The sequence below is a fragment of the Rahnella selenatireducens genome (assembly GCF_046449555.1).
Lineage (GTDB): Bacteria > Pseudomonadota > Gammaproteobacteria > Enterobacterales > Enterobacteriaceae > Rahnella > Rahnella selenatireducens.
Map to the genome: position 1 here is coordinate 1 of NZ_JBKEZJ010000013.1, position 57,133 is coordinate 57,133.

General features: G+C 51.3%; 53 protein-coding genes and 1 tRNA gene (1 of these 54 cut by a window edge). 23 read left to right on the plus strand and 31 right to left on the minus strand.

Annotated features, from left to right (window positions below; translation table 11 throughout):
* Window positions 1-10: 10 nt before the first annotated feature.
* The 4 genes from ACLBVC_RS19085 to ACLBVC_RS19100 are packed head-to-tail and all read right to left on the minus strand — an operon-like array spanning window position 11 to window position 5,416.
* A complete protein-coding gene (locus ACLBVC_RS19085) occupies window positions 11-2,032 on the minus strand; it encodes a heparinase II/III domain-containing protein (RefSeq protein ID WP_410150927.1) in 2,022 nt (673 codons plus the stop codon).
* 19 nt (window positions 2,033-2,051) lie between these two features.
* On the minus strand, window positions 2,052-3,272 hold the full coding sequence (locus ACLBVC_RS19090; protein WP_410150928.1) for an alginate lyase family protein: 1,221 nt from the start codon (window positions 3,270-3,272) through the stop codon (window positions 2,052-2,054).
* Window positions 3,273-3,318: 46 nt separating this feature from the next.
* Window positions 3,319-4,077: an oligogalacturonate-specific porin KdgM family protein gene (locus tag ACLBVC_RS19095; RefSeq protein ID WP_410150929.1), complete on the minus strand. Its 759-nt coding sequence runs from the start codon at window positions 4,075-4,077 to the stop codon at window positions 3,319-3,321.
* A 49-nt stretch (window positions 4,078-4,126) separates the two neighbouring features.
* The gene (locus ACLBVC_RS19100) at window positions 4,127-5,416 is read right to left on the minus strand and encodes an MFS transporter (protein WP_410150930.1); all 1,290 of its coding nucleotides are present in this window, start codon (window positions 5,414-5,416) and stop codon (window positions 4,127-4,129) included.
* Window positions 5,417-5,803: 387 nt separating this feature from the next.
* On the opposite strand from ACLBVC_RS19100, the gene ACLBVC_RS19105 reads away from it, so the two are divergent.
* Window positions 5,804-6,274, plus strand: coding sequence for a YehS family protein (locus ACLBVC_RS19105; protein WP_410150931.1), 471 nt, complete (start codon window positions 5,804-5,806; stop codon window positions 6,272-6,274).
* Between the two features lie 295 nt (window positions 6,275-6,569).
* Complete coding sequence (locus ACLBVC_RS19110; protein WP_410150932.1) at window positions 6,570-7,973, plus strand: carbohydrate porin; 1,404 nt, start codon at window positions 6,570-6,572, stop codon at window positions 7,971-7,973.
* Window positions 7,974-8,047: 74 nt separating this feature from the next.
* Here ACLBVC_RS19110 and fadE read toward each other — a convergent pair whose 3' ends face one another.
* A complete protein-coding gene (gene fadE, locus ACLBVC_RS19115; protein ID WP_410150933.1) occupies window positions 8,048-10,516 on the minus strand; it encodes an acyl-CoA dehydrogenase FadE in 2,469 nt (822 codons plus the stop codon).
* 268 nt (window positions 10,517-10,784) lie between these two features.
* Between fadE and lpcA the strand changes: the two genes are divergently transcribed.
* Both lpcA and ACLBVC_RS19125 read left to right on the plus strand, forming a co-directional pair.
* Complete coding sequence (gene lpcA, locus ACLBVC_RS19120; RefSeq protein WP_101079792.1) at window positions 10,785-11,366, plus strand: D-sedoheptulose 7-phosphate isomerase; 582 nt, start codon at window positions 10,785-10,787, stop codon at window positions 11,364-11,366.
* A 26-nt stretch (window positions 11,367-11,392) separates the two neighbouring features.
* Window positions 11,393-12,160, plus strand: coding sequence for a class II glutamine amidotransferase (locus tag ACLBVC_RS19125; RefSeq protein ID WP_101079791.1), 768 nt, complete (start codon window positions 11,393-11,395; stop codon window positions 12,158-12,160).
* Here the strand turns inward: ACLBVC_RS19125 and dpaA are convergent.
* Window positions 12,131-12,856 (minus strand): peptidoglycan meso-diaminopimelic acid protein amidase, encoded by a 726-nt coding sequence (gene dpaA / locus ACLBVC_RS19130; protein ID WP_410150934.1) that lies wholly within the window; start codon window positions 12,854-12,856, stop codon window positions 12,131-12,133. The two genes, ACLBVC_RS19125 and dpaA, sit on opposite strands and share 30 nt — an antisense overlap.
* Window positions 12,857-13,137: 281 nt before the next feature.
* On the opposite strand from dpaA, the gene dinB reads away from it, so the two are divergent.
* Entirely contained in the window at window positions 13,138-14,196 is a 1,059-nt protein-coding gene (dinB, locus tag ACLBVC_RS19135) for a DNA polymerase IV (RefSeq protein ID WP_410150935.1), read from the plus strand.
* Window positions 14,197-14,235: 39 nt separating this feature from the next.
* Here the strand turns inward: dinB and pepD are convergent, their stop codons facing one another.
* Entirely contained in the window at window positions 14,236-15,696 is a 1,461-nt protein-coding gene (gene pepD, locus ACLBVC_RS19140; RefSeq protein WP_410150936.1) for a beta-Ala-His dipeptidase, read from the minus strand.
* 417 nt (window positions 15,697-16,113) lie between these two features.
* On the opposite strand from pepD, the gene gpt reads away from it, so the two are divergent.
* From gpt to ACLBVC_RS19185, 9 genes are all read left to right on the plus strand, one after another.
* Window positions 16,114-16,572: a xanthine phosphoribosyltransferase gene (gpt, locus tag ACLBVC_RS19145; protein WP_056781475.1), complete on the plus strand. Its 459-nt coding sequence runs from the start codon at window positions 16,114-16,116 to the stop codon at window positions 16,570-16,572.
* Between the two features lie 176 nt (window positions 16,573-16,748).
* Window positions 16,749-17,999: an esterase FrsA gene (gene frsA, locus ACLBVC_RS19150; RefSeq protein WP_410150937.1), complete on the plus strand. Its 1,251-nt coding sequence runs from the start codon at window positions 16,749-16,751 to the stop codon at window positions 17,997-17,999.
* A gap of 63 nt (window positions 18,000-18,062) precedes the next feature.
* Window positions 18,063-18,464, plus strand: a complete 402-nt coding sequence (crl, locus tag ACLBVC_RS19155) for a sigma factor-binding protein Crl (RefSeq protein WP_410150938.1) — start codon at window positions 18,063-18,065, stop codon at window positions 18,462-18,464.
* A 126-nt stretch (window positions 18,465-18,590) separates the two neighbouring features.
* On the plus strand, window positions 18,591-19,694 hold the full coding sequence (gene proB, locus ACLBVC_RS19160) for a glutamate 5-kinase (RefSeq protein WP_410150939.1): 1,104 nt from the start codon (window positions 18,591-18,593) through the stop codon (window positions 19,692-19,694).
* Between the two features lie 10 nt (window positions 19,695-19,704).
* Window positions 19,705-20,958: a glutamate-5-semialdehyde dehydrogenase gene (gene proA / locus ACLBVC_RS19165; protein WP_410150940.1), complete on the plus strand. Its 1,254-nt coding sequence runs from the start codon at window positions 19,705-19,707 to the stop codon at window positions 20,956-20,958.
* A gap of 157 nt (window positions 20,959-21,115) precedes the next feature.
* Window positions 21,116-21,191 (plus strand) — tRNA-Thr (locus ACLBVC_RS19170).
* Window positions 21,192-21,598: 407 nt separating this feature from the next.
* On the plus strand, window positions 21,599-22,984 hold the full coding sequence (locus ACLBVC_RS19175) for a hypothetical protein (RefSeq protein ID WP_410150941.1): 1,386 nt from the start codon (window positions 21,599-21,601) through the stop codon (window positions 22,982-22,984).
* Between the two features lie 78 nt (window positions 22,985-23,062).
* A complete protein-coding gene (locus ACLBVC_RS19180) occupies window positions 23,063-23,338 on the plus strand; it encodes an ash family protein (protein WP_410150942.1) in 276 nt (91 codons plus the stop codon).
* A gap of 19 nt (window positions 23,339-23,357) precedes the next feature.
* Window positions 23,358-23,618, plus strand: coding sequence for a helix-turn-helix domain-containing protein (locus tag ACLBVC_RS19185; protein ID WP_410150943.1), 261 nt, complete (start codon window positions 23,358-23,360; stop codon window positions 23,616-23,618).
* A 48-nt stretch (window positions 23,619-23,666) separates the two neighbouring features.
* Here ACLBVC_RS19185 and ACLBVC_RS19190 read toward each other — a convergent pair whose 3' ends face one another.
* The 4 genes from ACLBVC_RS19190 to ACLBVC_RS19205 all read right to left on the minus strand — a co-directional run bounded on the left by ACLBVC_RS19190 (window position 23,667) and on the right by ACLBVC_RS19205 (window position 26,152).
* Window positions 23,667-24,089, minus strand: coding sequence for a hypothetical protein (locus ACLBVC_RS19190; RefSeq protein WP_410150944.1), 423 nt, complete (start codon window positions 24,087-24,089; stop codon window positions 23,667-23,669).
* Window positions 24,086-24,556: a L,D-transpeptidase family protein gene (locus ACLBVC_RS19195; protein ID WP_410150945.1), complete on the minus strand. Its 471-nt coding sequence runs from the start codon at window positions 24,554-24,556 to the stop codon at window positions 24,086-24,088. Before ACLBVC_RS19195 ends, ACLBVC_RS19190 begins: the two co-directional genes overlap by 4 nt.
* Window positions 24,556-25,047: an Hcp family type VI secretion system effector gene (locus ACLBVC_RS19200; RefSeq protein ID WP_410150946.1), complete on the minus strand. Its 492-nt coding sequence runs from the start codon at window positions 25,045-25,047 to the stop codon at window positions 24,556-24,558. The genes ACLBVC_RS19195 and ACLBVC_RS19200 overlap by 1 nt, the downstream gene beginning before the upstream one ends.
* A gap of 217 nt (window positions 25,048-25,264) precedes the next feature.
* Window positions 25,265-26,152, minus strand: a complete 888-nt coding sequence (locus ACLBVC_RS19205) for a LysR family transcriptional regulator (protein WP_410150947.1) — start codon at window positions 26,150-26,152, stop codon at window positions 25,265-25,267.
* Between the two features lie 156 nt (window positions 26,153-26,308).
* On the opposite strand from ACLBVC_RS19205, the gene ACLBVC_RS19210 reads away from it, so the two are divergent.
* From ACLBVC_RS19210 to bhsA, 4 genes are all read left to right on the plus strand, one after another.
* Window positions 26,309-27,793: a UbiD family decarboxylase gene (locus tag ACLBVC_RS19210; RefSeq protein WP_410150948.1), complete on the plus strand. Its 1,485-nt coding sequence runs from the start codon at window positions 26,309-26,311 to the stop codon at window positions 27,791-27,793.
* Window positions 27,794-27,809: 16 nt separating this feature from the next.
* A complete protein-coding gene (locus ACLBVC_RS19215) occupies window positions 27,810-28,430 on the plus strand; it encodes a UbiX family flavin prenyltransferase (RefSeq protein WP_410150949.1) in 621 nt (206 codons plus the stop codon).
* Window positions 28,427-29,146: a DUF554 domain-containing protein gene (locus tag ACLBVC_RS19220; RefSeq protein ID WP_410150950.1), complete on the plus strand. Its 720-nt coding sequence runs from the start codon at window positions 28,427-28,429 to the stop codon at window positions 29,144-29,146. Before ACLBVC_RS19215 ends, ACLBVC_RS19220 begins: the two co-directional genes overlap by 4 nt.
* A gap of 243 nt (window positions 29,147-29,389) precedes the next feature.
* Complete coding sequence (gene bhsA, locus ACLBVC_RS19225; RefSeq protein ID WP_410150951.1) at window positions 29,390-29,647, plus strand: multiple stress resistance protein BhsA; 258 nt, start codon at window positions 29,390-29,392, stop codon at window positions 29,645-29,647.
* Window positions 29,648-29,704: 57 nt separating this feature from the next.
* On the opposite strand, the gene ACLBVC_RS19230 is transcribed toward bhsA, so the two are convergent.
* Window positions 29,705-29,983, minus strand: coding sequence for a hypothetical protein (locus ACLBVC_RS19230; RefSeq protein ID WP_410150952.1), 279 nt, complete (start codon window positions 29,981-29,983; stop codon window positions 29,705-29,707).
* A gap of 64 nt (window positions 29,984-30,047) precedes the next feature.
* Window positions 30,048-31,007 carry a dicarboxylate transporter/tellurite-resistance protein TehA gene (gene tehA, locus ACLBVC_RS19235; RefSeq protein ID WP_410150953.1) on the minus strand — a complete coding sequence of 320 codons (960 nt, stop codon included), beginning with the start codon at window positions 31,005-31,007 and terminating at the stop codon, window positions 30,048-30,050.
* 197 nt (window positions 31,008-31,204) lie between these two features.
* Here tehA and ACLBVC_RS19240 point away from each other — a divergent pair, with 197 nt between their 5' ends.
* Window positions 31,205-31,438, plus strand: coding sequence for a putative hemolysin (locus tag ACLBVC_RS19240; RefSeq protein WP_195815433.1), 234 nt, complete (start codon window positions 31,205-31,207; stop codon window positions 31,436-31,438).
* Between the two features lie 73 nt (window positions 31,439-31,511).
* Here ACLBVC_RS19240 and ACLBVC_RS19245 read toward each other — a convergent pair whose 3' ends face one another.
* From ACLBVC_RS19245 to ACLBVC_RS19270, 6 genes are all read right to left on the minus strand, one after another.
* A complete protein-coding gene (locus ACLBVC_RS19245; protein WP_410150954.1) occupies window positions 31,512-32,522 on the minus strand; it encodes a fimbrial protein in 1,011 nt (336 codons plus the stop codon).
* Window positions 32,522-33,043, minus strand: coding sequence for a fimbrial protein (locus tag ACLBVC_RS19250; RefSeq protein WP_410150955.1), 522 nt, complete (start codon window positions 33,041-33,043; stop codon window positions 32,522-32,524). Before ACLBVC_RS19250 ends, ACLBVC_RS19245 begins: the two co-directional genes overlap by 1 nt.
* The gene (locus tag ACLBVC_RS19255) at window positions 33,034-35,568 is read right to left on the minus strand and encodes a fimbria/pilus outer membrane usher protein (protein WP_410150956.1); all 2,535 of its coding nucleotides are present in this window, start codon (window positions 35,566-35,568) and stop codon (window positions 33,034-33,036) included. Before ACLBVC_RS19255 ends, ACLBVC_RS19250 begins: the two co-directional genes overlap by 10 nt.
* Before the next feature lie 59 nt (window positions 35,569-35,627).
* The gene (locus tag ACLBVC_RS19260) at window positions 35,628-36,308 is read right to left on the minus strand and encodes a fimbrial biogenesis chaperone (RefSeq protein ID WP_410150957.1); all 681 of its coding nucleotides are present in this window, start codon (window positions 36,306-36,308) and stop codon (window positions 35,628-35,630) included.
* A 68-nt stretch (window positions 36,309-36,376) separates the two neighbouring features.
* A complete protein-coding gene (locus ACLBVC_RS19265) occupies window positions 36,377-36,877 on the minus strand; it encodes a fimbrial protein (RefSeq protein ID WP_452598899.1) in 501 nt (166 codons plus the stop codon).
* A 129-nt stretch (window positions 36,878-37,006) separates the two neighbouring features.
* Entirely contained in the window at window positions 37,007-37,609 is a 603-nt protein-coding gene (locus ACLBVC_RS19270; protein WP_410150959.1) for a helix-turn-helix transcriptional regulator, read from the minus strand.
* Window positions 37,610-38,729: 1,120 nt separating this feature from the next.
* Here ACLBVC_RS19270 and ACLBVC_RS19275 point away from each other — a divergent pair.
* The gene (locus tag ACLBVC_RS19275) at window positions 38,730-39,641 is read left to right on the plus strand and encodes a transcriptional regulator (RefSeq protein ID WP_410150960.1); all 912 of its coding nucleotides are present in this window, start codon (window positions 38,730-38,732) and stop codon (window positions 39,639-39,641) included.
* Window positions 39,642-40,121 (plus strand): hypothetical protein, encoded by a 480-nt coding sequence (locus ACLBVC_RS19280; RefSeq protein ID WP_410150961.1) that lies wholly within the window; start codon window positions 39,642-39,644, stop codon window positions 40,119-40,121.
* A gap of 122 nt (window positions 40,122-40,243) precedes the next feature.
* Here ACLBVC_RS19280 and ACLBVC_RS19285 read toward each other — a convergent pair whose 3' ends face one another.
* The 11 genes from ACLBVC_RS19285 to ACLBVC_RS19335 all read right to left on the minus strand — a co-directional run bounded on the left by ACLBVC_RS19285 (window position 40,244) and on the right by ACLBVC_RS19335 (window position 52,757).
* Window positions 40,244-40,564, minus strand: coding sequence for a colicin V synthesis protein (locus ACLBVC_RS19285; protein WP_410150962.1), 321 nt, complete (start codon window positions 40,562-40,564; stop codon window positions 40,244-40,246).
* A 166-nt stretch (window positions 40,565-40,730) separates the two neighbouring features.
* Complete coding sequence (locus tag ACLBVC_RS19290) at window positions 40,731-41,165, minus strand: DcrB-related protein (protein ID WP_410150963.1); 435 nt, start codon at window positions 41,163-41,165, stop codon at window positions 40,731-40,733.
* A 36-nt stretch (window positions 41,166-41,201) separates the two neighbouring features.
* On the minus strand, window positions 41,202-43,364 hold the full coding sequence (locus ACLBVC_RS19295; protein ID WP_410150964.1) for a peptidase domain-containing ABC transporter: 2,163 nt from the start codon (window positions 43,362-43,364) through the stop codon (window positions 41,202-41,204).
* A gap of 25 nt (window positions 43,365-43,389) precedes the next feature.
* Window positions 43,390-44,652, minus strand: coding sequence for an HlyD family secretion protein (locus ACLBVC_RS19300; RefSeq protein WP_410150965.1), 1,263 nt, complete (start codon window positions 44,650-44,652; stop codon window positions 43,390-43,392).
* A gap of 15 nt (window positions 44,653-44,667) precedes the next feature.
* Window positions 44,668-45,987, minus strand: coding sequence for a TolC family outer membrane protein (locus ACLBVC_RS19305; protein WP_410150966.1), 1,320 nt, complete (start codon window positions 45,985-45,987; stop codon window positions 44,668-44,670).
* Window positions 45,988-46,009: 22 nt separating this feature from the next.
* Window positions 46,010-46,663, minus strand: a complete 654-nt coding sequence (locus ACLBVC_RS19310; protein ID WP_410150967.1) for a helix-turn-helix transcriptional regulator — start codon at window positions 46,661-46,663, stop codon at window positions 46,010-46,012.
* A 94-nt stretch (window positions 46,664-46,757) separates the two neighbouring features.
* Window positions 46,758-47,471 (minus strand): fimbria/pilus periplasmic chaperone, encoded by a 714-nt coding sequence (locus tag ACLBVC_RS19315; protein WP_410150968.1) that lies wholly within the window; start codon window positions 47,469-47,471, stop codon window positions 46,758-46,760.
* Complete coding sequence (gene stbD / locus ACLBVC_RS19320) at window positions 47,437-48,780, minus strand: fimbrial usher protein StbD (RefSeq protein ID WP_410150969.1); 1,344 nt, start codon at window positions 48,778-48,780, stop codon at window positions 47,437-47,439. The genes ACLBVC_RS19315 and stbD overlap by 35 nt, the downstream gene beginning before the upstream one ends.
* Before the next feature lie 20 nt (window positions 48,781-48,800).
* A complete protein-coding gene (locus tag ACLBVC_RS19325) occupies window positions 48,801-51,389 on the minus strand; it encodes a fimbrial outer membrane usher protein (protein ID WP_410150970.1) in 2,589 nt (862 codons plus the stop codon).
* Window positions 51,367-52,092 (minus strand): fimbria/pilus periplasmic chaperone, encoded by a 726-nt coding sequence (locus ACLBVC_RS19330; protein ID WP_410150971.1) that lies wholly within the window; start codon window positions 52,090-52,092, stop codon window positions 51,367-51,369. The genes ACLBVC_RS19325 and ACLBVC_RS19330 overlap by 23 nt, the downstream gene beginning before the upstream one ends.
* 119 nt (window positions 52,093-52,211) lie before the next feature.
* Window positions 52,212-52,757 carry a fimbrial protein gene (locus ACLBVC_RS19335; RefSeq protein ID WP_410150972.1) on the minus strand — a complete coding sequence of 182 codons (546 nt, stop codon included), beginning with the start codon at window positions 52,755-52,757 and terminating at the stop codon, window positions 52,212-52,214.
* Between the two features lie 438 nt (window positions 52,758-53,195).
* Here ACLBVC_RS19335 and ACLBVC_RS19340 point away from each other — a divergent pair, with 438 nt between their 5' ends.
* Entirely contained in the window at window positions 53,196-54,218 is a 1,023-nt protein-coding gene (locus tag ACLBVC_RS19340) for a GlxA family transcriptional regulator (protein ID WP_410150973.1), read from the plus strand.
* On the opposite strand, the gene ACLBVC_RS19345 is transcribed toward ACLBVC_RS19340, so the two are convergent.
* On the minus strand, window positions 54,215-55,813 hold the full coding sequence (locus ACLBVC_RS19345) for a methyl-accepting chemotaxis protein (RefSeq protein ID WP_410150974.1): 1,599 nt from the start codon (window positions 55,811-55,813) through the stop codon (window positions 54,215-54,217). The two genes, ACLBVC_RS19340 and ACLBVC_RS19345, sit on opposite strands and share 4 nt — an antisense overlap.
* Before the next feature lie 566 nt (window positions 55,814-56,379).
* Between ACLBVC_RS19345 and ACLBVC_RS19350 the strand changes: the two genes are divergently transcribed.
* Window positions 56,380-57,133: the 5' portion of a M20 aminoacylase family protein gene (locus ACLBVC_RS19350; protein ID WP_410150975.1), read on the plus strand. Its footprint extends 413 nt past the window's final position; 754 of the gene's 1,167 nt are visible here — the first part of the coding sequence; it begins with the start codon at window positions 56,380-56,382; the stop codon falls past the right edge of the window.

Consider the following 57,133-nt stretch of genomic DNA (forward strand, 5'->3'; position numbering starts at 1 on the left):
TTTGCCCCTTTTACTTCGCCGCGACGATGATTTCCGGCACGCTGTTTTCTTCCCCCAAAGCCACACTGATCGATATTTTCTCCAACCTGTTCAGGGCGGAGATTTTCAACGTCTGGCCGTCATCGGTCATGGTCACCTTATCCAGCCGTTTTTCGCCGGACAAATCGTACAGCGCAACCAGTAAAATCTGTGGCTGATGGCTTCTCGCCATCAGATAACTCAGGAGATGAGACGGCGGGTTTCCCGGCGCTTTTCCCTGAAAAACGTCTCCCCCGCCGTACAGCCAGACGGAAAATGCCCCGGTCTGCGTGGCAAAAAGGTGTGGCAATACACCCGTCAGTGGCCGGGTACTGATGTCCGCCATACCGTGCAGTGGCCCGGCAGGAGAAAACTGTACGCCGGTATACGGGTAAGCGCTCAGCGCTTCGGCACTGGCGTGTAAGATCCAGTCAACCTGCTGGCGGTGAGGGTTTGAAACTTGCGTCACGTCGAGAATGATGTCGCCCGCCATCAGTAAACGGCGGCGATAGAAAACATCCTGATAGGCGGCGCTGTCCCATTTTATCTGCGTCAAACTGTCGGGCATGATGGCCGGGGTTGACCAGTCAACGCAGACATCTAGGTATTGCATTTGGGAAGTCATGTGCCACTGCAAAACTCGGGGGATTGCAGGTGGCTGGTTGGCCTGATTGATGCAAATTGTATTGTGCGTGGCGCTGTTTTTGTAATACCCCTCGTGTAACGGCACACCATAACCGGTTGTGCCCAAATCAGGGAAGATCTCATTCCCGTGATTGAACAGCAGGATCCCCAGCCGGTCGTAGTGATCGTGTTCGCCACCGTAAGGCGAGTGTTTCACCAGAAACGCCCGCTGGCTGGCGGCATCGCGCATGACCGTTAAGCCTGCGCCGGGGTCGTGGAACGGCGTCACCGGGGGCAGATTTCCCTGTTCCGGGGGCAATTGTTTTACGCCATAAAGCAGGGCATCAAGGTTTTCCCGCGATTGATGCTGATAAATAATATGCAGTGCTTCAGCGTAAATCGGCTCACCGGCGTGCCGGTAAGCAAATTCGTAGAGATCGCTGTGGGTCAGTTTTTCCTGGCCGGTGGTGCAGTCATTCAGACGGGGCGTCGTACCGTCCGGCATCAGTAAAGCCAGCGGCAATGTCAGCATCTGCCGGTAATGTGGCAAATCCAGCAAACTGTAAGGCGTGTTTCTCGCCAGTTTCTCGAAGGCAAAAAAGCCCTGCAACGCGTAAAAATGATAATGCAGCGAACCTTCAAACCATAACCCGCCCGGCAGCAGGGCGTGCTCAAGCTGATAACGCAATCCGTAAGGGCTGTTGACGGCGAAATCCAGGTACCGGGGCTCGTCAATGACGACGCCGATCACGCCAAGGGTTGCGCTGATTTTCACTTCATGATTATGCAACTGTTTGTGGCGGTGACGCATCAGAAACTCCGCTCCTTCGCGCAGCAGGCGGGTTTCAATCAGCGTGCGCTGGTCAGCCGAAAGCGCATCGCGGACAAAATCATAGCCCAGCGCCAGTTGCAGATGGCAATTGGCTTCACAAAGTGTTTGCGCATTGGCTTTGCCGGGGCCGTTGTAGGGGATGCCGCCATGTTCCTGATAATCCGGATAATAACGGGCATAAGTCAGCAGCAACGCACTGACTTTTTCCAGATATCGTGTTTCACCGGTCAATTGCCAGAGTAATCCCAGCTCCTGACAGGCCTTGGCATTCAGGCCATTTAGCCAGCGCCACCACGCGCCATCGTAGGGTTCGCCCTGAAACAGATGGCCGTCCTCCGGGCAACGGTGAGTTTTTGGCGAGTCATAGCGCCACTCCAGACGCACGCCATGCTGCGGGCAATAATAGTAATGATTCCAGGTGGCGAGCGCGGTTTCCTGAACCACCAGCGGGTGATTCAGGACAACGGCATTCTCCTTTTCCAGCATGTTAATAACGTGCTGAAATTCCGGTAACCGTTCGCGAATTTCCTGCATCTGGTCGGGGCTGAATTGCTTCATCAGGAGACGGTCCTTGTCTTCAGCGCACCAGCGGTGCAGTGATGGTTAACAGATTAATGTTATCAGGATAGGCCACAGACAATTGTTGTGCCCTCTCGTGAAACAGGACATTTTGCGGATAAGCGTGCGCCGCTGCGAGCATATTGCCGAGTGCTTCCTCAGGTTCGAATTTCAGCTCCGGGAAGGGCCATTCAGCCGGTTTATCCAGAAACTGCGCCGGGACGGTCAGAGCTTGTTCCAGCCGGTGATCGTCGATAGCTGAGTTCCATAAATCCACGCCCGTCAGTTCGCCGTAACGTGCCAGACGCTGAAATGCCGACAGGGCGAATTGCGTGTAATGCCAGGAGCGTGTGCGTTCGATTTCCGCCGTCAGGTACCCCTGCCGGTCAATTTGTGCAGTCAGATGGCGCAGCATCGCGACGCGCATTTGTTGTTTTGCGACATCGGGGTGGTCGCTGAATAACGAAAAGGCCACGACTTGTGCATCATAGAATACCCCGTGATTATTGTGCCAGTTGCCTTCTTCAAAGCCATTATCACTGGTCAGCAGCCACTGAGAAAATGCCCCGTACCAGCGTTTGACGGCCTGATAATCCGCTTCACTTAAGGTATCTGCCGGGCGGATAAGTTCGATGCTGTCCATCACGTCAATCAATACGCGGCTGTCAATGATGCCGATGCCCCGGCCATCTACAACACCCGGAATCGCCTGTGCATAGGCCATATTCGGGTTCATTTGCGTCTGATCATTGATAAACCAGACGCGTGCCATTTCCGCGGCTTTGGCGGCATACGTTTTGTTGCCTGAAAAGAAATAGGCTAAGCCGAGCACGCGCATGTCATCGGCGAAACGGACTAATCGCTTGCTGTCCGTGGCGTCGGTTTTGCTTTCAGGGTTGGTTTTACCGTCCTGACGGATATACGGCAGATGGCTGGCCGTATTCGGGTTCGGCCACCAGTAAGGCCCGAAACTGTAATAATCATGTTTATCCCCGGAGGCGGGCAACAGCGTTTTCCGGGTGACACTCAGCGAAGGTTCCTTTAGCGCTTTGTCTGCCGCTGCCAGTAATGCCTGATATGCCGGTAACAACGGGCTATTTTTCTCCGTAATCTGAGAACGGGTTTGAGCCAGCGTGGTGGCATCGTAGGTGAAGTAGCGTGAAGGTGCTGCATGGGATAACCCGCCGCATACGAAAAGCAGCGCCGGGAGTGTGCGTATCATCAGGTTTAATTTATTCATTTGGGTTACTCATTTTGTTTATCATCAATTCTAAATCGCCCGGCCATTACAGATTGAATGTAATACCGATGCGGTAACGAGATTCGGCTTTGTTGCCTTCGCCGTCGTAATAGCCTGTTTTATCCAGATAGTCGTATTCGACATAATTGCTGACGGTGTTATTCCATTTATAGCGCACAGTGAAGGCATTTTCTGTAGACCAGGATTTCCCATTTTTATATTCATAGTCCGCGCTGGTGTGACGATAAACGGTTCCCTGGTAATTCAGGCTCCACGTGGCATTTATTTTGTAACCCAGATATAAATCCAAACGATTGACGCTGTCACGATGTAGTTCGCTGTCCGTATTTTTTGTTTCATAGTCGTTATAATCATACCGATAGCGCAATCCTGAATTCAGATTGTCACTTATTTTATAATTCAGACGAATATAAGGACGAAGCTGTGTTCCGTTAGTACTCCAGTGAAGTATTCCTCCGGGTTGTAAGCTCCATTTATCGTTCAGTTTATAGGTGTAATTGGTTTCGATTTCATTATAGTCGGTGGCAATATCACCTAAAGAGTGTGAACTGTCGATTTTATCTGTGCCATTAGCGCCGCGTCCGTTATTTTTATTGTTCTTATTATCGGTTTCCATACTGGCCCACCAGCCGCTTTTCCAACTCTGGCTGACTTTAAACCGGGATTCATAAATATGGCTGGCGGCTTTATATCCGCCCCGAATATCTAAAGTAACGGCGTGGCTAAATAATGGTAATAGGGTGACCAGACCACAGGCAAAGCGCAGTGGCGATTTGATATTCATATCAAAGTCCTTATTATTTTTAATTTTTTACGAACAGTTTTGTTTCAGATTAATGCGTTTCAATCCCTGTACGGGCAAATGAAGAGGGAGTTTTTATCGGATCGCGAACCAGCATCCACAAGAAAAATGCACCAATGAGGTCAAAGAACCCTAAGCCAACAAAGAAGGCGGTATAGCCTACGGTGGCGACTGTCGCCCCAAGGAACAGCGAGAACAGGAAGTTTCCTGTGCCCCCCGAAAGTGCCGCAAATCCGGTCACCGTACCCACTTCATTTTTGTTGAAAAGATCTGCTGACATGGTGATCACGGTGATGGAAAGACACTGATGTGCAAAGCCTGCCATGCAAAACAGCGCAATCGCGATGTAGACATTGCTAACCAATCCGACGCCTGCCATGGACAACATCAGTACGGCGGCAAAGGTAAACGTGATACGGCGGGCATTGATGATGGAAACCCCGCGTGCATTTAATATCCTGCACATAAAGCCTGAGAACATGCAGCCAAAGTCAGAGGCGAGGAAGGGGAGCCAGGCAAAAATCGCAATTTCATGCAAATCCATATGGCGCACCGTCACAAGATATAACGGCATCCAGTAATGTAATGTTCCCCACGCTGGATCCGCCATAAAACGGGGCAGGGATATGCCCCAGAGATTGCGGTTCCCCAGCATTTCTTTTAAGGGAGTACGACGTGGTTTTACGGTTTGGTTATTAACTGTTTCCTGTCCGTCATGGATATAGTTAATTTCTTCCTGCGTCATGGATTTATGTTTTTCGGGTGACTGATAAAACACCAGCCACATAATGACCCATATCAACCCGACAGCCCCGGTAATCACAAACGACATTTCCCAGTTATATTCTAATATTGCCCATACAACTAAAGGTGGTGCCAGCATTGCGCCAAGGGATGTGCCGGTGCTGTATAATCCACAGGCAATTCCGCGTTCTTTTGCCGGGAACCATTCGGCGACAACTTTCATTCCACCCGGATTTGCAGTGGATTCTGCCACGCCCATTAATCCGCGCAGAAACGCTAAAGGTTGCCAGGAACCTGCAAAGCCGTGAGCCATATTAAAGAGTGACCAGGCCACTGCGAAAACGGCAAATCCCACTTTTAAACCTATTATATCGATAATATAACCGACGACCGGAGCACCTAACGCATAGGTAGCCTGAAATGCACTTACGATGTAAGAGTATTCCTGCTGGCTGATCCCCAGATCTTTAATTAAAGTGGGCGCTGCCACCCCAAGTGCGCTGCGTGATAAATAATTGGTGATAGTGCCCAGCGTCACTAACGCTATTATCCACCACCGAAGTCCTTTGATTTTCATGTGCCATCCTGCATTTGGTAAGTTATTTGAATTGTCAGTTTCATATAAATGAAACGGTGTTTTAGTATTGGCTTGTTGTGCGGTTTAGGCAACAGAAAGTAATGTGAGCTATCTCAAATTAAATTAGATCTATTGAGGTGATGAATTATTAATTTTCATTTGGATTCTATATATATGCACTAAACTAAGACGGAGAGGTTAGATTGGCTCTGGCAAGAAGGGCGCGGAGAAATCGCAGATTTTCCCTCCGCAAGCGGGAAACTGCGAAATTTGCCACAATTAACAGGCGACCCGCGCGCGCAGCCTTGTATAATGCCCGCCTTCGAGGTGCGTAGGGGTAAACCCGGTGGCATTTCCTCGGTTTACTTTTAACAGGAATACAGAATTATGATGCATAACCATGTTTTGCGCAGTGTGCGCTACATGCTGGATTTGAGCGAAGGCCAGGTCATTGAGATCCTCAAAACCACCGGCACGCCGGTCAGCCCTGAAGTGATGTCCCGTTATCTGAAAAAAGAAGACGAAGAAGGCTATATGGAAGTGCCGGACGAAGTGATGGCCAACTTCCTCAACGGGCTGATTGTGTTCAAACGCGGTAAAGACGATCGCTTCCCGGCACCGGAAGTGGAGAAGCGTCTGACCAACAACATCATGCTGAAAAAACTGCGCGTGGCGTTTGAACTGAAGACCGAAGACATGATTGCTGTACTGACCTCGGCAGATTTCAAAGTCTCCGAAGGCGAACTGAGCGCATTCTTCCGTAAGGAAGGGCACAAAAACTATCGTCCTTGTGGCGATCAGGTTCTGCGTTATTTCCTGAAAGGACTGACCGCGAAGATTCGTCCTAAGAAAAGTTAATCTGTAAACATTCGGCTGATAAATATATTCGGCACAATGTATTTGAAATGAATAATAAGCGGGATGCTGTGAATAACAGCACCCCGTTTTTTATGTTTATTGGTTTTGTAAGGATGAAATTTCGTTATTACAGTTTTACTTCACGTTTCCCCGCTTTATTTTTGACAGTTTATTCGGCCAGAATCTATCTTCATTTCTCATTATGAAACCTCCGGGCACTATTTTAATAAAAACAAAACAACGTCGTTAATTGATATCGATGGTTTGATTTTGTATTGAAAAGGATATCGTAATTATGAGAAAGATTAAGACGCTGGCATTATTAGTGGGGATCGCCGTGTCGGGTTCTGCGGTGGCGGCAGGCTCTTCAGCCAGTCTTGAAGCCCGTATGGCGCAGCTTGAAGAGCGTCTTCAGCTGGCGGAAGCCCGCGCAGAATCGGCAGAAAAACAAATCCAGCAGCTGAAAAAACAGGATGTGAAGCGCGAACAGGAAATTGCCAGCGTGAAAGAATCCACACCGGTAGAAGTAAAAACTGACGGTATATCGAAGGACAAATTATTAACGCTGAATGGTTTCGATAATCTGAAATTATACGGTGACGTAGAATTTAACGTTGATGGCGCAAGCCGCAGCGGGCAATTAATCTCTGCGAAAAATGGCGATGATAATAAATGGAATGGCGGCAATGAACGCTGGGATGTGAATGGCCGTTTGCTGATCGGGCTGGATGGTTATCGCCGGAATGACAAAGGGCAATTCTCCGGGTTCTCCGTGCAACCGACCGCTGATTTAAACGGTTCAATGAATGTCGATGATGCCGCCTTCTTCTTCGGTAAAGAACAAAACTGGATGGCAAAAATCGGTCGCTTTGAAGCCTACGATATGTTCCCGCTGAATCAGGATACGTTCATAGAATACTCCGGGAATACCGCCAACGATCTCTACGCCGACGGCTACGGCTATGTGTACATGATGAAAGAAGGGCGCGGACGCAGTGACAGCGGCGGTAACATTCTGCTTAATAAAACGCTCGGCAACTGGTACTTCGAACTCAATACGCTGATGGAAAACGGAACGTCGCTGTTTGCCGATCAGAACTACCACGGCAACAAACTGGAACAGGATAAAAACGTTGCGTATCTGCGACCAATTATTGCCTGGAAAGGGGATGCGTTCTCGGTTGCTGCGGCGATGGAAACTAACATCGTTAACAACGCTTACGGCTATAAAAACGATCAGGGCGAAACCATTGATCAGTCCAAACGTAACGGTTACGGCATGACCATGACCTGGAACGGGCAGAAAGCGGATCCGGAAAACGGCATTGTCGCGAACCTGAGTACGGCGTACATGGACGCCTCCGACGAGAAAGATTTCACGGTCGGCACCAATGCGTTGTGGAAAAACATCGAGCTGGGTTACATCTACGCGCACAACCGCATTGAAGAGTTTAATGCCAACGGTTTACGGCCAATGAATAATGAAAACGCCGGTGATGACTGGTTCAACGAGCCGGGCAGCTACGATATTCATACCATTCACGCCAGTTATCTCATCCCGAACGTGATGGACATGAAGAACTTCAATGTCTATCTGGGCGCGTACGTGTCGATGCTGGAAGCGGATAAACATTACAGCAACGATAATGACAGCGATCAGCGGTACGGCGGCCGTGTAAGATTCAAGTATTACTTCTGATTACCCGTCATCCGGAAATGAAAAAGCCTGAGTGCGTAAACACTCAGGCTTTTTTTAACCGTGAATTTTAAGGATTAAGCGGCTTCGGTATGGCGCGGTTTGGCGTCATCCTTTTTTGCGCTTTCTTCCTCCACGTCCTGCTTTTTCGCGGCCAGTTCGTGTGGCTCAAAATCATCGACGTTAATGGAACGCAGACGGCTTTCCTCCGCACGGCTGAGGATCCGCGCATCGTCGGCGCTCAGATGACCGGCATCCAGACCTTTTTGCGCCAGAATATCCAGACGGGTGAACGGCAGTTTTTTACCCATCGCATCGCAGAGACGTTTATGCACCGGCTCGGCGGCCAATATATCCAGCAACGCTTCTTCCAGCAGCCCGACCGGGTTGTGCTCGCTTGGCGTCAGATACTGACCACGACCAATGCGGCTGCGGGTCGCAGAAGGCACCTGCAGAATGCGCGCCAGTTCGTGATCCAGACGATCCGACGGGGCTGCGTGCGAACGGCCCAGCGGGAAAATCACCAGGCGCATCACGCCCGCCACAAACGCATTCGGGAAGTTACGCAGCAGGTCGTCGATAGCCACTTCGGCCTGATGCAGACAATCCTGCACGCCCCAGTGAACCAGCGGTAAATCGGCCTCGTTGCAACCTTCTTCATCAAAGCGTTTCAGGGTCGCCGTCGCCAGATACATCTGGCTGAGGATATCGCCGAGACGGGCGGAAATACGTTCGCGACGTTTCAGGCTGCCGCCCAGCACGCCCATCGACACGTCAGCCAGCAGCGCGAGGTTCGCGCTCAGACGGTTAATGTGCTGGTAATAACGCGCGGTTTTATCGTTAACCGGCGTATCGCTGGTGCGGCCGTTGGTCAGACCGAGCCAGAAGCTGCGCACTTTGTTGCTGCCTACGTGGCCGATATGCCCGAACAGCGCGCGGTCAAAATCGTCCAGATCGTTTTTCTCAGCCGCCGCCATTTCACGCAGAACGTAAGGATGGCAACGGATAGCACCCTGACCGAAGATGATCATGCTGCGGGTCAGAATGTTGGCGCCTTCCACGGTGATGGCAATCGGCGCGCCCTGATAGGTTCGGGCCACGAAGTTGCTTTTACCGAGCATGATGCCTTTACCGCCGGTGATGTCCATCGCGTCCATCACGGCGCGCTGACCACGGTGGGTACAGTGATATTTCACAATCGCCGAGAGCACCGCCGGTTTTTCACCGAGCATAATGCCGTTGGTGATGAGCGTTGCAGCGGCGTCCATCACATAAGCGTTACCGGCAATACGCGCCAGCGGTTCTTCGATGCCTTCCATTTTACCGATAGGCAGTTTGAACTGACGGCGAATGTACGCGTAAGCGCCGGTCGCCATCGCCAGTGATTTCAGGCTGCCGGTGGAGTTAGACGGCAGGGTAATGCCGCGGCCCACGGACAGACATTCCACCAGCATACGCCAGCCCTGACCGGCCATTTTCGGGCCACCGATGATGTAATCGATTGGAACGAAAATATCGTTACCGCGCGTCGGACCGTTCTGGAAAGGCACGTTCAGCGGGAAGTGGCGGTGGCCGATTTCCACGCCTTTAGTGTCCGTTGGGATCAGCGCACAGGTAATGCCCAGATCCGTTTCACTGCCGAGCAGATGGTCCGGGTCCTTCAGTTTGAATGCCAGACCGAGCACGGTAGCGATTGGTGCGAGCGTGATGTAACGCTTGTTCCAGGTCAGGCGCATGCCGAGCACTTCTTTGCCCTGCCACTGGCCTTTACAGACGATACCGAAATCAGGGATCGCACCGGCATCGGACCCGGCTTCCGGGCTGGTCAGTGCGAAACACGGAATTTCCAGACCCTGCGCCAGACGCGGCAAGTAATGGTCTTTTTGTTCTTCAGTGCCGTAATGTTGGAGTAATTCGCCCGGGCCGAGGGAGTTTGGCACGCCGACGGTGATCGCCAGAATCCCGGACACACCGGCCAGTTTCTGTAACACGCGGGCCTGAGCGTAAGCGGAGAATTCCAGACCGCCGTACTCTTTCTTAATGATCATCGCGAAGAAGCGGTGTTCTTTCAGGTACGCCCACAGCTCCGGCGGCAAGTCGGCCAGTTCATGCGTGATCTCAAAGTCATTCGCCATGCGGCAGGCTTCTTCCACCGGGCCGTCGATAAAGCGTTGCTCTTCTTCGGTCAGGTGTTGTTCAGGGTAATCCTGCAATTTCTTCCAGTCCGGCTTGCCGCCGAACAGATCGCCTTCCCACCAGGTGGTACCGGCTTCAATCGCTTCTTTTTCCGTGCGTGACATTGCGGGCATCACTTTACGGAAGGTGCGAAGTGCAGGCGCAGAGAACAATGCGCGGCGCAGTGCGGGCACATTGAATGGCAGCAGGATAATCGCCAGCGGCAGTAACAGCCACAGCGTCCACAGATGAATAGCGCCCATGACAGCGGTAAATGCCAGTAAAATCAGGCTGCTAAAGGCAAGATTGACCTTGTGATAGAACAACACACCAAGGATCACGACAAATGCAACAATGCTAAGAACCATCATAGTAAAGCTCCTGAGTAGTAGGAGGTCTGACCTGTTGTAGGGATACAATGGTTGTAGTTCATGCTCATTTCTTTATCAATGTGTTTACATACTAATTACAACGCAGCTCACAAACCGGCCGCACGAAGCGTCAAAAACGGAAACTATAAGAATCATTACCGCTTCTTGGCTTCTCGCTGTTTCGGCTTTCCGTTAAACTGCTCAGCGGAAAGTTTTATTGCTATCGGCCAGCCACAGCTGGCTGCAAATGGACATAAAAGAGGCTGCTATGTACCAGGATATTATCCGTACTGAACTGAACGAAGCTGCTGCTACGCTGAATAAATTCATCAGCGATCCGGCAAATATTGAGTCTATTCAACGTGCAGCAGTGCTGCTGGCCGATTCATTCAAGGCGGGCGGGAAAGTGATTTCCTGCGGTAACGGCGGTTCACACTGTGACGCCATGCATTTCGCAGAAGAACTGACCGGCCGCTACCGTGAAAACCGTCCGGGCTACCCGGCGATTGCGATTTCTGACGTCAGCCACATCTCCTGCGTGGGCAACGATTTCGGTTACGAATATATCTTCTCCCGTTATCTGGAAGCCGTGGGTCAGAAAGGCGATGTGCTGCTGGGCATCTCCACTTCCGGCAATTCCGGTAACGTGATCAAAGCGATTGAAGCCGCGCGCGCCAAAGGCATGAAAGTCATTACCCTGACCGGTAAAGACGGCGGTAAAATGGATGGTTCTGCCGACGTGGAAATTCGCGTGCCACACTTTGGCTTCGCTGACCGCGTGCAGGAAATCCACATTAAAGTGATCCATATTTTAATTCTTCTGATTGAAAAAGAGATGGCGAAGGCGTAATGCCTTTGCTGTAAAGGAGGCGGGAGATGTGCGAATTGCTCGGGATGAGCGCTAACGTTCCAACTGATATTTGCTTCAGTTTCAGTGGATTAGTGCAGCGCGGTGGCGGGACTGGCCCGCATAAAGACGGCTGGGGCATTACCTTCTACGAGGGGAATGGCTGTCGTACTTTTAAAGATCCGATGCCGAGTTTTAATTCGCCTATCGCCCGCCTAGTTCAGGAATACCCGATCAAATCCTGCGCGGTGATTTCCCATATTCGTCAGGCAAACCGTGGCGAAGTGGCGCTGGAAAATACCCATCCGTTTACCCGCGAACTGTGGGGCCATAACTGGACTTACGCGCACAATGGCCAGCTTCGCGGTTACCGCCAGCTGGATACCGGCACGTTGCGTCCGGTCGGGCAAACCGACAGTGAATACGCATTTTGCTGGTTGTTGCATAAACTTACGCAGCGTTATCCGCGCCGCCCGGCCAGCTGGCCGCCGGTGTTCCGGTATATTGCGTCGCTGGCGGATGAGTTACGGCAGAAGGGCGTGTTTAATATGCTGTTATCGGACGGGCATTTTGTGATGGCCTATTGTTCGACCAATCTGCACTGGATCACGCGGCGGGCGCCTTTCGGAAAGGCAACGTTGTTGGATCAGGATGTTGAAATTGATTTTCAGCAGCAGACGACACCGGATGATGTCGTCACCGTGATTGCCACGCAACCGCTGACGGCAAACGAAACCTGGAACAAAATTGCTCCAGGTGAATTCGCATTATTTCACCGGGGCGAACGCCAGCTGTGAAGGCAGCGGGATGTTTGACAACGGTTGCAGCACTTCATATTGCCCGTTAGTCACCACGACGTTCGGTGGCTGATGGTGTTTCTCAAAGTACGCAAAGCCCGGCTGTAGCTGACGCCAGAACGTGATGTAGCTTGAGTTTTTGTGCGACTGCATGTTGGCATCGGTCATCTTGAACGGATAAATGCTGATCTGCACGTTGCGCTGGCCGAACTGGAAGGCCGCCTGCACGTAGGTGAAGATTTCATCCATATAACCGTCAGTCATCGCATAGCAACCGATAGATTTGCAGTTGCCGTGGATCATCAGATACTTACCGGAATAACCCTGCGAGATGTCATAGGCGTTCGGGAAACCGATGTTGATGGCGCGATAAAAGCGGCTGTCCGGTTTCAGGTGGTGAATATCCACGTTGTAGAAACCTTCCGGGCTTTTAAAATCACCTTCGCGACGTTTATTTCCTAAACCGCCAGAAAAATCGCAGATGCCGTAGCTGCCGATCAGACGATATTCGCCGTCGAGCTGCGCATACAATTCGAGTTTACGTTCTTGTTTAAAAATCTGGATATAAACGGGAGCACCTAACAATTGTTTTTTAAGCGCCGCGTTTACCGGGACAGCCTCGCTGGCCACGGCGTAATTTGCTGTAAATAAAGGCAAACTGAGGAGCATCGCAAGAAACAGCGCGATTCTGATCATTCTAAGTCCTGCTCGATAATAATTTTGATTATTTTGTCTACAGATGAACTACCTGTAAGACCGCCACTGATTTTCTTCTAATGTACTGCCTGTCTGAAACGTTGCCATATTAATACTGATTAATTTTTTAGCAATCACCAAATATTGAATTCTCGCTTCAGGAAATGTAAATACTTTCTGATGCCATTAATGGTGATTAATTAAGCCAAATTAACCGTCATTTTCTGTGTTTGAAATCTCCTGATTCAACTGTATACTTATACAGTCATTGGGGGAGGGTTATGCGTAAAATCATTCATGTGGATATGGACTGCTTTTTCGCGGCCGTCGAGATGCGCGATGATCCTTCCCTGCGCGACATTCCTATCGCCATCGGTGGCAGCCGCGACCGGCGTGGCGTCATCAGCACCGCCAATTACCCGGCACGCAAATTCGGCGTACACAGTGCGATGCCGACCGGAATGGCGCTCAAACTTTGCCCGCACCTGAAAGTGATTCCCGGCAGAATGGAGGCGTATAAAGAAGCCTCAAACCACATCCGCGAAATCTTTGCGCGTTATACGCCATTGATCGAACCGCTGTCACTCGACGAAGCTTATCTGGATGTTTCAGAATCGACCCAATGCAATGGCTCCGCAACGTTGATCGCCGCTGAAATCCGTCAGGCGATTTTTGATGAAATTAATCTGACGGCCTCGGCGGGCATTGCACCTATCAAATTTCTGGCAAAAATTGCCTCAGACCTGAATAAACCCAATGGCCAGTTTGTGATTACGCCAGACAAAGTTGAGGCTTTTTTACTGGATCTGCCGCTGAGTAAAATCCCCGGTGTCGGCAAAGTCACCGCCCAGCGATTGCAGGAGCAGGGGCTGATCACCTGCGGCGACGTGCAGCGCTATGATTTAGCGAGGCTGCTTAAGCAGTTCGGCAAATTTGGCCGCGTGCTTTGGGAGCGTTGTCAGGGCATCGACGAACGTGAAATTTCAGCCGAGCGGTTGCGGAAATCGGTCGGTGTTGAACGCACGCTGGCGGAAGATATCCACAGCTGGGAAGAGTGCGTGGCGCTGATCGAAATGTTATATCCTGAATTACAAACCCGCCTGAGCCGTGTCAGCCCGAATTTACGCATCGCACGTCAGGGCGTGAAACTCAAATTCCATGATTTCCAGCAGACCACGCAGGAACACGTCTGGCCGGTGCTGAATAAAGAAGATTTACTGAAAGTGGCGCGTGAAGCGTGGGAACAGCGGCGCGGCGGACGGGGGGTGCGTCTGGTCGGGTTGCATGTCACCTTGCAGGATCCGCAGATAGAGCGGCAGTTGTTATTGCCGTGGGAGTGACTGTAGCTCCTCCCCTTTTAAGGGGAGGAGCTAAAACAATTACTTACGTTCAGGAATCGCTTTCAGCAGTGCTGTCAGCAGTTTCCAGTACAGCTCAACGCTGGCGATTTCAACCTGCTCATCCGGCGAGTGTGGCCCGGTGATGGTTGGCCCGATGGAAACCATGTCCATGTCCGGGTACGGTTTTTTGAACAGACCGCATTCCAGACCGGCGTGGATCACCATGATGTTCGGGGTTTTGCTGAACAGCGTTTCGTAGGTTTCACGCACCAGCGTCATCACCGGAGAGCTTGGCTCAGGTTTCCAGCCAGGATAGCTACCTTTTGCCAGGCTTTTCGCGCCTGCCAGTTCGCTCAGCGAATTCAGCATGCTGACGACGTATTCTTTGCCGCTGTCGATAAGGGAACGGATCAGGCTATTGATCGCCACTTCGTCATCTTTCATGGTGACAACGCCGACGTTCAGGGAGGTTTCTACCACGCCTTTAACGTCATCGCTCATGCGGATCACGCCGTTCGGCGTCGCGTTCAGCAGTGCAATGAATTTGCACTGGCTGTCTTTGCTCAGCGCTTTCGCTGGGCTTTCTGCCGCTTCAACGACGAAAGCGATTTTCTTCTCAACCGCAGACAGTTCGAACTGAATCGTTGCCAGGAATTCCTGTGCAGCGGCTTTCAGTGCGTCTGCTTTATCGGCTGCAATCGCCAGTGTTGCGATGGCTTCGCGGGGAATGGCGTTACGCAGCGTGCCGCCGGTGAAATCCAGCAGGCGCAGGCCGAGGGTATCGGCGTGTTCTGACAGGAAGCGCACCAGCAGTTTGCTGGCATTGCCCAGACCGAGGTGGATATCCGCGCCGGAGTGGCCGCCTTTCAGGCCTTTCAGCGTCAGTTTCAGCGTGGTGAAACCGGCCGGAACCGCTTCGCGACTCAGTGGCAGCGTGGCGGTAAAATCAATCCCGCCGGCGCAACCCATGTAGATTTCGCCTTCGGTTTCAGAATCGGTGTTGATCAGAATTTCAGACTGTAACCAATTCGGTTGCAGGCCAAATGCGCCCGCCATGCCGGTTTCCTCGGTCATGGTCAGCAGCACTTCCAGCGGGCCGTGTTCTACGCTGTCATCAGCCAGAACCGCCAGCGCAGAAGCCAGGCCGATACCGTTGTCAGCGCCCAGCGTGGTGCCACGGGCTTTTACCCAACCGTCTTCGATGAACGGCTGAATCGGATCTTTAGTGAAATCATGAACAGTATCGTTGTTTTTCTGCGGCACCATATCGAGGTGAGCCTGCAGGGCAACGGCTTTGCGGTTTTCCATGCCTTTGGTGGCCGGTTTGCGCAGCAAAATGTTGCCAACTTCATCACGCTCAGCGTGGATACCTTTTTCCTGAGCCCATTCAACGATGTGTTTTGCCAGCGCTTCTTCATGATAAGAAGGGTGCGGAATTGAACATACTTTGGCAAAAATATCCCACAACGGTTGTGGCAAAAGCTGAGACAGTTCAGACACTATAAGTCTCCTGTAACAGTCAGCTCATTCAGGCTCCAATTGCAGGGGAACTGATTGAGATGCTGTAGGTTTAAGGTTAAGTAATCCCCGCCAGACTGTGTGGCGAGTGGCCTGACAGAATATCACTTAATCTTAACCTGTGCGCGGGCGCGGGGAGAAAATCCGGGTTTTTTGCGGGCTGGCGGTACTATAATCGCTGGTTTTTGTGAACCGGACTCACTATAATCTCGCGCAACCTTTTTCCCCCGAATACACCCGTCATACTTCAAATTGCAGATGCGTTGGCCGCGTTCGCTCACCCGAATCACTGACTTATGTCAGCTCATCGGGATTCGTTCACTTGCCGCCTTCCTGCAATCCGAATTATTTAGGGTTTAAATTTTTAGAAGCCGTCAATTCACTGGCTGGGATACCTTTATGAGCGAAAAATACGTTGTAACCTGGGACATGCTGCAAATCCACGCCCGCACAATGGCTAAACGCCTGCTGCCGGCAGAACAATGGAAAGGCATTATTGCCGTCAGCCGTGGCGGTCTGGTTCCGGCAGCGTTACTGGCTCGCGAACTGTGCATCCGTCATGTGGATACCGTATGTATCTCCAGCTACGACCATGACAATCAGCGCGAAATGCAAGTGCTGAAACGCGCAGAAGGCGACGGTGAAGGTTTCATCGTAATTGACGATCTGGTCGATACCGGCGGCACCGCAAAAGCAATCCGCGAGATGTATCCGAAAGCGCATTTCATCACCATCTTCGCTAAACCTGCCGGTGCGCCGCTGGTTGACGATTATGTCGTAGACATCCCGCAGAATACCTGGATTGAACAGCCGTGGGATATGGGCGTGGTGTTTGTACCGCCTCTTGTAGGAAAATGATCCTCTCTGCTTTATAAAAACGCCTGGCTAATCGCCGGGCGTTTTGCTTTTGTTGACTTGAAATCCTTTCCGCTTGACCTCACTCCTGTCTTGTCGCAACGTGGGCGGGTTATAATCCCTGCCTGAAACGTTCGCCTGCGGGCGAAAAGCTGCTTGCTAACGGAGGACCTTGCATCATGGCTCCAGCCAATCTCACGGAAAAACTGTTCAAACCGTCATTCAAATATCCGGAAACTTCGACACTGGTTCATCGCGTTCATCATCACAATACGCACCCGCCGATGCACTCAGCGCTGGAAGGGGATACCGTGAATTGTTGGTACCGGACAATCAACCGTCTGATGTGGATGTGGCGCGGCGTTGATCCGCTGGAAGTGGAAGAAGTGCTTTCGCGCATTGCCGTTTCTCAGGCTGAACATAGCGACCCGTTATTGCTTGATACTGTTATTGGCTATCGCAACGGTAACTGGATTTATGAATGGTCGAATCAGGCCATGCAGTGGCAGCAAAAAGCCGCCGATGAAAAAGACGCCAATCTTGCCAGCGAATACTGGCTGAAAGCCGCTAACCTTTACAGCATTGCCGGTTATCCGCATCTGAAAGGCGATACGCTGGCGGAGCAGGCGGAAGCGCTGGCCAATAAAGCGTTTGAGAAATCCTCCGAACATTCACCGTATGATCTGAAAGAGCTGGAATTCAAAATCCCGGGCGGTGCGCCGATCACCGGCTTCCTGCATCTGCCGAACGAAGGCAAAGCGCCGTTCCCAACGGTTATGGTTTGCGGCGGTCTGGACACGTTGCAAAGTGACCATCAGCGCCTGTTCCGCTCTTATCTCGCGCCGATGGGCATTGCGATGCTCACCATCGACATGCCGTCGATCGGTTTTTCCTCAAAATGGAAACTGACGCAGGACACCAGCTTCCTGCATCAGCAGGTTCTCATGCAGCTTTCTGATGTGCCGTGGGTGGATGCGAGCCGCGTCAGCCTGCTGGGTTATCGCTTTGGGGCGAACGTCGCCGTGCGGCTGGCGTATCTCGAGCCGCGCCGCGTGCGGGCTGTGGCGACGCTGGGCGCGCTGGTGCATTCGCTGCTGAGCGACCCGAAATGTCAGGAACAGGTGCCGGATATGTACATGGACGTGCTGGCGAGCCGCATCGGAATGTCGACGGCGTCGGATTCCGCGCTGAAAACCGAACTTAATCGATATTCTCTGAAAACTCAGGGGTTGTTAGGGCGTAGAACACCGACGCCAATGCTCGCCGCCTACTGGGAAAGCGATATCTTCAGCCCGAAGAGCGAAGCCAGGCTGATTGCGGATTCTTCCGCCGAAGGCAAGATTTTAACCATCAAAAGTGAACCGCTTTACCAGCACTTTGACAGCGCTTTACACGAAATTTGTGGGTGGCTGGAAAAGCACATGCGCTAACTTAATGGTTGCTAATTCTTAACGGTTTGCTAAAAAGGATCGTCTTTCTATGGAGGTTGTACAATGACGTTACCAAGTGGTCATCCTAAAAGCAGGCTAATGAAACGTTTCGGTACACTCGGGCCGTACATTAGAGAAGGGAAATGCGAGAACGACCGCTTTTTCTTTGACTGCTTAGCGGTCTGTGTGAACGTGAAACCCGCGCCGGAGAAGCGTGAATTCTGGGGTTGGTGGATTGAGTTACAAGCCGAAGTTGAACGTTTTACCTATACTTATCAGTTTGGTTTGTTCGATAAAGACGGCATCTGGAAGGCACAAAACATTAAAGATGCTGAAGTGCGTGAGAAGCTTGAGACGACCCTGAAAGGGTTTCACAAAAAACTCAACACCATGATCGAAGAGATGTCGCTCAAACTGGAACCTGCTGATGATTTCAGCGAAGAACCGGTGAAGCTCTCCGCCTGACACCTTCTGTACTACCCATTCCCATACTGAATGCTGCTATTATAGCGTTATGCCGGTTGGCATAACGCTTCTCCCCTGTTACAAAGACAACGAAGCATTCCTTATTTCACCTTAATGGAAAGACTAATGAGTGGCAGTCAGACACTGGTTGTAAAACTGGGCACCAGCGTGCTCACTGGCGGTTCACGCCGCCTCAACCGTGCTCACATTGTTGAGCTTGTCCGCCAGTGCGCGCAACAACATGCGGCAGGGCACCGGATTGTGATTGTAACGTCGGGCGCGATTGCTGCCGGGCGTGAACATCTTGGCTACCCCGAACTCCCCGCCACCATTGCTTCCAAACAGCTGCTGGCTGCCGTCGGGCAAAGCCGTTTAATCCAGCTCTGGGAGCAATTGTTTTCGATTTACGGTATCCATATTGGTCAGATGCTGCTGACCCGTGCCGATATGGAAGATCGCGAGCGTTTTCTGAACGCCCGCGACACGATGCACGCGTTGCTCGATAACCATATCGTGCCGGTGATCAACGAGAATGATGCCGTCGCCACCGCAGAGATTAAAGTCGGCGATAACGACAATCTCTCGGCGCTGGCTGCGATTCTGGCCGGTGCCGACAAACTGTTACTGCTGACCGATCAGAGCGGCCTGTTTACTGCCGATCCGCGTACCAATCCTGAAGCCGAACTGATCCGCGAAGTCATGACGATTGATGATGAACTGCGTGGCGTGGCGGGTGACAGCGTTTCCGGCCTCGGAACCGGCGGAATGGCAACCAAACTGCAAGCCGCAGATGTCGCGTGTCGTGCGGGTGTCGACACGATCATTGCCGCAGGCAACCTGCCGGGCGTGATTGGCGATGTGATTAACGGCATTTCCGTCGGTACGCGTTTCCACGCTATGGAAACGCCGCTGGAGAACCGTAAACGCTGGATCTTCGGCGCACCGCCAGCCGGTGAAATCACCATCGACGACGGCGCGGTTGCCGCCATGATGGAGCGCGGCAGTTCCCTGCTGCCCAAAGGTATCCGCGAAGTGAAAGGCGATTTCTCGCGTGGCGAAGTGATCCGCATCCGTAACCTGAACGGGCGTGACCTCGCGCACGGCGTCAGCCGCTATAACAGCGATGCGATGCGCATGATTGCCGGTCATCACTCTCAGCAGATCAGCGAAATTCTCGGTTACGAATACGGCCCGGTTGCCGTTCACCGTGACGACATGATTGTCAGTTAAGGAGTTACACATGCTTAACGAGATGGGCAGGGCCGCGAAAGCCGCGTCCTGGCAGCTCTCCACCCTCAGCACCGCGCAGAAAAACCGCGCGCTGATGCTGATGGCTGACATGCTCGAGGCCAACAGCCAGAGCATTATTCTTGCCAATGAACTGGATATGGCCGCCGCCCGCGAAAGCGGCATGAGCGAAGCATTACTCGATCGCCTGCTGCTGACGCCTGCGCGCTTATCCGCCATCGCCAGCGACGTGCGCGATGTCTGCCGCCTGAGCGATCCGGTCGGGCAGGTGATTGACGGTTCTCAGCAGGACAGCGGTTTGCGTCTCGAACGCCGCCGCGTACCACTGGGCGTGATTGGCGTGATTTATGAAGCGCGGCCGAACGTCACTATCGACGTCGCCAGCCTGTGCCTGAAAACCGGTAACGCCGTTATCCTGCGTGGCGGGAAAGAAACGCATCACACCAATCAGGCGACGGTCAAAGTGATCCAACTGGCGCTGGAAGAATGTGGCCTGCCAAAAGCCGCCGTTCAGGCCATCGAGAGCCCGGATCGCGCGCTGGTGGCAGAACTGCTGCGTCTGGATAAATACGTCGACATGCTGATCCCACGCGGTGGCGCGGCGCTGCACAAACTGTGCCGCGAACAGTCCACCATTCCGGTGATCACCGGCGGTATCGGTGTATGCCATACGTTTGTGGATGAAAGCGTGAATTTCGACAAAGCACTCACCGTGATTGAAAGCGCGAAAGTGCAGCGTCCGAGCGCCTGTAACAGCCTCGAAACCGTGCTGGTTCATCAGGCGATTGCGGAACGTTTCCTGCCGGAGCTGAGTGGCCGTATGCACCGTGCGGGCGTAACGCTTCATGCCAGTGAATCCGCCATGCCGCATCTGCAAAATGGCCCGGCGAAAGTGCTGGCTGTGACCGAAGAGGATTATCAGGACGAATGGTTGTCGCTGGATCTGAACGTCACCGTCGTCGCCGATCTGGACGCCGCCGTGGCGCATATCCGCACCTACGGTACCGAACATTCCGACGCGATCCTCACCCGTTCCATCAGCGCCGCCGACCGTTTTGTGCGTGAAGTGGATTCCTCGGCGGTCTACGTCAACGCCAGCACCCGTTTCACCGACGGGGGGCAATTCGGTTTAGGCGCAGAAGTCGCAGTCAGTACACAAAAACTGCACGCCCGCGGCCCGATGGGATTAGAAGCCCTGACGACCTATAAATGGATTGGTTATGGCGACGATTTAGTGCGTCCGTGACCCTTTTTACACCGGTTTCAACCCTATGAAACCGGTGGAAATTTCCTATTTTGCGTCATTTGATGAGAAAACCAGCAAACGCACTTTCAGGGGGTTGACGGCAGCGTCAGATTTCACTAATTTAGCACCCCGTAGTTCCCCGGTAACACTTCAAAAAGCCGACTTAGCTCAGTAGGTAGAGCAACTGACTTGTAATCAGTAGGTCACCAGTTCGATTCCGGTAGTCGGCACCATTTTTCAGACCCAATCCCAGAAATATCAAAACGTTAATACTCCACGCTCCGGCGATGTCTGGTTGTTCTCAGCCCGCTTTTTCACGCCAAAACAAACATAATAGCCATAACGTATGCAGGGTGATTAAGATCACGCCAGACGTACTTTCAGAGTCTCGACGGACGCCTTAGGTAAGGAATAAGTTGCTGCCCCGTAGCCCCCGCCAATCCCTTAAAAAGCCGATATAGCTCAGTGGGTAGAGCAGCTATTTTTAATGCAAAATCTCTGATTCTCTCAGTTAATTTGGCATGTCAAGCTCATATGACTTCTCATAAGAAAATTACTGGTATTAGTTCTTAATATAGTTATAGTATCTTACATATCAATTAAATTTAGTTAGTAATTATATTTACCAAGGTTGGTTTTAATGGGTGCAACCAAACAAGATATAGTTGACTTTAAATTCATTTATTCTGAATACCTGCGAATTCAAGAAAATTTATCCCAAGGGATTTTTATTGATGAGTTCAATAAAGAGTATGATGGGAAATTTGGCAGTATTGGCATGATTATTGATGTGCCAGAGAATGTTTATATTAGAGATAGAACAAAGAGTTACCCTCAACTTAAATTATCATATAAGGCTTATGATAAATTTTTAGAAATATCAAGAAGGCAAATAAATTCAAATCGTTTAGCTAACCATATTACTCTTGGAGAGCTTTCTACATTTTTACGCGAAGAGTTTTATTTGTTAATACTAAACAATAAAGTTGTTGACGAAAACAGATCTTACTCAAAATTAATCGATAAGGCCATTAAAAAGTCATTTAAGAAAATGGATGCTGAAATTTTCTATTTCCCGATTTTGGCATTAGGTTTAGAAGGGGATCTAAATATTGGAAACGCCAAGATTTGCACTAAAAATTCTATTTTTGATAGAGCTAACATTCTGCATGAAAAATATATAATCGATAATGCTATTTCTTTTTGTGAAAGTAATAAATACGCTTACGAACACTTTTTAAAAGTTATTGTCACTAAAAGATCTAATTTTTTGAGAGAAAAAGTAGCTAAAAATATTGCTGATTTTATCGTGGGGATTCTTCAACTTTTCAGCGAACATTACGGTATTTCTCATGATTTTGTATCTTTATCATTCAACCCTCAACCAAAGTATGATGGATTTTATTTCAAGGAAATTGATGGCGGTAAGTTTGATTACAACTTTTCAAGTCGGGGGAGAATATTATGGAGCAATATTTTTTGGGGTAAATTTCAAGAAGACTTTAAATCCGAAATTGGTAATGTTTTATCAACGTTGATTAGTTTAGCATTGGATCCCTCTAGTGATAGGGTTATTGCTGATAGATTGATTGACTCTATTTATACGTTTAATAGTGCCTTGAATGATAAAGATGAAGCTTTTTGTATAGTAAAATTAACTGCTGCAATGGAAAGACTTGTTAGTTTGACTTCTGAGAAAAATAGCGGGATTACCTCGCGTAACTTTAGGAATAGAGTTGCAGCTCTAGTCGCTGTTTATTACGGTGAGTTTGATAAGTGGATTGATGTCTCTCAGGAAATGTATGACTTACGGTCGGATATAGTCCATGGGAATTTATCCATTTACCGAACTTCTGAATCTATAAATAGGAATGTATATAGCCAACTTGTAGCAAAGGCTATTTTATCTGGCTGCATCGGTTTTTTTAATTGCGGTCTTACAACACCTGATAAGGATAAAAATTTAAAAAAAATCTACCGAGGATTAGAGTTCCATTTTGGAATTAATGATTTAGATGAATTATAATAATTTTAAACCTGTAGTTAATAAGTATTTCCTCCATAAAAACTTCTTGGAACCAACCTCGCAACTTCAACGACTTACTTGGTCAGCTTTGGTGATTTCCGATATAATGGACTCGCTGTGGCCAAATCCACAGCCGAGTTTCGCAGCTCGTGTAATCTGAAGGCGGCACCTCACGTTGAGAGTGCCGTCGCTTTGACGCAACTATTGAAAATGCGGCCTCTTGCTGCACGCAATATCTCAATGGTGGCTCAGGCGGGGCAGCCCTCGGGCTGGCCGGTAGCCTTCAGAACCGGTACTGCGAACCTCGTCTGGGCTACCACCAATGGGTTTCGCAGCTCCTGTGGTAGTGAGTAACTATCTGAAGGAGCAATCCATGAATACTTCCAACGACTGGCATCCCGCCGACATCATCGCGGCACTTCGCAAGAAAGGCACCACGCTGGCAGCGGTTTCCCGCGCAGCGGGGCTGAGTTCATCCACGCTTTCCAACGCACTTTCCAGACCGTGGCCAAAAGGTGAAATTATCATCTGTCAGGCTATTGGCGTATTGCCGCATACCGTCTGGCCGAGCCGTTATTTTGACCGGCAGGGTAATTTGATTTCACGACCGGTTCGTGCGCCGAATAAACGTTAAGTGGTTTTCAAACGGCAGGTCAAAATCTCTGCCGTTTTTAGCCTTCTGTTAATCCTGTTTTTCCACAGCCTGAACCGCACTGAAAAGTTTACTGCAAAACGGTTTGTTACTGGTCGGGCAATACTGGGACGACAATTTGGCAATATTAGTCAGGTCATTCGTATCAAGTGTTGAATCAATATGCCTCAGAACGTATTCCTCAAATGTTGAATCTCGATCAATGAGCGATTGTAGCTTCCTGGTCTCCTTCCATTTATCTGCGAACATTCTCGCAATTGCTTCTGAATTTCCTTCCGCAATGCTTCCGTCATCACACTGTTTGTAAGCGGTGTAATTATCGTAAATAGCTTTCCAGTTACTCAGATTATCGATGGCTAAATCCGCTGCTGTGGCTTCATTCTCAGTGCAGATTTTTGCGTGAGCTGTTCCTGTTAGAAGGGCGAGTGACAATATCGCGGTGAATGCTTTCATATAAATTCCATCCGGACTCCCTGATATTCCCTGTTCTCATTTCTTTGGGTTGAGCCTGCGGCGGAAGGGCCACTATTGTTAAGAATCTCAATAGTGGAGAGAGGATGACCCGACATATGCTCTTTAAGGTATCTCATTGCTTCGTCAGACGTGCGGATGCAACCCATTGTTGGATGTTGTGGCCCCGGAAGATGACGTGCATTTGCCCGGCCTGAATGAATTCCGATACCGGGATGGCCAGGAACATCAAATCTGATAATTCCATAAGAACCATAGGAACCATTTGGGTTTGCTGTATGAGAGTGTGGGGAGCTTCTGTCCTGAAACTGATATGTACCATTATTTACGTGGCGCAATGTCGCATGAGAATCGACATTGTTGTAAGCACTCCAGCTTTTAATTGATATTCCATCATCAGCAAGAAGCGAAAGTGTGTGAGATGAGCCATCAAAAGAGAGACGGGACATCAGGCTGTCACTCTTTCATTCCAGGCATCTGCGTAAATCAGATTACCATCACTGTGTCGCCACGTTATTTTCTCGTATCTGATATCAATATATTCCATATGATTCAGATGAATAGAGTTGGGATCTTTGCAGTGATTCATGACAGGAATAACGGAAACGATCTTCAATTTTTCAAGGAACATGCTGAAATATTCAACTTCCTGACCTGTATCATTGATCTGATACCATTTTAACTCAGCTGATTTTAAAGTCTGGCCGGTAGCAACGGCTTTATAAAGATATGTCGATGATCTGTCGAACTCTTTGCCAATGGTGAAAGCACCATGGATGCGTGTTCCCGTTAGCTTTCCCGTGTTTCCATCGGTGGGGATATGCAGACCATGGGTGAAACTAAGGACTTCAATACTTCCCTCGCGGTTGTGTACATCCACCGACCCTTTAACATCAGCACCGCCGTCATCCTTTAACCACAAATACGCTGGTATTGCCATTTCAAAGCTCCTTTTTACACGACAAAAATAAGAAATTAGAAGCTCAAAATAAGCGCGTAAAAAGCCCTTCTACAAGGCAGTTTGTGCCATCGATAATTTATATATTTTATTGATTTATAAGGTCTGAAAAATTATTTATGTGTATGAGTAAGCCTGTTCGATAAAGTAAATGACAGATAAAATCGCTGCCGCTTCTCGTATTCATTCCCAATTATGCCTATACCGTCAGCTCCCTCGCATAACGAATAAAATCTGCCAGAGCTTTATTTTTCTGGTGTCGCTGCCAGCTCAGGGTCAGGGTGGATGTTGCGCCTGAGTCGGTCAGGAAGCAGTAGTTCACGTCGGGGATCATCACCGATCTCTGCGTTTCCGGCACCAGCGTGACGCCCATTCCCATCGAGACCAGCCCGATAGCCACTGACACATCCCGCGTAAACTGAATTTTCTGCGGGACAAATCCGGCTTGCTGGCAGGCGTTCATCGCTGACCAGCCAAGGCCGACGCCGGGCGGATCGCTCTGGATAAGGAAAGGGCATTCGGAAAGTGATGAAAGGGCGATTTTCTGACCGGCGGCCAGCGGATGATTACGCGGGAGAACGGCAATCAGCGGGCGTGTCGCGACGTCGAGATATTCCAGCTCCGGGTACTGCGGTACCGGCGACCGGACGAGGGCGATATCAAGTTGATAGTTGAGCAGAAGTGTTAGCTGCTCGTGTACGTTATGTTCTTCAATAACGATCTCAATATCCGGTTTTTTCTTGCGGTAACCATTAATTAACATCGCCAGTGCCGGGTCCAGAATCGATGATCCGACGTAGCCGAGCTTCAGTTGTCCTTTAAAACCCTGCCGTAAACTGCGCGCATTTTCGAGAAATTTTTTGTAATGGTTGATGGCAATTTTCGCTTCTTCCACCAGCTGTTGTCCCTCGAAAGTCAGCGCTACATGGCGCTTGTCGCGAGTAAAAAGCGGGATCCCCAGCGACTGTTCGAGCGTCTTGATGTGCTGGCTTAGTGCTGGCTGCGCGATGTTGAGTTGCAGGGCGGCTTTACCAAAATGCAGCACTTCTGCCAGCACCACAAATGAGTGTAATTGTCGGTAATCCATACGTTCTCCGCGTCGTTTTTCTCATAATAATCCCTTATCAAAGAGCCGGGTAATGTTATTGGACTCTTATCACCGATTCTTTGCAAACTGACCGGGCAACGGCAAAGAAGCACATTCCGCTGCACCCCCGATTACCTGACATTAAGGGCCATTGAGATGTCTGAAGAACAAAAAAAAGTGACTGATCTCCGTTCCGCACTGGAGGTCTTAAGCCAGTACGACGACGAACTGATCTACACCGATGAACCCGTGGATCCGATCGCGGAGTTATCCGGTGTATACCGCTACGTAGGCGCCCACGGCACCGTTAAACGTCCGACCCAAATCGGTCCGGCGATGATTTTTAATAAGGTCAAAGGTTATAACGATATGCGGGTGCTGATTGGCCTGCTGTCTTCACGTAAACGCGTGGCTCGCCTGTTCGGTACCACGCCGGAAAACCTGGCGTTTATGCTGAAAGATTCCGTATCGAATCCTATTCCGCCCATCGTCATTCCACGCGAAAAAGCGGTGTGTCAGGAAGTGGTTCATCTGGCGACCGACCCGGATTTCGATATCCTGAAAATCCTGCCAGCGCCGACCAATACGCCGGAAGATGCCGGTCCGTATTTCACCCTCGGCATGTGCTACGCCTCCGACCCGGAAACCGGCGAGCATGACGTCACCATTCACCGCCTGTGCGTGCAGAGCAAAGACGAAATCTCCATGTATTTCGTGCCGGGCCGTCATCTGGACGTATTCCGTCAGAAAGCAGAAGCGGCCGGTAAACCATTACCAATTTCAATCAGCATCGGTGTGGATCCGGCGATTGAAATCGGTGCGTGCTTTGAGCCGCCAACCACGCCGCTGGGCTTTGACGAACTGTCCATCGCGGGCAGTCTGCGCAATCAGGCTGTAGAACTGGTGGATTGTCTGACCGTGAATGCGCGCGGTATCGCTAACGCCGAAGTTGTGATTGAAGGTGAATTGCTGCCGAACTACCGCGTTCGCGAAGACCAGAACACCAATACCGGCAAAGCGATGCCTGAGTTCCCGGGTTATACCGGTGCCGCGCAAGCCGAAGTGCCTGTGATTAAAGTGAAAGCGATCACTCACCGCCGCCATCCGATCCTGCAAACCTGTATCGGGCCGAGTGATGAACACACCAATATGGCAGGCATTCCGACAGAAGCCAGTATCTTGCAGATGGTTGAACGCGCATTGCCGGGCTTTGTGCAGAACGTTCACTGCCCGTCTCCGGGTACCGGTAAATACCTGGCGGTATTGCAGGTGAAAAAACGTTTTGCGGCTGACGAAGGTCGTCAGCGTCAGGCGGCACTGCTGGCGTTTTCGGCGTTCTCCGAGCTTAAACACGTCATGCTGGTGGATGAAGATGTCGATATCTTTGATCTCAATGACGTGATCTGGGCGATGACGACCCGCTATCAGGGCGATGTCAGCACCATCTTTATTCCTGGCGTGCGCTGCCATCCGCTCGATCCGTCATCCGATCCGGCGTTCAGCCCGTCGGTGCGTGACCACGGTATTGCCTGCAAAACCATTTTCGACTGCACAGTACCTTATAACCTGAAAGCGAATTTCCACCGCAGCGAGTTCCTCGAAGTGGACGTAAACCGCTTTATCCCGGGCTTTACTAAATAAGCAATAAGGAAACAGCATGTCAGGGTCTGCATTAAAGGCACCACAGAAACCCCGCGTTATCGTCGGGATCAGCGGCGCGTCAGGGTTCTCTTATGGTGTTCAGGCATTGCGTTACCTGCGCCAGCTGGATGTGGAAACGCACCTGGTGATTTCCCCGGCCGGGCACCTCAACCGTGAACACGAAACCACGCTGACTGAAGCGGACGTGGCGGAACTGGCGGATGTGGTTTATCCGTTCCGCGCGGTGGGGGCGGCGATTGCCAGCGGATCATTCCGTACGCTCGGCATGCTGGTGGCGCCTTGTTCGATGCATACTCTGGCGGCTATTTCGACCGGCCTGACGGATAACCTGCTGACGCGGGCGGCGGACGTCGTGTTAAAAGAACGGCGCCGGCTGGTACTGATGGTGCGTGAAACACCGCTGCATGCGGGGCATCTGCGCAACATGCAACAGGTGACGGAATCCGGCGCAATTGTTTTTCCGCCGGTACCTGCCCTGTACGCAAGGCCGACAAGTGTTGAAGACATTATTGCGCATAGCGTGGCGCGCGCGCTGGGTCTGCTGGATCTGGACTGTGCCGATTTGCTTCGCTGGGGTGAAAACATGAAGTTAGTGACCAGGAGTAATGACTCGTGATTATCGGACCTTATATCAACGGCTCAGCCGTATTGATCGGCGGTATCGTCGGCGCGGTGCTCAGTAACCGCCTGCCGGAGCGCATCCGCACGTCTATGCCCTTAATTTTCGGGGCGGCTTCCATGTGTATGGGCGTCGTTCTGGTGGGAAAACTCAGCCATATGCCGGTGATGGTGCTGTCGGTGATCCTCGGCGCGCTGCTCGGTGAGCTGTGTTATCTGGAAAAAGGCATCGGCAAACTGGGCAGCAAAGCCCGCAGTCTGGTTGAAGTGTTTGTGAAATCCGATCCGGGCGATCAGGAATCTCAGGAGAAATTCCTGCAAAGCTACGTGGCGATCATTGTGTTGTTCTGCGCCAGTGGCACCGGGATTTTCGGGTCGATGCACGAAGGCATGACCGGCGACACCAGCGTGCTGATCGCCAAATCGTTCCTGGATTTGTTCACTGCGGCAATCTTTGCCACTACGCTCGGTTTTGCCGTCGCCGTGGTTGCGGTTCCGCAATTAATCATCCAGCTGCTGCTGGCGTACGGCGCGGTGTTTATCCTGCCGCTGACCACCCCCGCCATGCAGGCGGATTTCTCCGCCGTGGGCGGTGTACTGATGTTCGCGACCGGTTTTCGAATTTGCGGTATTAAGATTTTCCCGGTGGCCAATATGCTGCCCGCGCTGGTGCTGGCGATGCCAATATCCGCTCTGTGGATTCACTTTTTCTGAAAAAACACTGTTTTCTCCGGCAGAGCGTTTACCGTCTCTGCCGTCCTCCTTTCTGTTTATCCCTTCCTGCCCGCTTCTGAACGCGATCGCACATTTAGTTAACGGTCATTAAATAAATTTGTTGCACAAAGTCTTATCAGCCATTATCATTTACTTATCGAACGTTAATTAATAACGTTGACCTGAAACCGGGGTTCCTGAAGACGGCATCCCAAACCAATTTAACGAACAGGAATTAACATCATGAAAAACATCGCAATGACAATCGCCGCTCTGACACTGGCTACCGCTTCATTCACCACTCTTGCAGCAACTGAAGTTCAATCCGCACCTGCCGGTCAGCAGACTTTAGGTGTGGTCAGCGCATCAACGTACGGTTCACTGCCAAGCCTGCAATCACAACTGAATGCCAAAGCCGAGCAGGCCGGTGCAAGTTCATACCGCATCATCGGTGCTTCCGGTAATAACCAGATGCACGGAACCGCTGAACTGTATAAATAAGATGTCACAGCAATAAGCAGAAGAGGCGGCGTTTGCCGCCTTTTTCGTGTCTGTGGTTTAGTGGTATTTGTGGAAATAGTTATTGCGGATCCTGCGGTTGATAAAGCCATGGAGGCCACTGCCTGCTTTCGCCATCGCTTTCATACGGTCCACATCTGCCAAACCGGGGCGAATGGAGTTGTAGATGTAATGCCAGCCATCCTTAAACTTCACCGTAATTGAATCTTCCGTGGTTAAAAAAGCGACGATACCCGAATTACCTCCCCGGTTTTGGTACCTTTCCATTCCCACCTCCTTGCCAGTGACATTCGATTTAAGCCAAATTATCTTAGCCACGAAATTTTTCCGTTTATGTGAGCCACCCGGCTTTTTTAAAGCTATCGGGTGTTTACGCGGTACCTTATTTCCCCGGCAACAATCTGCCGCTCACCAGCAATAACAGCGTTTTCAGGATAAGCCCGGCCAGCAGAAGGTTGGCGAGGGAAAATAAAATCCATGACAAAATCTGCATATCGATGACCTGCCGGCTGTGCGCCAGCCGTAAAGAGGCGTTTGCCATAGCTGAAAGACCGAACGAAAAGGCCCACATCGACGGGCTGAATCCGCCTGCAAAAAACCATCGCATCAGCCGGAGCATAAAGAAGAGTTGCAGCAAACCGTAACCGAGCAGCAGCAGGGCGAACACATCAAAATGATTGCCGTTCACGCAGAGCCACGCATAACAGGCGACAAATGCCGGTGCGAGCTGGACGCCAATCACGCCACGCGCCGGGCCGGAAAGTTCTGTCTGCGTGCGCAGACGGTGGATGATCGCCGGTTCGAGCGTCAGCCATGAAATTAACCCTGCGCCGAGAAACAGCGCGCCGATATCCTGATGTCCGGTCGTGCCGAAGGCCATGGCGCAGATAAAGTTGGCGGCAACCGTCGGGAGATAAAAACCGGGTGTGGTGGCTTCTGAAGCAAATTCGCCGCGCCAGAGCGGGGCGCAACGCCAGGCGGAAAATATCAGTTGCCCGGTGGCACCGGCGATCATCAGCGTGTTCGCCAGTAGCAGGTTGTACGGATGCAAGCCTGTCGAAACCAGCACGCCGCCCGCAGGCAGTAAGCTGATGAAGCTGAACTGATTATTATTGAGAAACTCTTCGCGCACGGCTTTCGGTTCGGTCAGGCAGCGGCCGGCATAAACCAGCGCCAGCGTTAGCCAGATAAAGCTTCCGGCAAAAATGAGCGTTTCACCCGGCCAGGCAGGCCCCAGTCCCAGCGTGGCGGCATAGCGCCAGGCGCTGCCCAGCCCGAAAACCCCCAGAACCATCCCGAAAAAACTGACGGGAACCCGATGAACAAACTGCGAAAATGACATAGCGATTAACCGGAAAAGAATTGACCGACAAAGTTTATACGCAAAAATTGCCCTCAGCGATAAGCCCGGTCAATGTTCCGCTGTAAATCAAAACGCAGGCCAAACGAGGCGCATTTTTAGGAAACCATGAGTAGATAATCGAAAGCGTTGGGGAATAGAATCGCTGCGTTGTTTTACTCTTTCCACGAAGGCTCAGAATGAAAAAACTCTTATTCATCATCATGGTTGCAGCGCTGTCGGGCTGCGTGAATCATCATCACGAACCGCAAAGACGTCAGACCGGAATGGCGAATCCGGCAGCGGTGTATTGCCATGAAAGAGGCGGCAGATCGGTGAATATTGAAACGCAGCAGGGCGTCAGGACGGATTGCGTCTTCCCTGACGGCAGACACATCGATGAATGGGAGTTGTACCGCCACGACCATCGCTAGGTCATAGGCTTTGTGCCGGAAAGGCTTTCCCCAAAGAGGAAAGCCTTTTTAGAGATATGTTGTAAGCGCTCACTTACTGATAAGAAAACGTTATTCCGGCCAGTGCATTAGCGGTGCCTGGAACGACATCCCCCATGCGGATATAGCGCGCCTGAAAGGGAAGAGACAGCGTCTGCGCCGTACTCGTGGTCTGAATAAAGAACTGATTCAGTGTGCCGGATGCAGAGCTATCCTTACCGAGAGTGACCGGCGTACCGTTATACAGAAACTGCACGCCAATTCCGGAGGCGGTGGAATCCGCCGTCAGCGATACCGCCGAAGTGAAATTTGACGGGTGCGTCTGATCGCTGACCGTCGCGTTGACGGAAACCTGCTGGTCGCACGACAGCGAAATGTTGAAACCGCCCGACGGCGATGTGCTGCCCACCGTGGGCAGTGAACGAACATCTACCGCGCCGAGATCGACATTGGCGGTTTTCGTTAGCACGGTGCAGCCGGTGGCGCTGACCGTAATCGTCGTCGGATTAATGATCACTTTTGCCGTGACGGTTTCGTTATTTTTGACCGTCAGCAGTGCCGCGTTCAATGTTTTGGTGGTGTAAACACCGGTCGCCAGCGTCTGGCTGGTTTTCACGAACGTGACTTTTGCCGACCAGCCTAACTTCGTGGCATAACCACTGGTGCCCGCAGCCGGATAAGTCTGCGTCTGCGCGCTTTGCAATGGCATATAGGTGGTGCCGTTGTAGTCTTTCAGGCCGAGAATAAAGCCCACGCCCTGCACGCCGGTTTCGAAAACGGTGTAGTTTGCACCATCGACCGCCACGGTCATGCCGGTGGAAATCATGCCGCTGCCAGGCTCCATAGTGCCGGTCTTACAGGTCCACACCAGCCCGCACCAGACCACTTCATCGACGCTGGCCGTCGCGCTCCAGGTCGAGCCAATAATTTTACCCGGTACGACGGAATCCGCCGGGCCGGAGAAGCTCATCGGTTGTGGCGAGAGTGTGATGTCAGATGTCCAGCTTGCGGCTAAAACGCCAGTCGCCGAACACATCCATACAAGCGAAATCAGAAATAAACGCATTATTGGTACTCCATTACCCAGGTTGCCACGGCAGAAACACTGCCGGGATTGACGGTTTCACCGTTTGCCACCAGACGTGCGAAAAACTTCATTTGCACCGTCTCCGCGCCCGCACTCCCGTAGGCTTCGGTAGACGTGCCAAGTGGAATAGCGGTGCTGCGGTTATCCAGTAACTGCACGGCCACGCCGGTCGCGCCGTTGTCTTCGGTTTTTAAAAACTCCGGATTGCCCGGATCTGGCGTACCGGTAAACGAGATTTTGACGCCGGAGAACGTCGGGCCACAGTCTTCCAGATTGATGGAAAACGGCGTTTTGACGTTGCTGACTGCGCCGTCCGCACCGAACTGGCGCGTCGCCACCGTGCCCAGCGGTACCGTGATTTCCTTTGAATCCGCCGACACCGTGCAGGTGTTGCCGTAAATCGAACCGGTCACCGACACCAGCACATCGTAGGCGCTGACCGGCGTGGAAATCAGCCCGACCAGCATGGCGAATCCGGCGAAACGTAACATTACTGGCATATCACCTCCTGTGAATAAAGGCCGGTCTGTGCATTGTAATCACGCTTGTTCAGCTGATATTTCGCCGTACAGGATTTGCCGTTGCCGGTTCCCCAGACGGCTCTCACTGAACCGCTTTCCGGCAAACCGGACAAATACAGGCTGCCGTTATCGCCGACGATACTGCTGCTGTCGTTTTTGGCATCCAGCAGCGAAACCACAGTGCCGAAAGGCAAAACGCCGTTTTTGTTGCGGATCACCAGCATGGCTTTCAGGCCTACGCGGGTCGGAATGGTCGCCCGGACCAGCGCGCCTTCGGTCGGTGTCGCATTGATCACCGCGTTATCCAGTTCGACGTCATTGCCCGTCGTTGTCACATCCAGCTCCACGCGGTTAACGCGGTAAGGCGTGGCGTAAGGGATGACCGCATAACCGCGGCTGTCGGTTGTAATCCCTTTGTGATTGCGAATCGCGACATTTGCCGCGCCGGGCGCTTTCACCAGAATATTGGTGTTACCCAGCGGCTGGCTGAGCGTCAGGCCATTTTCATGCAATACCGCGCCGCCGCTCATGCCGTAACTCAGATTGCGCGAGTTGCCGGAGTAGCTGTAACCGAGGTTGTAATCGCCCCATTGCCCCTGATATTGCAGCGCGGTATCGCCGCCGTATTGCTGCTGTTTGCTGTAACGCTGGTTCACGCTGTAATACAAATTGTCTTTACCCGGCACATAACCGCTCAAGCCTACGCTGTTGGTCGCGCCGCCGGAGTCAGACTGCGTGGCGCTGTAGCGTGCCCGCGTTGAGAGTGCCGGATTGCCCAGCGGCACCGACAATGACAGCGACACAATGTTGTCTTTCTGATTGTCGTAAAGGCTGGTGCTGCGCTGGAAATTCACCCCGACCGAGACGTTTTTGAACGTATTGTTCCAGGAGAACTGAATGCCCTGCGTCGATTTCTGCGTGTTCCAGTACGTCTGCTGATCCCACGACAGTGAAACGGATCCCAGATTTTCCATCGGCTGCGACAACATCAGCTGATTTTTGGATTTACGCGACATTCTCAGGTCGTACACGTTTTCGTAACTGGTAGTGATTGTGCCGTCGCTTTCCGTCACCTGCGTCGATGTCCCGCCGTTCATGCCTTTGTAGGTCGTATCGCTGAGGGTATAAAACCCTTCGGTCGAGAAGCGCCATGAGTAGAAATTCAGGCGTGTGCCGACGTCGTTAATCAGTTTGCTGTAACGCAGACGCACGGAATCCCCGTTGTAACTGTTGCCGTCCGCCAGCGTGCTGCGGGCGTGGATCAGATCCAGTGAGTACGCGCCGAAACTGCCCATGTTCTGCCCGACGCCCAGCGCCACGCCGGTATAATCTTGCGATAACTGCGTGCCGCCGTAGAATGTCAGGCCATATTTCCAGCCCCAGAACATCTCGCCCTGCATAAACGCCGGTGATCCCTGACTGGACGTCGGGCGGAATTTCCCGGCACCCAGCGAGTACTTAAACTGCCCGGCGCGCACCAGATTTGGCACGCTGGCAAACGGCACGGAATACTGTGTTTTGCTGCCGTCGTTTTCGGTGATAGTGACTGACAGATCGCCGCCTGAGGCCGTCGGGTATAAATCTTTTAAAACAAACTCCCCGGCTGATACCGACGTCTGATAAATGATGTTGCCGTTCTGGCGCACCGTAACCGTTGCATTGCTGCGTGCAATCCCGCGGATTTCCGGCGCGTAACCACTCAGGCTGGCGGGCAGCATATTGTCGTCAGTGCTGAGCGCCACACCACGCAGGCTGACGGAATCAAAGATCTGCGCCGACGTGTAGGTTTCGCCCGCATAAAATTGCGCGCGCAGGGCAGGCAAGTCGCGCTGCAACCAGGTTTGTACGTGCGTCAGCTCGTTGTTTTCTTTGGTCCAGGTGGTGAAATCACGCAGACGCCACGCCCCCAGATTGAGGCCGCTGTTCAGGCTGGCAAACAGCTGCTCGCGGTCGGCGCTGCTTTCGCCCTGATACTGGTTATTGGCACCGTTCACCACGTAATTAAACCAGGCCGACGTAATCCCCGGTTCCCAGCTTTGCGGGCTGACATAGCCGCGCGGTAAATTCAGCATGAAACGCTGCGGAACGGAGACATTCACGGTCAGCGTTTTCTGGTCGAAATCAATCTGCGTTCCCGGAAAATAATGATTCAGGAAATAACATTTTTGCGTCAGCGGCAGGGCTTTGCCCTGAGCCTGCACGGCATCAATGCCCATCGCGTCAATTTGTTCCGGCGTTAAGCAGGGCGCTGGCGCGGACTTCGCATTCTCTTTATCGACATTAAAAGTAATATTGCCGGTGAATGCATAATTGTTATTAACGTAAACATTAATATTGTATTCACCCGGAGGTAATTCACCTCCCGCATTTACCCAGGAAAGATCGGCAATATTAGATCCTTCACCATTAAGAAATGCCGGATTAAATTGCAAATCGTTTTCTGCGCACACAGCACTTCCCATCAGGTTTAAAGAAACCAGGGCACAAACGATTTTAACCTTCACGATATTACGCCTTACTTTATATTTTTTCGGCTTCCGCTGCCGGTGACTTTACTCGAAACTTATTTCACCAGCGGATAGCTCATCGCCGGTGTCCAGGCCCCGAAATCATTGATGGTCTGGTAGCTGAAATCATGGGCGCTGGCAAAAGACTCTTCCAGCGTGACGCTGCCTTTCGGCGGGATCATTACCGGGTTTACGGCTTTACCGTCCACGGTTAAATTCACGGTGGTGAGGTAATAAGGTGTCGGGTTATTGAGCTTTATTTTCCCCTGACGGAATTCTCCCCGGACACGTTTCCAGGCTTCATTCACATTTTCATTCAGCCCTTCAGGGCGGTAAAACACTTTAATCCGGTTCGCCGAAGCAAACTGTAAGGTATTTCCGGTGGCGTGCTTTCCATCCTGTGGAATCGCTTTGACGGTCAGCCAGTAAAGCGTTTCGCGATCTGCCGGCAATTGTTTGCCGTTAAAAATGACTTTTACGACGCTTTCGGTTGACGCTTTTAAAACATATAACGGCGGCGTAATAACAAAATCATTTGTCCGGTTGCCGGATTCATTTTCTACCCATGACTGAATAAGAAATGGCGAATCCTTGCTGGTATTTCTGACATCCATTGACGACTGTTTGGCGGCGGCGGAATACACCATCCGCGTTGCGCCTAATCCTACGCCCCCGGCATAAACGGCTGACGACGTGAGTGAAGCGGCCAGTACGACATAAGAAGCTAACTTGTGCATAGCAATTCCCTTTTGCGGTGAATCAGGTCCGGCCATCCGGCCGGACCGCGGTAATGACAGACTAAAAATTACAGATAGGTCAGCGTGTAAGTCGCAACGGCGCTTGCGTCACCGGCGGTTGCCGTCCCTTTCGGCGAATAGTATTTCGCGCTGAAGTTCAGGGTGTTCTCGCCGTTACGCAGGGCCGTTGCGCTTGAGGCTTCGCCCAGGTTTACCACGGTGCCTTTTTCGTCATAAAGACGGATGGCAACGTTTTGCGCCGTGCCGGTGCCGCCGTTAGAACCCGCCGCCAGGCTTGAGCTGTCGTTGGCGTCAGCGGTACCGGTGAAGGTCACGGCTGCGGTGGTGGAAACGGTGCTGTCGCAATCTTCCAGCACGATAGAGAAGCTTTTTGAAGTGCTGGCTACGCTGCCCGCGGTGGCCAGAGAGGCGGTACGCACCTGACCCATATCGACGTCAATGTTGGCACTGTTGCTGCCCAGCGCACAGGCGGCGGTCACGACGCTGCCGTTGAAGTTAACTGTGCCGCCGTCGACGACAACCGGAACCGGGGTTTCATCGACTGCCATGGCCTGACCGGCGAAAACCAGCGTGGCCGCGATCAGTGATTTAGCGATTAATGATTTAGTGGCTTGTAATTTCATCTTAAAATTTCCATTTTTAATTTATTGCTAAGTGTTGCTCTTAATACGGCAGAATTAACTGGTTAGAAAAATCAGCAGATCTGTCTTATTCCTGAGCCCGAGTTTTCTTGTCGCCGAGCTTTTTAATGCACTGACCCGACGATAAGAGAGTTTTTCCGTTGCCGCGATGCGGCGTAAGTCCTGCCCGTTTCTTAATTCTTTCAATACTTTCCACTCAATAGGCGTCAGAGATAACGCAGCAGGTTTAGAACTTGGCCGGTAACGTGAATCCACCAGTTTCATAATGTTTGCATGCCAGTTATACATCGGCTCTTTCATTGAAATAAAAGCATCGACATCTCCGCGCACCCATAACAATGAACTGGTATGTACCGAGTACATGCAAATAACCATATGCGGATGATTAAGTTTGATTTTGTTAATAAACTTTAATGTGTCGAAGCCAGCGTTACATTTTTCAGGTTCCGAGAGAAATACGAGATCTATCCGTGTTTTTTCTAAAACCATATCAAGAACTTGATAATCACGAACAGAGGCTTTTATCCTTAATTTAGAACCCATGATTTGCAATAAGGAGGCTATTCCCTGCCGGGCATAGTGGTCGTCTCCCATTAATGCAATATCCGTGATTCCCCCGGGTTCAAATATGCTTTCCATAATATCCCCTCGATTGGTAATGCTAATGTAATATGTTTTAATAAACGATCAACAACATGATTAATCTGGCTGAAAATAGGATTTATTCACTTATGATAGGTGATTTTTCGGAATGATCTTCTGAATAAATCTCACCTTCTGTTAATTTTTGGATTCTCTGTCTTTGGATAAAGTGTGAGATTGCAGTAAAAATCACCATTCCGCGTTAAAATTGTTCAGAGTTATCCGTAGAAATATCCTAGTAATGACCCTTGAGTCTGAGATCTTCCTATTTAGAGGTATTCCTTTTTAATGCAGGTGGCGCCTGCTAAATGCTCCCTTTGTTATGCTTTCTTTCCCTTTCTGGTATAAGAATAATCATACAGAATAATCTTAAGTGTACTGTGCAGTTTATTAATGATTTGTAAAAACCCGAAAGCGGTTTGTCAAATAACCCGCGTCCTTACTGACTAAACCTCACAAAATGCACGAAATCTTTGCTTTTTTACCGGGCGGAAAACAAGCGTTATGATGAGTGTTTTAATGGCTTAGGCCTTATTATTACTGGGTTCTTCTCTTTGCCGCTTTAATAACGGGCATAACAGCACGGACATCCGTGTCTGTCGCGTTCAAGGGTCCCATATGTCAGGGTTTGTAAATGTCAAGATGCGGGCTTCGGGCTTTTATCGCGAAGGGATAACGTTAAAAAATGCTTAATTATCGCTTTTAGTATTTTTCATAGGGAATAACGTCTGATGTTTTTAAACGGATGTGCTTCATAAAGCATTCAGACGGTTATGCTTAACTTCATAAAAAATCACACCTTATGAAAAGGTCTGTGGACTGTTATGCGTCAATATAACCTCCCTTTAATGAAAGAGCCGTAATGGAAGATATTAATATTGCTTAATCAGGTTAAGAGCATGCAGGGCTGGCTAACATGAAAAATGAGACAAATCGCCAGTAGCGGCGATATACATTATTTATTTTATGCGTCAAATTACGCCTGAGTGAGTTCTTCTCATTTCTGCTTATCAGACTTTACGGTTAATTAAGGGACAGGGCGTTAATGCGCCGGCTATTTACCAATGGAGCCCCTGTGGATCGCCCAGGGAGCACCCACGGAGTTTTACCCATACGTATGCATAATCATTACATTATTAACGGTGTTGTTGAATTTCACCCCGCTACCAGCACGTTGCGTGATCTCAATGATCCGGACCATGTCGTCGTATTAAATTCCCCGGCAGGGCGTTGTTTGCTGTTATTGATTGAAAGAACCGGAACCATTGTCCCTCAGCACGAATTTCTGGATATCGTTTGGGCAAAGCGGGGAATGCTGGTGTCTTCTAATACCTTTTATCAGAACATTTCTATTCTGCGGAAAGGGTTAAAAAAGATTGGCCTGCCCGACGATCCGGTCGTCACTATTCCGCGCATCGGCTTAACGCTGGCCAGCGGCACGCACATCAAAAAACTGACCACAGAACAGCTGGTGGAAGTCAGTCATGAGAATGCGCACTTTATCGATGAGCAGTCGCTGAACCAGGAACTGAGGATCCTTCAGCAGCTGGAAGGCGTACGTGAGAAAGCGTTTCCGGTATCCGGAGAACCGGCAGAGACGCCTGCGCAAGTATCGCCCGAACTGCCATCCGAACTGCCGCCTTTGGCGGTCGCAGAAGCCAAACCGGCCCGCCGTTGTTCACGTCGTCAGTGGATGACCGGCTGTGTCAGCGCCCTGATTGCCGTCCTTATGCTTGGCGCTGCCGTTCTGGCTTTGCGTAGCAATGACGACGGTCAGTTTTTCTCACATTATCACTTTCTGAAAACCACGCAGGGTTGCCACATTTTTCTGTCGGACGGCATCATTTCAGCGGAGGCCCGGGCTAATGCACTGGCACGCAGCAAACAGATCGCCGACGGCTGCAAAAGTTATCCCTGGGTCTACGTGACGCATTTGCCGTTGCTGCCGAGAACGTCGGTTATCCGTTGTGATAAACCGATGACGGAACCGAATACCTGCATTTCTGATTATTTCTTTGAGGATAAATAAATGAAGCTCAACCGTAAAGCCAAAATCCTGTTCTCTGTCGCGGGAGCAGGGGTTGTGGCGGCGATTATTTATTCCTTCTGGCACAGTAACACGTTGGATAATTTCTCCTGCGCTGCCAGTTTGTCGCAGCATTATTCCGGTGACAACGTGGATGTTTCTTTAAGCTATACGGTACGCGGTACGTCAGGAATTATCAGTATTAACGGACGTTCACAAGCGCATCCCGATAAAGTGTTCAACCGCAAAATATCCTTCACGATGCATAAAGAAGGTGACGTCTATTTTATGACGTCAAAAAACAATCTTAAATTTCCGGATGATAATGTAGATGACGCCTGGCTGGGTGAGCATGAACCGAATTTTTTTGTTTATCCGGATAAAAGTATTTATATGCGTATTGATCAGCAGGAAAATAACAACTATCTGTTTATGATTGATACGATCCCCACGTATATATGTAAAAGTATCGAAGAGCCGTAAGGGGCGAATTAGAAAAGAAAAAGGTGCAGAATAATCTGCACCTTAATCATCAGCACACTTGATGGATTTCATCGGGTGTGCCAGGGCTGAAAGTATCAACCAATATGCTAAAACTAATCAGCTTATGCTACGTTGTAAGAACCGCTGCTTGTATTGCTAACCCACTGGGTTACCAGTGATTTAACAGTGTCAGGGTCATCCCAACCCATTACGAAACCTCCAATTGCACCGCCGACCAGGCCCATCAGGCCGCCAGCAATCATCCCTACGCCCTGGCCGATTGCGCCAAAGCCCAGGATACCGCCGCCGTCACCGCCGTGCATACCACCGATGATTGCGCCTTGGCCGCCTGCTGCAAGACCGCCAAAGATAGCGCTGGAAATTGCGCTAAGGAAACCTGCACCAGATACTGCTTCAATTTCCATTACGTTTAATTCACGCATTTATTTCTTCCTTTTTATGTAAATAAAATGTTTTACAAAATCGTGTGAAGATTACTCTAAGCCACGAAAGAACCGGAATGTCCGGCTGTCTTTCGATGGGGGAATTCTGCATTTTATCTATTTTGAAATATATAGAATTACTTCTATTTTTAGTTGGTTTTAAAATTTATTTTTCTGCGGATAATACAAAGTGCGTGACACAATGTCGTAATCTCCAGACTTCGTTTTTCATACTTTCTTCATCAGGGTATACAGAAGTAAAATTAATAATTTCTTTACCGCCGAGGCAGGCTGCAAATGTGACCTGCCAGACTTTCTGCCCGTTGCTGGTAATAAAGGTGAAAATAACCTGAATAGTATCGGCAAATAAATCGCCTTCATTCATTTCATCCATTTTTACAAAACTGAACTGATTAAAAATCTTTTGTGCGTTGTCTAATTGTAATGACATTTGTTGTGCAAAAGTGCGGCCAGCCGGAAGCTGGTCACGATTTATGGTGATCTGCTGTCCCTGACGGAAAGAGACGATGTTGATCGACTGCGTGCGGATTTCTTCTTCAAAATCCAGGGTGCCTTCCAGGCAAATTAAGCGGTTATTCATGATTTCTCCTGATGGATTACGAGGTGCGTTGAGCGCTTAGCCAGCCTCAAGTACTGGTTGTGATGCGTTGACAAGCCGGATGAAATCCGGTTTTGGCACTTCCATTACGCCGTTACGGCTGATCTGGATAATGCGGTCCGCGCTTAAAATGGTTTCCGGGCGGTGCGCGATAATGACGCGCGTCATCGCCATGTGTTTAATCGCCGCATTAATGGCGCTTTCGCGCGCCACATCAAGATGGCTGGTGGCTTCGTCGAGAATGAGAATGCGCGGTTTGCGATACAGAGCCCGCGCCAGAATCACCCGTTGAACCTGCCCGCCGGACAGCGATGACCCCATGTCGCCGACCATGCTGTTGTAGCCCATCGGCATCGCCATAATGTCGTCGTGGATCTGCGCGATACGCGCCACGCGCTCAACGTGATGACGGTCGAGGCTGGCATCAAAGAAGCTGATGTTGTCCATGATAGATCCGGCAAACAGCATGTCGCTTTGCATCACGCTGCCGATAAGATCGCGGTAATGCGTCATGCCCAGCTTTGTGTGATCGACGCCGTTGATACAGATGCTGCCGCTTACCGGTTTCAGTAATCCCAGCAACAGTTTTGCCAGCGTGGTTTTGCCTTGTCCGGAAGGGCCGATAATCGCGATGGATTCCCCCGCATCAATGGCCAGATTAAAACCGGTAAAAATCTCGGCGTCCGTGGCGGAATAGCGGAACGAAAGCTGACGGATATCCAGACACACCGGGCCTTCCTGTTCGGCCAGCGCGATGTTGCTTTCCATATTTTGCTCTTTTTCCGTCAGCACGATGTCCGAAATACGTTCACCGTGTAAGCGCAGCATTTTGAATTCAATCAGCGCGTTGATAAGCCCGGCCGAGCGGGAAATAAACTGGTCAGAAAACGAAACAAAGGCCACCAGCATCCCGCTGGTAAAATTGCCGTCCAGCACCTGTCCGGCGGCCAGCCAGATGAGGACAATCTTGCCGACGCCGGAAATCGTGCCCTGTAACGTGCTGAATCCGATAGACAGTTTTTGTGTCGTAATACCTTTGTTGGTAGATTCCACGGTTTCATTGGTAAAGGTCGAGACGCGCAGATCCTGCTTGTTATTAAGCTTGATCGCCTGCACGCCGCGAATGGATTCCAGCAGTTGTGATTGCGCCTGCGCGGAGGCAAGAAGCTGATCTTCGTTGGCCTGCCGGAACGGTTCAAACGAGATCCAGCGGATTAGCGCATAAAGCAGAAACAGGCCGATGACCACAAACGTCAGATTGGCGTTGTAGGTAAAAATCACGGCCAATGTGACCAGCGCCATTACGCCGTCGAAAATCGACGAGATAAACCGGCCGGTCAGCGTGCTCTGAATATTGGCGATAGAACCAAAGCGCGACAGGATGTCGCCGACGTGCCGCTCCTCAAAATAGCTCAGTGGCAGGCCAAGCAGATGAGCGCATAAATTACCCGACCACTGCACGCTCAGCATGCTGGAAAACCAGGTCGTCACCCAGCTACGTAATGCGCTGATCAGATTCTGGAACAGCGTAATGCTGACAAACGCCACGCCCAGCAACGTCAGCAGATCGCGGTCGGCGGACACCAAAACCTGGTCGATCACCCACTGCATATAAAACGGCGAAATGATGCCGAAAAACTCCAGCGCCAGAGAGAGCAGGGCGACCTGCGCAAACGCGGATCCGATGCCCGACACATTGCGGATCAGGTTGAGCATCGAGATCGACTTTTTCTCGTTCTTCTGCTCAAAGGTTGCAGCCGGATACAGCTCCAGCGCCACGCCGGTGAACGATCTCGACACTTCATCCATCGCCACTTTACGCACGCCGCGCGCCGGATCGTGGATTGTGACGGTGTTTTTGCTGATGCTTTTGAGCACCACAAAATGGTTCATGTCCCAGTGCAGCACGCAGGGCAGGCTGAGTTTATGCAACTCATCGAGCTCCAGCCGTACGGCCCGGCAACCCATTCCCAGATTTTGGGCGAAGGACATCACATCCGTCAGCGTGCTGCCTTTTTGTGATGACGGAAAGCGGTGGCGCAGCGACACCATATCAATCTGGTGGCCGTAGAAACCGGCAATCATACCGACGCACGTCAGCCCGCACTCTGCGGCCTGCGTCTGGCGTAAAACGGGCAACTTATGGCGGAACGACAAATTAAGTTTGTGAAAAAGATCCATGCTCAGTCCGGTTAACTTTTTGAAATTACAGAGAGGTCATCTTGCCCAGCGCGTTAAGCGGCTCAAGAACCCATTCGTAGATGCGGCGTTTATCAACGATAAAGTCAGCGTCCAGCCCGCTGCCGGGGCGCAGGCTGACCTGCTTGCCATAGGCCTGTACTGACTGGTGGTCGATGGCGACTTTGACCTGATAAAGGGATTCCTGAACCTGAGAATCGCCGGTAATGCTGGAGACTTCCTGCGGTGACAGCGCCGATTTGGAGATTTCAGTCACCGTGCCGTACTGCTGACCAAACTTCTGCCAGGGGAAAGATTCGTAGCGCAGCACCACACGCTGGCCGGGACGGATAAACCCGATTGCGCGGCTGCTGAGCATGATCCGCGCCTGCAAGCGGGCGTTGTCCGGCAGGATCATTGCGACCGTTTGCCCGGCGCTGACGATTTGCCCCGGTTTCACCAGCACGGCGCTGACCGTGCCTTTCTCTGGCGCGCGTAAATCAATGGAACGGCGGGACTCGTTTTCCATCATCGACTGAGTGATGTCGGAAAGTTTTTGCTGAAGGTCATTCTTCTGCTGGTAATAAGTAAGCGGTTGCTCACGCAGCTGCTGGCGCGCCTGAGCCAGTTGCTGCCTGACATCGATGCGCTGGCGGGCCACATCCTGCAAACGCACGCTGGCATCCAGCAGATCATTTTGCTGCTGCTCGACCTGCGTATTCGAGGCGTAACCTTCGGCGCGCATGGCGGCCATTTTATCGACCTGCTTTTTGGTCAGCGCGATTTGCTGTGTGCGCTGCTGGTAAATCGTGTCCAGCTCAGCGGACTGCTGTTCCAGCAGGTTGCTTTTTTCCTCCAATGACCGGAGCGTTTCCGCATTGAGCTGCTCAAGATTGGTCAGCTGATTGTTTAAACCCTGCTGCTGGAGATCCAGCTGGCTGGCGATCGCTTCACGCGTCTGACCATAACGGCCGGTGGAGATTTCAGACGAAATGGTGGCGATCTGATCGCCTTTTTTCAGGTTATCGCCTTCGCGAACGGGCAGAGCCATCACCGTTCCGGCGGTCATCGCCGTCATGGTCATCATGCCGCTTTCCGGCGTCAGCACGCCTTTCGCGGTTTCGCGTTTGGTGTAACTGCCGAAAATACAAAAACCAATCAGAACCGCCACCAGCGCACAGACGATGGCAATGATCAGCCAGCGGAACGGCGGGCAATACAGGGCCACCGCGCCCAGCACTTTAGTTTTTTGGGCGTCCAGCGATTCTTTTCGAAATAAGTCGTTATTCATGCTCAAAATCTCCGGTTAGGCCGCGCCACAGTTGAAAATTTGCATTGCGGCGTAATCGAGCGCGCCGGTTGCGGATTTTAATTTAACGATCGACTGAATCAGGCTGTTCTGCGCCTGCGCCAGATCCTGAATCGCCTGGTAATAATCTTTCTCGGCGTTGAATTCGTCGATCAGCGTGCGCTGCCCGATTTCCCGTCCGTAGCGCGTCGACGTCAGACGCTTTTCGGCGGAACTGATCGCCCGCTCATACGCCCTGATCCGCGACTGATCGTTTCTCACGCCCGACGCCGCCTGAATCGCCTGCTGTTCGGCTTTGCGGCGTGCGTTGATCAGCAAATCCTTACTCTGTTCATAGCGGTGAGCGGCTTCGAGACTTTGTGAAATGTGGCTGCCACCGGCAAACAGCGGGATCGACACGTTGACGCCGTAAGTGGTGTTGTCGGTTTTGGACGTGGTGCCGAACAGGTCATCCAGCAGATTGCTGTTTTCCGCCCGGCTCCAGTTCTTGCCATAACCGGCCTGAAAGGTGACGACGGGCATATAGTTGGACGTGGCGGTGGTCATGTCAGCTTCGGTGCCTTTCTGCGTCTGAATGGCGGAAAGTACGTCCAGATTGTTGGCGGTCGCCAGCTGTTTAATCTGCTCAGGATTAATGTCTTGCGTATAGCGCACACAGCTCAGGGTTTGGTCGGAAATCCCCTGCGCGTCGAGGCCCGTCATCTGGCGAAATGTCACGTAGGCATCGTTAAGACTGTTTTCTGACGCCAGCTCATCCGCTACCGCCTTGTCATAGTTGGCCTGCGCTTCCACTTCATCGAGCCGCGTGCCGTCGCCGACTTCCAGCGCTTTTTGGGACTGTTTCAGCTTGGCGTTAAACGCCGCGAGGATCCGCTGATTGGTTTCCAGCACACTGCGCTGATACACCACGTCGTAAAACGCCGATACCACATCGGTGATCAGCTTTTGCTGGGCAATCAGGTAATTCACGTCGGCCAGATCGCTGATCACCAGGCTTTTGCGCCATGTCGCATATTTCGATACATCAAAAATCGGCTGCGTCACATTAAAGCTGTAATTATGGCGTGTGACGCCGGCGGAATACGTCGCATCGGGCTGATCGGTTTTATTCCACGCGCCGTTAAGAGTGACGACCGGCAATAATCCGGCAAATCCCTGATATTTTTTCTGGCTGTCCGCGTCGTGTTCACTACGCGCCGCATTAATTTCGGCGTTATAGGTATTGGCTGCAATAAGGGCTTCCTGCAGCGACAGCGCCCAGGCATTCCCGGTAAGCAATAATCCCCCGGTGAGCGGGATAAGCATTTTTTTAAACATGAAATTCCACAAAGTTTAATAATTAGAAAAATGTGTTCTGGTGTAAAAATCGCAATAATTCACTTTCGCTGGTGATATGCAGTTTATTCATGGCATTGCGCTTCTGGGTCGAGACGGTGCTCATCGCCCGGCATTTTTTCGAGGCAATTTGTGAAAGTGAATATCCCTGATTAATCAGGTTGATGACTTCCCATTCCTTGGTGGTTAGCTCATCCTGTGTCTGCGACAGATGCGCTTTAATGGACTGAGAAATATAGGGTTCCGGATCTGCCGTCATCATGGCATTCATCAGCGCGGTAACCAGTTCATGCGGCGTGTCATGGGAGCTGAGCATAATATCCATGCCCGCACCGGCCATTTTTTTGAGTAAAACCGGCTTCATGTTTTGAGCAAATAACACCGTGGTCGTGTGATTATTTGCACAAAGCACAGACAGCACTTTACGGATTTCAGTTTCGCGGAAATATCCGTCAAACAGGCAGGATGAATTAATCATCACAATGTCGATTTTATTTTCTTTCACCGCATTTAACAGCGATTCCGGTTCCGGAAAATGGTGCAACTGTAAATGACTGACTTTCATTTTCTGTTGAATATACGAAGCAATCAAATCATAGGACATATGATATTGATGGAAGTACGTCATATTAATCGTTGTGAGCGTTGTATTTTTCATAGGCTGCTTCAGGTTCGTCAACGTAATAAACCCTCTGGAACGGGTACGATAAATCCGGGCATCTGCGGGATGCCCGGACGTGACAGCGTTATTGTTATAATTGCCGCTGGTACAACGTTTGTTTCCCGTAATCGTCAATCACCGACCAGCTTATCTGCCGGGTATGATTGCCTGCCGGAACGGGCACGGTGGCGGAAGATTTCGGTGCCACCATCAGCGGCGTCAGCGGTTTATCGCCCAGGCTCAGCCCGCCTAGCGTCTGGTGATAAGGCGTCGGGTTAGTGATCACCAGCGCGCCATCTTGTAGCGCAAACTCCAGCGATTTCCCGATATCTTCACCCGGCACTTTCAGTCCGACGGGGCGCACAAACACTTTCATACGGATACGCAGCGGCAAAATGACTTTCTTATCGTCGGTACTGCTGGCCTGAGAATTCGGCGGGATCTGATAAATATTCAGCCAGTAAATCTGCTCGCGATCAGACGGCATTCCCTGACGGGAAAGCAACATCACGCGCAGGTTGCGCGATCCGCCTGCGTCCAGTTTGAACACCGGCGGCACAACAATTACCGGCGTGCTGATCTTGTCCGGCGGCGTAAGCGGGTTGTTATCGTCACTCCAGACCTGAACCAGCGCCGGTGCCCGTTCTGAATTCACCAGTACCAGCGATTCCGCCATGCTGTCTTCATTAAACACCAGACGGCTTTGCGTGCTGTTAACCACCGCACCGGCAAGGCTGGCGTTGAGCAAAAGCGCCGCCGCCATCAAAGGCTTACTGAAGGCTGACAATAATCTGAGCTTGCGCATTGACTGATCCTGCTGCGGCCTTTAATCCCGGAAGTTGTTCAAGCGATGCCGTGAACGTGCCGCCATACGCTTCTCCGCCGGTCGACGTGGCACCGGTTGCACTGAGTAAGTCTCCAAATCCGTACCAGCCCGCTGTATTGCCGGTGCCGGTGGTGTCTTTCGATGACAGCAAATTCAATGCTGTGCCGGACGGAGAGTACAGACGGATGCCAACGCCGGAAGCTACGCCGCTGGTGCCGTAGTTATCATCAAGCAGATAGCTGATCCCGCCGGAGCTGCTTTTCAGCCCCAGCGTTGACGCCTGACTTAACGCCGTGGGCTGCGTCACCAGGAAACCCATCGCGACCGGCGCATTGGTCGTGCTGGTGGTGGTGCCCGAAATGGCACCAGCGTCGCATTCAATGGAGACGTTAAAGGTGTTTGAACTGCTGTTGCCGTTACGCAAATCACCGGCACCGATGGACGGCAACTGCACCACCTGATCGAAATCGCTGACCTTGCAGGTATTCCCGCGAATGATGGTGGTGGAACCGCCCCTCATGCTCCAGATAGCAGACGTTGCATCAGGAGTCACAGTGGATGCACCAGCAGTTGTGCCGGTAGTCGCGCCCGTATTCACGAAGTTTCCTCTGAGTGCCACAAACCCTTGTGGGTTGACAATTTGCGAGAAGGCATTACGCGTGACGTAAGCCCCGGAGCCGATATCGTCCGTTTTAACCAGTTCGAACATGGCGCTGTCAAAAGAGGAGGCCGGAATGTAAATCATGGAACCGACGGTGATGTAATCATCGCTGGTGAACTTCCGTTCCTGCCATTTACTGGTGTAATACAGGCCGGTTTTCAGGTTCGTAATGCGGTAGGCGATGCCCTGGGCCGGTGTTGCGTAACCGCCGTCCACATCATTGACGGCATAGCCACCGTAAAAATTTCCGTTCCCGGCATTTAACCCGTACATCTCATAGAGCCCGTCGGCATCGGCCAGCGCGCATTTGAAGACAATCTGATTGGCGGAATACGGCACTTTCAGCGCCGTATCGATAAAGTTCAGATTTGCGCTGGCGAGCACGGTGCCCGCCGTCGCCAGTGACTGCGCGCCGGTGCCCATGATGATGGTCCCGAAGGAAATCGACGCCGCCGCCGAGTTCAATACGCCGCCCCAGCTGGTGGCGGTGTAACCCATATCGGCCACCGCCTGCGGGATCGTGGAGGTGGTGGTGCCGATCCCCGTGACTTTGTAACAGATCGCGTGAGCCCACGGCGAGCAGGCCATCAGGGCTGAGGCAATCAGCCCGGTTTTTAACGGAGTCATTGAAAATTTCATGGTGATTCTCACTGTACGCAGGTGCCGTTTAAGAGAATGAAGTTATTGCCGTCGGTTTTGTTCTTAGCCGGAAGCTGATAATTCACACGGCACGATTTATTGCTTCCCCAGCTGATAAACAGCGTGCCGGAAGCGTCCGGAAGACGGGCATAGACCTGACCGCTCTGACCGGCCATCCCGACGCTGTTTCCGTTGCTGTCTTTCACATCCGCACCCATCGGCACCGGCGTGCCGTCCGGCATCATGACCGTGATTAATGCCGGTGTGCCGCCGAGGGTTTTGAAGGCAATCTTTGGCACGGCGCCGAGCACCGGCACCACGCGCACGTTACCGCCTTCCAGCTCAACATCCTGACTCATGGAATTGCCGTCGATGCTGATGGTGTTGTAGCGGTAAGGCGCGAGTGACGGCACGATGGCGTAACCGAAGGTGTCGATTTGTGCGCCCTGTGCGTTGTTGACGCGAGCACCGGTTGCGCCTTTAGCTTCGACCAGCGCAAAAGTGTCGCTGGCGTACGGGCCGTAGGTCACCCCGCCGCCGTGAACGGCCAGCGTTCCGGCCGTGCCGAGGCCGAGCTGATGGTAATCATCGCTGCGGGCATACGAGGCGCGGACCGTCCCCATGCGGGTGCGTTCCTGCACGTTGGTGCCCCAACGGATGTCATGGCTCTTGCCCTCTTCCAGCTCGGTGTATTTGTCGTGATTGGCATACAAGGAATAGGTGAAGTCACTTTCCTGACCTGCGGAGCCGGAAAGGGTGGTCATTGCCGAACGGGTATTTTTGTCTTTCATCATGTCAAACGACACGCTCGAGCGGGAATCGCGCCAGTCCAGAGGTATGGACAGGCCAATGGAAATTACGTTCTCCGTGTATTTCTGATAACGGCTCGAATCGTAATCGGCATCGTTCACGCTGTAGACGTTATCGTTGCTCCAGCTCGAACGCTGGCGGCCGACGTTGATGTTATAGCTGAGCTTCTTCCACATATTATTGTAAGCAAGCTGCAACTCGGTGATGCGAGAACGGTTGTTGTAATAGTCCGTGCTGCTGCCGCTGAGGGCGACGGTGCCGTAGTCACCCATGTTCTGGCTGAGCGTGGCGGTGAAGCGGTTACGTTGTTTCAGCGTGTCGGAATAATAGTTTGTTCCGCCATTTTCCTGACGGCGAACGCCCAGCACGTCTTCGAGGTCGCGGTAACCGGCGGTGGAATAGCGGTATGCGGCCAGCACGATGTTGGTATTGGTTTCAAACGTTTTGCTGTACGACATCTCCGCACGCCAGCCGCTTTTCGACTGATCGTTTTCCACCCGCGCATGAGACCAGGTGGTATTGAGCGATAACGCTCCGAGTTCGGATGCAAACACGCCGCCGACCAGCAATGCCTGATAATCATTGGCAAAGCGCGCGCCGGTGTTGGACGTAATACTGTTATTCACGCCGTACTGGAGCACGCCTTCGGTGAAGGCATTTTGCACCGAGTAATAATTGCGGACTTTACCGGCGGCAAACTGATAACTCAGGTTGCCGGGGCGCATGGAGTTCGGCACGGCGGCGTAAGGCACGACGAAGAACGACGATTTGCCGTCGGCTTCAATCACCTGAACCTGTAAATCCCCCTGACTGCGCGTGTTGTAAAGGTCGTCAATCAGGAACGGGCCGGGTGGCACCTGCGTTTCATAAATGAGATTACCGGCCTGACGGATCATCACGCGCGCATTGGTGCTCGCCACGCCGCGCACTTCCGGCGCGTAACCACGTTTTCCCTGCGCCCACATACGCTGATCGGTGGCCAGCTTCACGCCGTTAAACGACATCGAGCCGAACATTGAACTGTCGGTGTAGGTATCACCGACCATCAGCTCGCTGGAAAGGGAAGGAACCGGGCGCTGCACCCACGTCCGCACGGTGTTCCATTTGTAGTGATCGCCGCTGGTGCTGCTTTCCATATAGCGCAAATTGGCCTGATGGCGGAGTTGCCACATGCCCATATTTGCCCCGGCGTTGATCATGCTCCAGACATAGTTGTAGTGAACGTCGCGCATGATGTTGCGCGTGAAGTTGGTGTTGTGGCGTAAAAATACCAGCGGCGCACCGGCATTCCATTCTGAAATCGGAATGTAATCGCGCGGCTGGCGGTTCAGCAGAATTTGCGGAATTAAAAAATTCAGCGTCAGGGTCGATTGCTGTATTTTCCAGCTGCCCTGTTGCGTGATTTCTGACAAAAAGACGCACTGTTTCTGCGTGCCTTTCAGCGGCTGGGATTTCAGCTGCAACAGCTTCATCAGCTCAACGTCCAGACATGGCTGCGCGCTTTTATCCGTCGCTTTCACTTTGCGGAACTGCACCGGTACCTGACTTTTAATTTTGATGCCGTTGAGGCTGATATCCAGCGTTTGCTGGCCTTCCGGAACACTGATTTGGGTTTCGTTAAATTTATCCAGATCCACGCTTCCTGCGAAATCTGAACCGGCGAGCAAATGGCTGTCGAAACGGTAATCTTCGGCAAACGCAGAATGAGAGAACAATGACGCTTTAATCACACAGGTCAGCACCGCCAGACGGAAGACCCTGTTGTTATTTTTGGATTGGATACTCATGTGTCACTGTTGCTCCATAATCATTAACCAGACCGATTTCTATTCCCTGAACGTCCTTATCGGTGACTTTTCCTGCATTCAGCGCCACATCCGCGGCGGCAAAAGGCGCAATCATTGGCGGCTTATCTTTTGCATTCACCCCTTTCACCGCGACCTTGCCGAGTGAAATATAAAAAGGTGAGGCATTGGTAATGCGGATATTATTGGCGGTGATATTGCTGAAACTCAGATAATCAAAAATCTTCTTATTATTGGCTTTTAAACCGGCCGGGCGATAAAACACCTTCAGCCTGTTTTTCAGCATAATGACCATCTGGTTGCCTTTATCTCCGCCAATATTGGACGGAGGTACTTGCAGGAAATTAAAATAAAAAACGGATTCACGATCCTGGGGTAAGGCTTTTTCACCGGTAAAGAACAGGCGTAATACCTGCCCGTCTTTGGCGGCAATTCTGAATGTGGGTGGTGTGGCGACAAAAGGCGCTTTACCGGTTGTCGGTGTGGAATTCTGATCGCCGCTGTCAAACCAGGCCTGAATAACGTAAGGGAATTCGTCATTATTCCTCAGCTGAACGTCCACTGATTTCGCATCAGAGGGGTAAATAACGCGTGAGCCGGTCATGACGACGCTGGCTGAGGCACTGAATGAAGCGCTCAGTGCGAATACAAATAAGAAAATGCTACGCCATTGAAAGCGGGACATAATATCCACCCGTGAAAATACTGACTGATATTCTGGAAAGGAGTTAACAGGCCATCCGTGGCCTTAATTAATCTGAATAAGGTATTCAGAGAAATAAACATCCCTGATTTTTTAAGGTATTAGTTGTAGCTCACTGCGTATTGCAGAGTGGATTCAACCGCACCCGCGGTTGCTTTACCGGTTGCAATGTATTGTGCGGTGTAGGTAGCGGTTGCAGCAGTTTCACCGGCAGCCAGCGTCAGGTCACCGTCAGCTGTGAACGGAGAGGAGAAGTCGATTGCTGTGGCTTTGGTATCCAGGATCTGGATGTTTACGTTAGTTGCAGCGTCAGTGGTTGCCACGTTGCTCAGGTCGCCAGTGGTCGCAACGCTGCTACCGGCGAAGACGCTGGAAACTTTAGTTGCAGCATCTGCGCTGCCAGTACAACCGGAAACACCGATATCGAAAGTCGCCTGACCGGCAGTCTGACCTGCTGCAGCCAGCGAGCTTGCGTTAACGCTTGGCAGCAGAACCAGAGGTTTTGCGCTGTTACCGTTGATGGTGACAGAACAGGTTTCCGCCGTCACTTCACCCTGGAAAGTGATCGTATTATCGGAAAGGGCGAATGCCTGAGAAGCGAACAGAACAGACATTGCCGTAACAGATAAGAAGGCCAGTTTTTTCATTGCAAAATTCCCTATTTACTTACAGTTGATTAATACGACGGCGACGTTTCATAACGCAGAACGGCGTATTTCCTTTTCATTCTGATGCTGAAATCAACCCTGTATTTAAAATTCAGCCCCATCCTGGGGGCGGCGCTGAAGACTTAAAGACGTGCATGTGAATCTCAAAACAAACACCAGAAATTGATGCAATTAAGCACGAATCGCTCATTTGCCGGGCCATAGTAGAATTCGAATGTAAAGTTATGTTAGTGAAGAAAACTCAGGAAATGTGAAGTGCCGCACTCCGCTTGTGTGATTAACGTTAATTGTTTGGTTTCAAGCGTGAAGATTTGGCGATTAAGAAATCCTGAGGTTTGGCCGCGTTGACGATCTGTTGAGATAAGTGGTTGTTAATTGCTCGTTATAATTCCCAGCCATAAATACGAGGGAAAAATAATGAAAACATCTGCCGCTGTTTCTTCTCCCGCAGGCGAAAAAATTCCTCCCCCCGGGGAGAAATTACATATCGGATTAATTTTATGGCCGGAATTTCCGCTGCTGGCGCTGTCGGGAATGATGGATGCCATGCGTTATGCCGCACATGCCGGAAATAAAAGACAATGCCAGCTGAGTATTATCAGCGCAAAACCGGAGGTGCCGGTGAACAGTAATACCGGCATCAGCGTGAAACCCGGCAGGGCGCATGAATTCCCCGAACATTATGATTACCTCGCCATTATTGGCGGAACGCTGAAATGTTTATCGCACGGACAGGCAGACGATCTTAAATATATCAGACGCGCACATCAGGCCAGTGTGCCGTTGGTCGGGATTGGCACCGGCAGCTTTATTCTGGCAAAAGCCGGTTTGCTTAATGGCCGCCGCGCGTCGGTACATCCGTTTCACAATGAAGAATTCTGCAAAAGATTTCCGGGCGTGTATGCCGAAGAAGGGTTTGATTTTATCGATGAAGGGGACGTCCTGACTTGCCCTGGCGGTATTTCGACGCTCACGCTGGCCACTGAACTGATCCGCCAGCACGCGGGTGAAGAGACGGCGGCAAAAGCCAGCCACCGTTTATCACTGGGTCATGATGATTTTCGTACCGCCGCCGTTTCAAGGCTGGCGAATATCTCCCTGATTTCAGATCCCCGTTTACGGCAGGCGGTGATGCTGATTGAGCAATATCTGGCGCGCCCGCTGAGCACGGCGTGGCTGGCGCATCAGGTCCGGCTCAGCGCACGGCAGTTAACCCGGTTGTTTGATGCTGAACTGGGGAAAAGCCCGCGGGAATTTATCCGCAGCGCCAGACTGCGTTACGCGTGCTGGCTGCTGAATAATACGCAGGAAAGTATTACCGAAATCGCCGTGCGCATGGGGTTCAGCGACTGCGCCCATTTCATCCGTCATTTTCAGAATGAATACGGCTGTACTCCCGGTTTCTGGCGCGGCAAAAATGAGCATCTGAATATTCCTTAACTGACAGTGACTTTCCCAAACCCCGTCAGCAGGGCAGAACGGCTCTCCATTTTTGTCATCTGCCCGCCGTACACGTCGATGGCACTTTTCAGCCGCGTCGCCTGATAGTTCAGCGTTTCAGCCGATTCAGAAGATTGCGCCACCATCCCGGCATTGTCTTGTGTCATGGTTTCAATTTGTGCCAGCGACGTATTAATCAGTGAAAGCGCCGATGTCTGCTCACTGGTGGCGTGACTGATTTCTTTAATCAGCCCCGACATCTGCACCACTTCACCGATAATTTCACTGATCTGCTTACCGGCGCTTTCCACCATGTGGCCGCCGGTTTCAACGCTGTGCATATTCGCTTCGATCAGCGCTTTGATTTCTTTGGCGGCGGTGGCGGAACGCTGTGCCAGCACGCGCACTTCGGCGGCGACCACGGCAAATCCGCGGCCTTCGGTTCCGGCGCGGGCGGCTTCCACGGCGGCATTGAGCGCCAGAATGTTGGTCTGGAAGGCAATGCCGTCAATCACGGAAATAATGTCCACGACCTTGCTGCTGGCCTGCGAAATTGACTGCATCATGCCGATAGTGTCCTGCATGATTTCGCCGCCTTTCTTCGCCACGGATGCGGCGCTGTCCGCCAGTTTGCTGGCCTGAATCACCGTGTCAGCGCTTTGCCCGACGGCACCGGCAATCTCCTCTATCGCCGCAGCCGTTTGCTGAAGATTGGCCGCCGTTTCTTCAGTTCGTGCGCTGAGCGCCGTGCTGTTTTTCGACATCAGATTGCTGATATTTGAAATCCCGCCGACCTGCGTCCCGACATCTTCCACCAGAGAATGCAGATTCAGTCCAAACTGATTCACTGAACGCATCAGTAAACCAATTTCATCGACGCGGTTAAAATGCACGGAATCGGCTTTTTTCCCCGAGACCACTTGCTGCGCCTGACCCAGAATCGTTTTTATCGGATTGCGGATTTGGGTTTGTAAAAAGAGATCAGCCAGCAGTAACAGGATAATCGTGGAAATAGCCACCCATGACTGAGCCATCCCCGTCAGCGGAAATAACAGAGGAAAAATGCCCGCGATAAATAACGGTAAACGTAAACGCCAGCTCACCGGAAGTTTTTGTAATACCGAAAAGAGTGAAAATAAACCGGTACGCACCACCAGACCTTTATAGAATTTCCGGCTTCCGGCATTTTTATCTTTAACTAATTTGTATAATTCTTCTGCGGCTTTAATTTCGTGCTCAGCAGGTTTATTGCGCACGGAAATATATCCCGTCAATTTATCCTGATGATGTACGGGCGTCACGTTGGCACGCACCCAATAGTGGTCGCCATTTTTACGACGGTTCTTCACCAGTCCCGTCCAGCTGTCGCCCTGTTGCAGGGTAAACCACATGTCGGCAAAGGCTTCGACCGGCATGTCCGGGTGGCGGACTATATTGTGTGGTTTGAAGATCAGTTCGTCTTCGGAGAATCCGCTGACATTAATAAACGCGGAGTTCGCATAAATAATCCGGCTGTTGATATCCGTCGTGGACATTAAGGTGGTATCAGGATCTAAACCATATTCATGTTGAGTCACTGGCATGTTTACGCGCATAGAAGAACCTCTGTAACGCTTAAAATTATTATAACTATCGTTATTATGTTGTTACGGCTGTGTATTTTTTATTTCCAGATTATTGTAAGCGTATTCCATGACTAAACGACTATGCCGGTATTTTTTGTTACTGACCAGAAGTATTTAAATTACAAAACTCCGGGTTGCGATGAGAAATAATAATAAAGGTTAATTTTATTGTTGAATTAATATAAATGTAATTTTTATGTGGAAAGAAGGTTTTAATATTGATAGTGATAAAAAACTGCATTAAGGCAAATTTCAGACGGCAGGACAAGGCAATATAACTTAGCGATTCTGAATAACCATTACGGGCAATAAAAGTACGATTTCAGAACGCGCTTTTCATTCAAGCGCAACTGAATGATCCGGCAAGTACTGGGCAAAATCTGAAAATGCGCAAGGCGCGCAATCCGCGTCCTCTGACCAGCGGTGGTGGCCTTATTTGACGTTTAACCCAATCGTTCTGAATGTGATACTTTAAATTAACAATGTGCCCGCGGGTCAGGCCCGCCGCACTGAATTCAGGTCAGCACAGAGGGTTTATGGCGGTCATTTCCGAGCAGATTATTAAACAAGCCAAACAGTTACGCCGTGAACTCCACACCCGGCCAGAGCTGGGTCTGAATGAACATCATACTTCCCAAAAAATCAGTGAACTGCTGCTGTCTTTCGGCCTTGACGTTCACACCGGACTCGCCGGAACCGGTATCGTCGCGACTCTGCGCAACGGCGAAGGGCCGTCAATTGGCCTTCGCGCGGATATCGATGCGCTGCCGATTCAGGAACTCAATGATTTCGAACACGTCTCGCAAAATCCCGGCCTGATGCACGCCTGTGGCCACGATGGTCATACGGCGACGTTACTTGGCGCGGCGCGACATCTCAGTGAAAACCGCCATTTTCATGGCACGGTACATTTCATTTTCCAGCCTGCGGAAGAGAACGCCGGGGGCGGCCAGATGATGGTTAATGAAGGGTTGTTTGAACGTTTCCCGATGCAGGAAGTGTACGCCCTGCATAACTGGCCCGGCCTGCCGGTCGGTGAAGTCGCCGTCAGTCAGGGCGCGATGATGGCGTCGCAGGATAATTTCTACATCACGCTCACCGGCAAAGGCTGCCATGCGGCGATGCCGGAACTGGGCGCAGATCCGGTGGTGGCGGGCGCGCAGTTGATTTTGTCACTGCAAAGTCTGATTTCACGCCGCCTGTCGCCGCTCGAACAAACGGTGATCAGCCTGACGCAGTTACAGGCGGGCGAGGCGATCAACGTAATTCCGGAAACGCTGCACATGTCTG

What these genes read in the sequence shown, in the direction of transcription:
- ACLBVC_RS19335 (WP_410150972.1), bottom strand. Translation starts at nt 52,757, where the DNA reads ATGAAAAAACTGGCCTTCTTATCTGTTACGGCAATGTCTGTTCTGTTC.
- frsA (WP_410150937.1), top strand. Translation starts at nt 16,749, where the DNA reads ATGGCTCCAGCCAATCTCACGGAAAAACTGTTCAAACCGTCATTCAAA.
- ACLBVC_RS19270 (WP_410150959.1), bottom strand. Translation starts at nt 37,609, where the DNA reads ATGGAAAGCATATTTGAACCCGGGGGAATCACGGATATTGCATTAATG.
- ACLBVC_RS19100 (WP_410150930.1), bottom strand. Translation starts at nt 5,416, where the DNA reads ATGAAAATCAAAGGACTTCGGTGGTGGATAATAGCGTTAGTGACGCTG.
- ACLBVC_RS19110 (WP_410150932.1), top strand. Translation starts at nt 6,570, where the DNA reads ATGAGAAAGATTAAGACGCTGGCATTATTAGTGGGGATCGCCGTGTCG.
- ACLBVC_RS19345 (WP_410150974.1), bottom strand. Translation starts at nt 55,813, where the DNA reads ATGCGCGTAAACATGCCAGTGACTCAACATGAATATGGTTTAGATCCT.
- stbD (WP_410150969.1), bottom strand. Translation starts at nt 48,780, where the DNA reads ATGACTCCGTTAAAAACCGGGCTGATTGCCTCAGCCCTGATGGCCTGC.
- ACLBVC_RS19245 (WP_410150954.1), bottom strand. Translation starts at nt 32,522, where the DNA reads ATGCGTTTATTTCTGATTTCGCTTGTATGGATGTGTTCGGCGACTGGC.
- ACLBVC_RS19085 (WP_410150927.1), bottom strand. Translation starts at nt 2,032, where the DNA reads ATGAAGCAATTCAGCCCCGACCAGATGCAGGAAATTCGCGAACGGTTA.
- lpcA (WP_101079792.1), top strand. Translation starts at nt 10,785, where the DNA reads ATGTACCAGGATATTATCCGTACTGAACTGAACGAAGCTGCTGCTACG.
- ACLBVC_RS19305 (WP_410150966.1), bottom strand. Translation starts at nt 45,987, where the DNA reads ATGTTTAAAAAAATGCTTATCCCGCTCACCGGGGGATTATTGCTTACC.
- ACLBVC_RS19195 (WP_410150945.1), bottom strand. Translation starts at nt 24,556, where the DNA reads ATGTCCCGTCTCTCTTTTGATGGCTCATCTCACACACTTTCGCTTCTT.
- gpt (WP_056781475.1), top strand. Translation starts at nt 16,114, where the DNA reads ATGAGCGAAAAATACGTTGTAACCTGGGACATGCTGCAAATCCACGCC.
- tehA (WP_410150953.1), bottom strand. Translation starts at nt 31,007, where the DNA reads ATGTCATTTTCGCAGTTTGTTCATCGGGTTCCCGTCAGTTTTTTCGGG.
- fadE (WP_410150933.1), bottom strand. Translation starts at nt 10,516, where the DNA reads ATGATGGTTCTTAGCATTGTTGCATTTGTCGTGATCCTTGGTGTGTTG.
- ACLBVC_RS19295 (WP_410150964.1), bottom strand. Translation starts at nt 43,364, where the DNA reads ATGGATCTTTTTCACAAACTTAATTTGTCGTTCCGCCATAAGTTGCCC.
- ACLBVC_RS19310 (WP_410150967.1), bottom strand. Translation starts at nt 46,663, where the DNA reads ATGAAAAATACAACGCTCACAACGATTAATATGACGTACTTCCATCAA.
- ACLBVC_RS19260 (WP_410150957.1), bottom strand. Translation starts at nt 36,308, where the DNA reads ATGCACAAGTTAGCTTCTTATGTCGTACTGGCCGCTTCACTCACGTCG.
- ACLBVC_RS19210 (WP_410150948.1), top strand. Translation starts at nt 26,309, where the DNA reads ATGTCTGAAGAACAAAAAAAAGTGACTGATCTCCGTTCCGCACTGGAG.
- ACLBVC_RS19285 (WP_410150962.1), bottom strand. Translation starts at nt 40,564, where the DNA reads ATGCGTGAATTAAACGTAATGGAAATTGAAGCAGTATCTGGTGCAGGT.
- ACLBVC_RS19185 (WP_410150943.1), top strand. Translation starts at nt 23,358, where the DNA reads ATGAATACTTCCAACGACTGGCATCCCGCCGACATCATCGCGGCACTT.
- ACLBVC_RS19240 (WP_195815433.1), top strand. Translation starts at nt 31,205, where the DNA reads ATGAAAAAACTCTTATTCATCATCATGGTTGCAGCGCTGTCGGGCTGC.
- ACLBVC_RS19205 (WP_410150947.1), bottom strand. Translation starts at nt 26,152, where the DNA reads ATGGATTACCGACAATTACACTCATTTGTGGTGCTGGCAGAAGTGCTG.
- ACLBVC_RS19290 (WP_410150963.1), bottom strand. Translation starts at nt 41,165, where the DNA reads ATGAATAACCGCTTAATTTGCCTGGAAGGCACCCTGGATTTTGAAGAA.
- ACLBVC_RS19315 (WP_410150968.1), bottom strand. Translation starts at nt 47,471, where the DNA reads ATGCGCAAGCTCAGATTATTGTCAGCCTTCAGTAAGCCTTTGATGGCG.
- ACLBVC_RS19190 (WP_410150944.1), bottom strand. Translation starts at nt 24,089, where the DNA reads ATGAAAGCATTCACCGCGATATTGTCACTCGCCCTTCTAACAGGAACA.
- ACLBVC_RS19275 (WP_410150960.1), top strand. Translation starts at nt 38,730, where the DNA reads ATGCATAATCATTACATTATTAACGGTGTTGTTGAATTTCACCCCGCT.
- ACLBVC_RS19340 (WP_410150973.1), top strand. Translation starts at nt 53,196, where the DNA reads ATGAAAACATCTGCCGCTGTTTCTTCTCCCGCAGGCGAAAAAATTCCT.
- ACLBVC_RS19280 (WP_410150961.1), top strand. Translation starts at nt 39,642, where the DNA reads ATGAAGCTCAACCGTAAAGCCAAAATCCTGTTCTCTGTCGCGGGAGCA.
- dpaA (WP_410150934.1), bottom strand. Translation starts at nt 12,856, where the DNA reads ATGATCAGAATCGCGCTGTTTCTTGCGATGCTCCTCAGTTTGCCTTTA.
- ACLBVC_RS19325 (WP_410150970.1), bottom strand. Translation starts at nt 51,389, where the DNA reads ATGAGTATCCAATCCAAAAATAACAACAGGGTCTTCCGTCTGGCGGTG.
- dinB (WP_410150935.1), top strand. Translation starts at nt 13,138, where the DNA reads ATGCGTAAAATCATTCATGTGGATATGGACTGCTTTTTCGCGGCCGTC.
- proB (WP_410150939.1), top strand. Translation starts at nt 18,591, where the DNA reads ATGAGTGGCAGTCAGACACTGGTTGTAAAACTGGGCACCAGCGTGCTC.
- ACLBVC_RS19090 (WP_410150928.1), bottom strand. Translation starts at nt 3,272, where the DNA reads ATGAATAAATTAAACCTGATGATACGCACACTCCCGGCGCTGCTTTTC.
- ACLBVC_RS19300 (WP_410150965.1), bottom strand. Translation starts at nt 44,652, where the DNA reads ATGAATAACGACTTATTTCGAAAAGAATCGCTGGACGCCCAAAAAACT.
- ACLBVC_RS19095 (WP_410150929.1), bottom strand. Translation starts at nt 4,077, where the DNA reads ATGAATATCAAATCGCCACTGCGCTTTGCCTGTGGTCTGGTCACCCTA.
- ACLBVC_RS19175 (WP_410150941.1), top strand. Translation starts at nt 21,599, where the DNA reads ATGGGTGCAACCAAACAAGATATAGTTGACTTTAAATTCATTTATTCT.
- ACLBVC_RS19250 (WP_410150955.1), bottom strand. Translation starts at nt 33,043, where the DNA reads ATGCCAGTAATGTTACGTTTCGCCGGATTCGCCATGCTGGTCGGGCTG.
- crl (WP_410150938.1), top strand. Translation starts at nt 18,063, where the DNA reads ATGACGTTACCAAGTGGTCATCCTAAAAGCAGGCTAATGAAACGTTTC.
- proA (WP_410150940.1), top strand. Translation starts at nt 19,705, where the DNA reads ATGCTTAACGAGATGGGCAGGGCCGCGAAAGCCGCGTCCTGGCAGCTC.
- bhsA (WP_410150951.1), top strand. Translation starts at nt 29,390, where the DNA reads ATGAAAAACATCGCAATGACAATCGCCGCTCTGACACTGGCTACCGCT.
- ACLBVC_RS19105 (WP_410150931.1), top strand. Translation starts at nt 5,804, where the DNA reads ATGATGCATAACCATGTTTTGCGCAGTGTGCGCTACATGCTGGATTTG.
- ACLBVC_RS19330 (WP_410150971.1), bottom strand. Translation starts at nt 52,092, where the DNA reads ATGTCCCGCTTTCAATGGCGTAGCATTTTCTTATTTGTATTCGCACTG.
- ACLBVC_RS19265 (WP_452598899.1), bottom strand. Translation starts at nt 36,877, where the DNA reads ATGGCAGTCGATGAAACCCCGGTTCCGGTTGTCGTCGACGGCGGCACA.
- ACLBVC_RS19125 (WP_101079791.1), top strand. Translation starts at nt 11,393, where the DNA reads ATGTGCGAATTGCTCGGGATGAGCGCTAACGTTCCAACTGATATTTGC.
- ACLBVC_RS19200 (WP_410150946.1), bottom strand. Translation starts at nt 25,047, where the DNA reads ATGGCAATACCAGCGTATTTGTGGTTAAAGGATGACGGCGGTGCTGAT.
- ACLBVC_RS19215 (WP_410150949.1), top strand. Translation starts at nt 27,810, where the DNA reads ATGTCAGGGTCTGCATTAAAGGCACCACAGAAACCCCGCGTTATCGTC.